Raw genomic sequence first — 57671 nt, forward strand, 5'->3', positions numbered from 1 at the left:
GTCGACTGCGTAGACAACGGAGTCGACGCCTTGAATATGATCCACAAATATCATTACAAAGTCGCTTTTATTGATCTGAATATGCCTGTTATGAACGGAATCGAACTGGTAAGATTGCTCAGACAAGAAAACAATGATATTCAATTGATCGCAATTAGTGCTTATGCCGATCGACAAACAATTAGAGAAGCGCTCGATGCCGGTTTCGATCATTATCTAACGAAGCCTATCGATACCAAACAATTAAACCAACTAATCCACTGTTTCGATTATGACTAGCTTAAAGTTTTTTTTATTTTTACTGATCACAATTTTTATATCGCATTCGGTATCTGCGGATGAGTGGCCGACAATCGAGCTTGCCGGCATCGACCTTAGTGCGGCAAAGCGCATTCAAATCGAGAAAGATCCGGTTTATAAAACCGCTAAAGAATACGAAGCGATTCCATTAGCGCAAGTTTTGAGTCAGTTTTCTAAAACCGATTTAGCAGCTAAAGATAGTGTGGTCGTGTTTGTTGCCAAAGATGGTTACAGCGTTTCTATGGCGTTGGCGGACGCAATGTCGGAGCATGGCTATATTGCGTTTCGCGATACCGAAGCGCCTTCGGGGCAAAAATGGCTGACTTTCAAATTCGGAAAAGAAACCACAACGCCGGCGCCGTTTTATTTAGTTTGGCCTACGCAAGGGCTAGACAAATGGCGCTATCCATGGCCGTTCCAATTGGCATCGATTTCGCTGCAACCGGCATCGACTTATTTCGGCGCGGCGGCGCCGGCCAAAAAAACAGATGCTATTCGTACCGGTTTTAATTTGTTTTCGACTTATTGTATTCGTTGTCATTCGGTTAATTTGTCCGGCGGTCAAGTCGGGCCGGAACTCAATATTCCGAAAAACATTACCGAATATTTTATCGAGGCGGAGTTGGCCGGTTTTATTCTTAACGCCCCAGCTTACCGATCGGGTACTAAAATGCCGTCTTTTGAAAAGATTCTTGATCGGCAAAAAGCGGAGGCGATTGTCAATTATCTAAAACATATGAAAAATGAAAAAGCCGGTACAAAATGAGTCACAGCCAAGTCTATTCACCATGAGATTCATGATAAAAAATCGTAATTATTCAGCATAAGTCATGTATGAGAAGGTGTCAGGCATTGATTTATAAGGCTGTCTGCAACAGGACGTTGCAGTCAGAGCTTACAGGGATGTATCCACGCGTCCTTAGAAATCAATGCCTGACACCAACCTACCGCATGCGCTGAATAGTTACAAAAAATCATTGATTATGGTTTATACCTTTCGCACTTCAAAATTCGGCAGTGCCTGAGGAGGCGCCTGGGTGTCCGGTCGATTATTGCTCCTCGGCAATTGCTCCTGCATTGCCCTAATACACGCCATCCATGGCGTAATGCAAAATCGACATTCACGCCATCCATGGCGCTCCGCAAAGGCTTTGCCAGCATGGAGCTGGCATAGAGCCTACATGGACGTATTCACGGCGTCCTATGACGGGCATCCCGGCGCCGAATGTATGCCCTATTTATCAAAGCATCTAGTAAAAAACGCGTATTTCTTGCCGAATTTTTTATCATATTACTTGCGGAGATTGTTCCGACAAGAGTTCGGCAAATTGGTCTGCCGTTACCGGATGACTAAAATAGTAGCCTTGGAACCCGGTACAGCCTTTACTCTTCAGAAATGCCAATTGCTCGGCCGTTTCCACACCTTCGGCAATCATCGTCAAGCCTAAATGTTTAGCCATGTCGATCATTGTTTCGACGATGATCGCATCGTTCGGGTCGGTGGAAATGTCTCGAACAAAACTTTTGTCTATTTTTAATTGATTCAACGGAAGTTGTTTCAAGTAAGCAAGCGAGGAATAACCGGTGCCGAAGTCGTCGATCGAAATCGATAGGCCCAGCACTTTCAAGGCTTTCATTTTTTCAATGGTATCTTCGATATTATCGATAACAACGTGTTCTGTTAATTCTATCTCTAAACAATCGGGCGTAATGCCGCTAACCTTCAGAGAATGTTCTATTTGATCGACAAAGTTGCTTTGTCTGAATTGATTCGAACTTACATTGATTGCAATACGCGGCACAATTAAACCATTTTGTTGCCATGATTGGATTTGCAGGCACGCCTCCATGATTACCCAGCGCCCTAACTGTAAAATCAAGCGAGATTCTTCGGCAATTTTGATGAACTCAACAGGTGGGATCAGGCCTTTTTGGGGATGTTGCCATCTAATTAAAGCTTCGGCTCCTATAATCTCGTTTTTGGCGCCAAACTGCGCTTGGTAATTTAAAACGAAATGACCTTGATCGATCGCTTCTCGAAGCTCGTTTTCCATTTTAATGCGCAGATCGGCAGCTTCTTGCATGCTCGGATGAAAAAAGCTGATGCTATTACGGCCGGAAGCTTTAGATCGATACATCGCCGTATCGGCTTGTTGCAGAATCCGGTCGGGATTATCGTCATTATCCGGAAATAAGGTAATACCCATACTGGGCGAGAGTTGATGTTGGAATGCATTAAGTAGAAACGGTTCGTTGATTTTAGCATTAATTTTTTCTGCGACCGTTAGTGCGTGATCGGCGGCTTCCGATAGGTTTTTGGCATTACAATTAATAAGTACGATAAACTCGTCGCCGCCTAATCGGGCAGCAGTATCTTCATCTCGTACGACCGATTGCAAGCGATTGGCTACTTGAATGAGTAATTCGTCGCCGACATGGTGGCCTAGCGAGTCATTCAGAAATTTAAAATGATCCAGATCCATGAATATCACGGCGCCGAAATGGCCATGTCGTTTGGCGATAGCAATTTCTTTTTCGAGACGATTGATTAACAAGCGTCGATTGGGCAAGTTGGTTAAGGGATCGTAGAAAGCCAGATTGTGTATGCGTGATTCATTTTCTTTTTTTTCGGTGATATCTGAAAAAATTGACACAAAATGGGTGATTTCGCCGGCTTCGTTTTTAACGGCGGTAACGGTCTGCCATTCCGGATAGACTTCTCCATTCTTTCGCCGATTCCAGATCTCGCCTTCATACTGTCCTTGACTAGCTAATTGCTTCCAAAATTCATCGAAACAATCACGATTATGATGTATGGAGCTTAAAACCGAGGGAATTTTACCAATCACTTCCTCGCTGGAATAACCGGTGATTTCAGTGTGAGCGTTATTGACCCTTAAAATCCTGCCTTTTTTATCGGTAATCATAATCCCTTCTTGGGTTTCGAAGGCTGTTGCTGCCAAGCGTAATTGCTCTTCGCTAAGTCGTAGTTTTCGATTGCTTTGATTAAGATCATGCGTGCGCTTTTCCACTTCGACTAGGATTAACTCGGTTTGTCCGGTGACAATCAAAAAACCGATACCCATTAAACTGGTCAGCAACATCCCTCCGGCCAAAATACCCCAAACCGGCCAGGAATAATAATTTCCAAGAAAACCTAAATCCGGCGAAACTTGAATGAACCAGGATTGCCCGCCGATATTGAGCGGTTTTAACGTGGTGATGGCAAACGGATCCGGTATGGCGCGCTTAGGCTCTAACGGAAACAACCATTGTTGTTCTCCATCGGATGTTTTTTCGAAAAGCCTAATATTGATATATTCAATGCTTTTTCGAACTAAGGCGTCTTCAATAAAACGTTCAATATCGAAAGCCTCGATAATATAGCCCTTCAAGGTCTGCTCGGTCTCGAAAAAAGGCGTATAGATAAAAAACTGCCTGGAACTGTTTCCAAATGCCAATATTTTAGAGCTTCGATCGGTTGTTGCTTGAGGCTCCAGTGCTAACACGATCTCTTGGTGGCGTTTTTCCGAGATAGGCTGGAAGTCATCGAAATACTTTTTAGTCGAATACTTGATTGTCCATGTCGTTTTATCTTGACTTGCTTTCGAAGTCTCTAACCATTCAATATAAGGAACGCCTGGGTAGGTGTTGAAAACCCAGTCCGAAAAAATTTGTAACGATTGATAGTCAATCGTATCGTTCGAACCGATTAATGAGTGGTAAAGCGATAAGGTATTTGCATGTGCCTTGTAATTGTCTTCTAAAGCGTATTGTATCGTTTCCGCCTTGTTTTCGATGATTTCCCGTAGGCGCAGTCCTTCTCGTTGATGAGCCATTAAGTAAGAAATTGCGACTAAGGCTAAACCTACTATTAAGGCGGTGCATAACGGTAACCAGCGTTTCGTGCGGCTTTGTAAGGAAGGTTCAAAAATCGTCAAGAACAAAGGTGTGAAAACCACGATACCGATGCAATCTCCGAGCCACCAGGTCAGGAATCCGAATCCGAAATCCGATTCGACGATGACACCGGTTTCAACCAATGCATAAACGCTTAATAAGGCCGGTATAAATGTGGCGACCGGACCGGATAAGAAAAAAAACAGCATGATTTCTTTAGCGGAAATCAAAGGGTTTGGGTAGCCTACGATTTTTTTTACCAAGAAGGCTCCGGTCCAAGCCCTAAGCACGCTGTTGACTGGTGAGCTGAGAAAAATTAAGAGTTGGCCGGGAGATTGCCATAAGGTCATGAAATCGTAGACTTCATAATGGATGGCTAATTCAGCCAAAAAAATAGCCGGTAATACTTTGTTTCCCCAGAGCAACGTTGCCGCGAAGCCGATACCGGCCGGCGGCCAGATTGCTGTTGCGTAACTGGGCGGCAAGGATAGCGGTAATGCCAATTGTCCCGCAAAATAAAACAGTAAAGCCGTTAATGCAATACGACTTAAAGTCGAGTTAACGGAGGTTCTATAATTCAAGGTGAGTTGTCCTTCGCTTTAGTGTTGTTCGATCGCCGGTAAACAATCCATGCGGAATGATATCAGAAAACCGGATGTCGATGATGTGATGACTTTGGCGGTGTTTAATCGGTAGAATAAGCATTTTAACATTTTAGTCATAGACATGCGCACCTCTCAATTTCCTCTCAATACCGTCAAAGAAACGCCTTCGGATGCCGAAATCGCCAGTCATAAACTCATGATTCGTGCGGGCTTAATTCGCAAATTAGCCGCCGGTCTTTATACCTGGTTACCGCTAGGGCTTAGAGTCATGCGGAAAGTCGAAAAGATTACCCGCGAGGAGATGGAAAAAGCCGGTGCACTAGAAGTCTTGATGCCGGCCCTGCAACCCGCCGAGTTGTGGCAGGAGACGGGGCGCTGGGAACAGTATGGACCCGAACTGGCTCGCTTACAAGACCGTCACCAACGAGACTTTTGTTTGGGACCCACGCATGAGGAAATCATTACCGATTTAGCCAGGCATGAGATTAAAAGTTATAAGCAGTTGCCAATCATCTATTATCAAATCCAAACCAAATTCCGCGACGAAATTCGTCCTCGATTCGGCGTGATGCGTTCTCGGGAATTCGTTATGAAGGACGCTTATTCTTTTCATCTCGATCAAGAATCCCTTCAAGAAACCTATCAAGTCATGTATCAGGCCTACAGCAATATCTTCAACCGCTTCGGTTTGCAATATAGGGCTGTGATCGCCGATTCAGGATCGATCGGCGGCGCGGTATCGCACGAATTTCATGTATTGGCCGAATCCGGAGAGGATGCGATTGCCTTTTCGACGAAAAGCGATTATGCCGCAAACATCGAAAAAGCCGAGGCGTTAATGCCCGAAGGCGACAGGGGGCCGGCTACCGAATCGCTCAATCTAGTGGACACTCCGGATCAACATTCGATCGACGAAGTCAGTGCTTTTTTCGGGATTGCCAAATCTAGTTGCCTAAAAACCTTGATCGTCAAAGGCGAAGAAGACGAGTTAGTCGCTTTGTTATTACGAGGCGATCATGAATTGAATGCGATCAAGGCCGAAAAAGTTTTCGGTATCGCAGCTCCGTTGCAATTAGCCGACGAAGAGCAAGTGCTGTCCGCTTGCAATGCAAAACCCGGCTCGGTCGGTCCTTTCGGTCTGAAAATTAAAATCATTGCGGATCGTAGTGTCGTATTGATGTCCGATTTTGTATGCGGAGCCAATCAAGACGGCAAGCATTACCGTGGCGTAAATTGGCAGCGGGATATTCCTTTGCCCGATCAAATCGAGGATTTACGCCTCGTGGTCGAAGGCGATCCGAGTCCGGACGGGGAGGGCACGATTACTATTGCTCGAGGTATCGAGGTAGGTCATATTTTTCAACTGGGTATGAAATACAGTTCAGCGATGAAAGCCGACATTATCAATGAAGGCGGTAAGAATCAGACAATGATCATGGGTTGTTACGGCATCGGCATTTCGCGCATTGTTGCGGCGGCGATCGAGCAGAACCACGATGACAACGGCATTATCTGGCCGGCTCAATTGGCACCTTTCCAAGTGGCCTTGTGCCCGATGAATATGCATAAGTCGGAACGTTTGCGCGTTGCTGCCGAAAAACTGTATCGAGAACTACTTGATGCCGGAATCGAGGTGTTATTCGATGATCGAAAAGTCCGAGCTGGCTTCATGTTTTCCGATATGGAATTGATCGGTATTCCGCATCGTGTCGTAATCGGCGACCGCAGTCTCGACTCCGGCATGATCGAATACCGGGCTCGGACTGCGAGTGAAAGCCAAGAATTGCCGATGGTTGAATTAATACCTTTTTTGTTGCAACAATTGAGTTGATGATTCGCTACGAATAGCGGTGATTCTGAAATTGAGCATTATCGCTGCATTTTGAGAATGCGGTGTGCTTGCTGCCGAAATTTTCGTCCAGTACTCCCCAATTAGGAATTGCAGCTACGATAGTCGCTTGTAAGCAACAATGATCGAAATGTGAAATAACCAACATAAATTAAAGGTTTTAGTAAATATCGCACCCAAAGTGTGAATTCGTCACAAAAAAACAGCATGGACTCAGGTTAGTCTGTGCTCAACATTTTTTAAGGATGAGTTCAAATGAAATTTTTACCAAGACCGATCATTTGCGAACGCTGTGGCGATGAGATTTTACCATCGGAACAAAGCCGGCCCGACGATAGAATTTGTCCTTGGTGCCGGCATATGATGATGGAGGCAAGCGAAATTTATCAAAAAACCAAAAGAAAGCGTTCTCCCCATTTAATCTTGCTTAATCATCGCAACTGAGTCTGTTATAAAGTTGTCTTGTGGACTCTTATTGGTCCAGTACCTTCCTTAGAAGGATTCATTTACGAGTAGCATTGGAATATTAATGCAGGCCTCAATCCGCTGTATCAATGCTATATCTCCTTCATTCTTGGCTTTTTCGATGCCGGAGTCTTTCGAAAATTGACAGATATCCTTTTTCTGCTTTAGAGTGCCGCTCTGACCGAATGCTATTGTGTGATAAATAATATAACTAATCAGGAGCGCATAAAATGGCAAAACCATTGATTCAATTGGCACTAGATTCTTTGGATTTCGACAAAACCCTGGAACTTGCTTCGCAAGCGGCCCCTTATGTCGATATCATTGAAATCGGTACACCCTGTATCAAGTTTAACGGGCTTGAATTGGTCAAGGAAATTAAACGCAGATTTCCCGATAAATTGCTGCTGGTCGATCTTAAAACGATGGATGCCGGTGAATACGAAGCCAGCCCATTCTACGAAGCCGGTGCCGATATCTGCACGGTACTTGGAACATCCGGAATTTCAACTATCAAAGGCGTTATCAGCGCGGCAAAAAAATATAATGCCGAAGTTCAAGTCGATTTGATTAACGTCGAGGATAAAGCGAGTTGCGCTGAGGAAGCCGTGGCGGCCGGCGCGCAAATTATCGGCATTCATACCGGCATCGACGCCCAGGCGGCCGGACAGACACCCTTTGCGGATTTACAAGATTTATTGCGCTTGGGGTTAAACACTCGAGTATCAGTTGCCGGCGGTATCAAGCCCGAAACTGTGCGCGATGTTGTTGAGGCCGGAGTTGACATAATTGTCGTAGGCGGCGCGATTACCGGCGCGCCATCTCCAGCCAATGCCGCTCGAAAAATTCAACGCTTGGTCAATAGCAAGGGCACGCATCGTGAATTTGTCGTCGATAAGATTTCGGATGTCTTATATGCGACCGATGACTCTTATGATAGAAAACTGACGAACATGCTCGATCAAGCTCGCCGAATTTTTGTCTCAGGCGCGGGACGGTCGGGCTTGATTGGCCGCTTTTTCGCGATGCGATTGATGCATAGCGGTTACGATACCAGTGTAGTCGGTGAAATCGTTACACCCAGCATCAAACAAGGCGATTTGCTTATTATTATTTCCGGTTCCGGCGAAACCGAGCAGTTGGTCGCATTCACTAAACGTGCTCGCGAGATTGGCGCAAAAATCGTACTGATTTCGGCGAAAAGCGAGTCGACAATCGGCGACATGGCCGATGCCGTGTTTAGAGTCGGCAGCCCGGAACAGTATGGCAAGGTTGTCGGTATGCCGATGGGTACGGTTTTCGAACTTTCCACATTGGCATTTTTGGAAGCGACCATCTCTCATGTCATCCACGAAAAAGGCATTCCGGAGGAAGAAATGAGATCGAGACATGCGAACCTGGAATAAATCTCGCGACCGTAACGACTGCCGAGATCGCGGCACACTGAAGTGCCTGTCATGCAATATCCGAATCCGGGCTCTCGATTAGGCAATTAACCGTGTTTGTCAATTCCGGTGCTTTCTCTATGAAGCACATCAATTTCATGACGCCTTAATAGTGATCGCTCGATCTAAAAACGGCGGTAAGTTCACGAAAGGCACGAAATTAGGAATATGCACAAAATAACTTCTACAAGTATACGCTTTGCGGCGGTTCGGTAACTCGCTTGACAGGACGCCGTGAATACGTCCATGTAGGCTCTGTGACAGCATCCCTGCTGTCAAAGCCTTTGCCGAACACCCCAGCGCCTCCATGCGTCAATGCCGAAATTTGAAGTGCGATGGGTATACTGCCGAAAGACGCCCCAAACTCTCCTTACTTTTCGATTGCCTAGAAATCGTTCGCTGAAAATCTTGGAAACGGAGCGTTAGCGAAGTGAAGATTTTTAGTCCCCGATAGCCGTAGCGCCGGGTGTTTTGCCGGAGTCTGCGCGAATAGCGCAGGCGGAGGCAAAATACAAGGCATCGCGACACGGCGTAAAGCCATTTGTGGGAGTGCTACGGAGCCGCATCGAGTATACGATGATGTGGCGTAGTGGCACGGACGCAGGGCGAATCGGGGCCGCCGAAGGCAATAATCGCCAAGTCATTTTTCGCTGCTGAAATCGGACGGACCCCATTTCAGCTTTCGCGAAAAATCTTGGCGCGCTTGTATTTCTTTTATCCCCTGTTATGAGAGTCGTTTTAGCGCGCCCCTTCCTTACCCTTGATTTCTCAAGTCTAATTTCAAACAGACTGCTCAAGCAACCGTTGTTATAATAGCCGGCATTCTGTGTCGGTCAACGATGTTGATTGGTACTTCGCAGTGTAAGGCTGTTGAATTTCGATTGGCCATTCATATTTTATAGTGTTCGATAGCGTACTTTATTCAGGAGATAAGTGTTTTGGCACAAATGCAGGATATTACCAGCCCAATGACATTGCTGGAAAAACGGGCAACCGGTTCATTGGCGAGCATTTACGCATTAAGGATGTTGGGTTTGTTTATGATTATGCCGGTGTTGCCGTTATTTGCCGAGCATTTGGAAGGTTCCACGCCGCTTTTAATCGGGTTATCGGTCAGTATTTACGGATTAAGCCAGGCATTATTGCAAATCCCTTTCGGACTAATGTCCGATCGCTTTGGGCGAAAAAAATTAATTATACTCGGCTTATTGCTGTTTGCCGCCGGCAGCGTGCTTTCGGCGATGTCAACGACGATTTACGGTGTGTTATTCGGTCGGGCTTTGCAAGGATCCGGAGCAATCGCCGCAGTCATTATGGCCTTGGTCGCCGATTTAACCCAGGAAGTCCATAGGACGAAAGCGATGGCCTTGATCGGTATCAGTATCGGCGTTTCGTTCGGTGTCGCGATCTCTGCAGGGCCTGTACTTGCAGGTTATGTCGGTGTTGAAGGTATTTTTTGGTTAACGGCGCTACTCTCATTAGCAGCGATAGTGGTCATTATTTATATCGTTCCGGACCCGATTCAGTCGAAAATTCACCGCGATGCCGAATTGATTCCGGGCCAGATAAAGCATGTGTTAAAAAATGCCGAGTTGCTAAGACTCAATTACGGTATTTTTATTCTGCATTTGATATTAACAGCCAGTTTTATTGTCATTCCTCTATTGATGAGGGATGCCGGATTAGGCGCTAGTCAACATGGGCAAGTTTATTTGCCTGTGTTTATCGTATCTTTATTGACCGCAATACCTTTTATTATTTTGGCTGAAAAAAAGCGTAAAATGAAACCCGTTTTTATCGGTGCGATTGCGGTTATCGTTGTATCAGAATTAGGCTTACAGTACTTTCATCAAAGTTTGCCCGGAATTGTTGTTTTTCTTTGGGTGTTTTTTTGCGGTTTCAATTTACTCGAAGCCACGTTACCTTCCTTGGTTTCTAAAACGGCACCGGGCGATATGAAAGGAACGGCCATGGGTTTTTATTCAACGTCTCAATTTTTAGGGGCTTTTTTAGGGGGGGCGCTTGGAGGTTGGAGTTATGGCGAATTCGGCGGAAACGCTGTTTTTATTATGAGTGCTGTGGCGGGAGCGAGTTGGTTGGCGGTGTCTTTTACAATGAAACCACCCCGTTATCTGGCCAATATGCTGATCTCCATTAGCAATCTTACCCGAATTCAAGCTGAGCAACTCACCGAAGAGATCCTCAAGGTTACCGGAGTCGAGGAAGTGAAGTTGCATTTCGGCGAAGGGGTGGCTTATCTAAAAGTCGATAATCGGTTATTGGATAAAGATCGTTTACAGTATTCGATAAGTCAGTTCGATTCCTGATAATTCAAAAGATTTTTTACTATTTTTAAGAGTCAACCTAAATTTTAAAATGGGGCACGGATTCGCTTAAGGATTTCGCGATAAATAACTTTCTGAAGCTATGAGCTTTGTCGAGTAACCGCACTCTAAATCATCACTTTGATTTTTTCGGGTGATGAAAGCTTCTTCAGGATCGTTAGGCTGATTTATCGATAATCACTCAGTCTGATATCGGTGTTCCAAATATAAAGTTACCCTTGAGAATCCATATTTTTTTGCTCAATCGTTTTTCGGAGAAAACATGCTTAACAAAGTTACATTAATAGGCAATCTCGGGGCCGACCCCGAAGTTCGCTACATGCCAAGCGGCGAGGCCGTCACCACAATCAGGTTAGCCACGACCATGCGTTGGAAAGATAGACAAACCGGCGAGCGGAAAGAATCTACCGAATGGCATCGCGTGGTTTTTTTTAGAAGACTGGCCGAAGTTGCCGGCGAATATTTAAAAAAAGGCAGCCAGGTATACGTAGAGGGTCGTCTTCGTACTAATAAATGGCAAGGACAAGACGGACAAGACCGCTATACGACAGAAATCGTCGCAGAAGAAATGCACATGCTGGGAAGCCGAAGCGGCGGTACTGCAAATTATTCCGACAATCAAGGCGCTTATTCGTCTCAGAGCCCGGCCTCTTCTCAGTCTAAGCCCCAACAATCCACACCCCCGACTTCAGCGCCCCCTCCTTACGACGATTTTGACGACGATATTCCTTTTTAGAAGTCACCGAGGACAAATTAGCGTAATCGATGCCCGTAACTTTGGTGCGGACACCGTTCTTTAGGCATTGCTGGATTAAAGCGGAGGAGTGTTAGGCGGATTGCCGGGCTTACTGTGTTCTTTGGTGGCCCCTAGCACTGTTACTCGACTAGCAAAGGGGATTTTGAAAAATTATTAATTGGAAATACGAGCGGTTAGTTTCCGATTAAAATAAAAGGGCGGCTCAAATGAGTTTGCTCAATGTTCTCATTGATTATCCATTATTACGAAGAGGTTAAATGTGGATATAGCGTCGTTAATCGGCTTTTTATTGGGCATAGGGATTATTATGGCCGCCATTGCTACTGGTGGCGATGTTATGTTGTTTGTAAATTTGCCTTCCATATTAATCGTCATAGGCGGTACCTTCGGCGTATCGTTGATGCGTATCCCGATATCCGATTTTTTACGGTCCTTCGGTGTTTTAGGGAAAGCTTTTTTAAACAAAAGGGAAGACCCGGCTGTGTTGATCGAAGAAGCCGTAAGGCTTTCCGATGTTGCTCGAAAAAACGGACTGCTGGCCTTGGAAAATGAGACCATTGAAAACGAATTTATGAGAAAAGGTATCAATCTTTGTGTCGACGGACATGATCCTGCTTTCGTAAAAAAAATGCTGTCTCAAGAAATTAACCAAATGATATCGCGCAACGAAGTGGGGCAAGATATGTGGAAAGGCGTCGGCGATTTAGCGCCGGCAATGGGCATGATCGGAACGCTGGTCGGTTTAGTGCAAATGCTCGCAAATATGTCCGATCCGTCGAGTATAGGCCCTGCGATGGCCGTTGCCTTGCTGACGACACTTTATGGCGCATTGGTAGCAAACTGTTTCGCACTCCCGATCGTCGACAAACTATCTAAGGTCATGCTTTATGAAAAAACCAACAAAGAGCTTATTTTAGAAACGATTTCCGGTATTCAAGAAGGCATGAACCCTAAGGTTCTGGAGTCTTTGTTGAATTCCTATATTTCCGATAAAAAGCGAAAAACCGACAATGAATAGGTGAAAAATGGCTGACGAATGCCCTAAATGCCCCCCGGTCGGAGCACCCGCATGGTTGGCGACCTTTGCCGACTTAATGTCGCTGCTGATGTGTTTCTTTGTGTTGTTGTTATCATTTGCGACCATGGATACCATCAAGTTTAAAAAAATGGCTGATTCGATGATTAATGCTTTTGGCGTACAAAAGGATGTGCCGGCATACGATATCCCGATGGGGACCAGCATCATCGCTCAGCATTTTTCGCCGGCACCGACCGAGCCTACACCGCTAGAGGAAGTTAAACAGACGACTATGCAAGACTCGCCGAACTTGGAAGCGGCAAAAAAACAGTTAATGGAATTGACTCAGGCTGAAATTGAGGAACAGGCAGAAAAAATCAGAGAAGATTTAAAAGAAGAAATCAAGATGGGTTTGGTCTCGGTAGAAACGGAAAATCTGAAAATCATTATTCGCATTAGCGAAAAAGGTTCGTTTCCATCCGGTAGTGCGGTGCTCAATACCGGATTTGAGCCCATATTGACTAAAATTACTGCATCGGTTAACGAATCGCCCGGGAAGGTTCTGGTGTCGGGGCATTCGGACGATATACCGATTAGAACTCAGATCTTTCGCTCGAATTGGGAGTTGTCTGCCTCTCGTGCCGTAACCGTTTCTCATTATATGCTGGATCAACCGGGAACCGTGCCGTCACGATTCGTCATTCAGGGTTATGCCGATACCCGGCCGTTAGTTCCTAACGACTCTCCCGCAAACCGGGCACTTAATCGAAGAGTCGAGATTGTTATCGTGCAAGTAGAACCAGGCGCCGACGAAGCAGGGCAAGACTTTGTCGAGTAATATTGGGATGGCCGAGGGCGATGCATCCAAAAAATATATTTCATTTCCAGGAAATTTAAATGAATCGGGATAAAGATAGACGGCGTTTTTTTCGCATTGATGATCAAGTTAATCTTTACTATAAAAAAGTGGATGAAGCGACCGCCACGCCGGCCAGTCATATGAGCGATAACGTACTGGGAAACTGTTCGCTATCCGCCGCTTTGGAATTGATTTCACAAGAATCCCGTATCATGATGCATCGGCTCGATCGGACTGTGCCGGATGTCGCTGATTACTTGAAATTAATTGAAAGTAAAATCGATTTGATTGCTCAGGCAATCATGATGCAAGGCACCGATTTTAAAGAGAAGGATACTCGCAATGCTAATCTAAGCGCATCCGGATTGGCTTTCGAAAGCGCGGAGGCCTTGGCGATCGGCGACTATCTGGAAATTAAAATGTTGTTGGTTTCATGTATGGCAGTCATTGTGACTTATGGAAGAGTTATTTATTGCAAGCCAAAAAAGAATCCTGAAGGCCTTTATTCTCATATTATCGGTGTCGACTATATCAATATGAAGGAACAAGATCGGGAATTGTTGATTAGGCATGTCGTTAAAAGACAAATGCAAAAACTCCGCGAGAACAAAGAGCCGTAGTGTTAACTTTAGGTTTTTTCATAAAATCCTTAATTATTTCGCGGATAAAACGATAATTCTATTTTTACTGTGCAGTGACAATTACCGATCAACAAAAAAAAATTCTGGGTCTCCTTGCCGACGGCGAATTTCACTCGGGTTCCGTTTTAGCCGATACTCTCGGTGTGAGCAGATCGGCGGTTTGGAAACAGTTACATAGTTTAACCGAACTAGGCTTGGAACCCGTCGCAGTGAGCGGCAAGGGTTACCGCCTAGAACGGCCGATCGAATTTTTAAGCAGTGAAAAAATCGAATCCGTGTTAATGGAGAATGTTCGTTTAAATATTTCGGATTTAAACATCCATGACCGGCTTGACTCAACGAATAACCATTTGATTAATCTTGCTAAAAGCGCCGCCCGATCCGGAACGGTTTGTTTAGCTGAGTTTCAAACTGCAGGTAAAGGCCGGCGAGGTAGGTCCTGGGTGTCGCCGTTCGGTTCAAATATTTACCTATCGGTCTTGTGGCACTTTCAAAACGGCCCCTCCGCTATTTCAGGCTTGAGCCTTGCTGTCGGCGTTTCCGTGATCAGAGCCTTGGCATCCTTAGGTTTATCCGGTATCGGTTTAAAATGGCCGAACGATATTTATTGGCAGGAACATAAATTAGGCGGAATATTAATCGAAGTGACCGGCGAGACTCATGGGCCTTGCTCGGTTGTGATCGGTATCGGGTTGAATGTTTATATACCTGATCGTGAAGCGGCAATGATCGATCAAGCCTGGATCGATTTGACTCGGATTATGGGAGGGGTATCCATTTCGAGAAATCGTTTAGCCGGAACGCTGTTGAATGAATTATTGCCGATACTTGCCGATTATGAAAGCCATGGCTTAACACCTTATTTAGATGAATGGCGATCTTATGACTGCCTGGAAGGGCGTCCTGTCGTTATCTATCATGGCGATTCCGCAATAACAGGCAATGCTGGAGGAATCGACGATAATGGCTTGTTTCGTTTAATGACTGCCGATGGCAAAGCCTGTTGTTTTGCATCCGGCGAAGTAAGTTTTAGCAAGAATTGACCGAATGGATTTATTGGTCGATATCGGCAACTCTCGTGTAAAGTGGGGCATTAACAATAATCGTTTAGAACCGGGAGTGCCGGTTATTCATCAAGATAGTAATTTTGAAGCCCGGTTGTTTTCGATTTGGCGAGCCTTGCCGAAATCACCTCGGCGTATGGCTATTTCCTGCGTGGCTTCGAAGTCCGTTTTAGATCAAGTCAAGACAATTGCTCTGGACTTGTGGCCCTCGTTGTCCATAATACAAGCGCATTCCGTAGCCGAAGCGTATGGTGTTCGAAATGCTTATGAATATCCGGAAAAACTGGGCGTGGATCGTTGGTTGTGCCTGATAGCGGCTAGGCATTATTGGTCGGAATCGGTATGTATCATTGATTGCGGGACCGCCATTACCATTGATGCGATGGACCGAAACGGTTGTCATTTAGGAGGGCTCATTTGTCCGGGTTTAACCCTTATGAAGCAATCTCTGTCAAATGGTACGGCTAATTTACAACTTTCCGCACAAAGCGGTTTACCGAGCTTGGCTCGAAATACGAACGATGCTATTGATAATGGCGCCCTTTATGCCGTTATCGGTTTGATCAAGAGCGTGATAGCGGATTTAAACAAGCCTGTTAAAGATTTAGACGTAGATAATTCCCCAATTTTACAGAGGGTTCGGTTGCCCGATTGCCAGGTGTCGGCGGCAGGGAAAGCCGCCGTCAAGCCTACACGGACGTATTCACGGCATCCTGTTAAGCGAGCAACCGAACCCTCAAAAAAGCTCATAGTTCCAGGACGTTATTTATCACGAAATCCTAAGTTAGTTTTAACCGGTGGAGACGCGGGTGATATTGCCCCTCATCTTGATAATTTATCTTGTGTTGTACCGGACTTGGTCTTAAAAGGCTTGTCATTGATTCTCGCGGAATAAGCTATGAAACTATTGGCCTTATTGCTAATAATACTCAATATCACGTTTTTTTTATGGCAATATCATTCCGGCGCTATTTCATTGGAGCGTGATGTTCTCATCGATACAACGGACACGGGACAGCAAATTACCTTAATGTCGGAATTAAACGACTCATCGAGTCTTAAGCAAGCGCAATCCGGTTTATTATGGTGTGGCGCCGGTACCGCGATTGAACAATCGATTCGCAGTGCTATATTCGTTTCGGATTTCAATTTAACGCCATCTTCGGGGGCAAGGTCCGGTTTGCTGTTGGCCGAATGGCTCGATGCTCATCTCGTTTCGCATCAGGCACCTCATACGCAGCCAAAAGAATCACCCTCCATTATCGCTTTCAACGATGATTCGACGGCTTTGACTAAGGCAACCCCAACACCTGCTAAAACCAGTATTCCGGACGAAATCCACCGCCATGCCAGCCAAGAGCTTAAACGGGCTGAATTTGGCACCGTAAACGAATTGCTTATTAAAAAACAAGCAATGGTGCCGAAAAAAAACAGGGTCGAGTCAAGTATGTGTTATGAAGCCGGGCCGTTTGATACGATGCAACAATTTTACAGTTGGCGAAGACAGACGGGTATCAATTCCGCTTCAATCAAATCTGTGAGCCGGGAAGAACAAAAAATTAGCGATTACATGGTGTATTTGCCGGCCGGCGAAACTTATGAGCAATCATTAGCGAATGTTGATTTAGTGAAACAAAAAGGGATCACCGATTATTGGCTATTTCCGAAAGGCGAGGCAAAAGGAGATATTTCATTAGGTGTTTTTTCTAGTGAAATTAGAGCGGAGACTTTTAAAAAACAATTGGCAGCCAAAAATTTGGACGTCTTAATTAAACCTCGCTATAAAAAAGCTCAAAGAATTTTTGCTCATATTCATATTAAACAGGAATACGAAGACAATCTGATTATCAGCCGTGACCGGTGGCAAAAATCGCATCCTGACTTTGCCATCAAGGTCAATAACAGCTGTGTTTTTAATTGAAAATTGCGCTTTAGATTTTGCTTCTACCTTGGATGGTTGTAAAGGCTTCAACAGTCCACGGTCTAGCGATAAGCGCAGGATCATAGAGCCGCAAAGGGTAAGAGATTATACTTCGTTAGCAATCGGGCTTTAACTGAGCCTGATACAACGTTAGAATAACCCTTCTAAAATTATTGTGATAGTTAAGGTAAAGTTAAGAAATTAACTTATTGACTTTAATCATTTTGAATAATACCTATAATTAAGCCGTTTCGATTTATTTTCCCGATTAATTATCGCCCGCACATGAAAAAAATGTTTAAAAATCTGTTCGCTATAATCGCCATTCTTACGTTAATGTTTACGGTATTTTCCGTAAACGCGGCAGGAAAAGGTTTATACCTGAAGTCATCGGCAGCGATTGTCATGGATCAAGAGACGGGAATGATTCTTTATGAAAAAAAATCGCAAAACGTCATGCCTATCGCGTCTATTACCAAGTTGATGACGGCAATGGTGTTGCTTGATTCCAAACCCAACTTAAATAAATCCATTACGATTACGAAACAGGATGTCGATACGTTGCGCCATAGCCGTTCGCGTTTACCGGTCGGAACACAATTAACGCTAAGGGAAATGATGAGGTTGGCCCTGATGTCGTCAGATAACCGGGCAGCTTCCGCTTTATCTCGCTCCTATCCGGGCGGCAAACCCGCTTTTGTCAAAGCCATGAATCGTAAGGCACAGGCTCTCGGATTAAAAAACACTCGTTTTCGCGATCCTACCGGTTTATATACTGAGAATAAGTCAACAGCGAGGGATTTGGCCAAGCTTGTCGCCTTCGCGACTAAATATCCCTTGATTAGAACGTTGACGACCACAGAAAGTCATACCCAAAAAGTCGGTAAGCAAATGCTTAAATACAACAATACCAACGTATTGACTAAAAATCCTAATTGGAAAATCGGTCTATCGAAAACCGGTTTTATCAATGAATCCGGAAAATGCCTCGTCATGCAAACCTGGATAAATAACAGGCCAACGATCGTTGTATTACTCAACTCATGGGGGCAATTGACGCCGGTTGGCGATTCTAACCGAATCAAAGAATGGATGAGCGGTATTTCAGTGGCCGAGTTACAAAAAAGAGGATGATTTGTCCGCTTTGCTATACGTCTTGCAGTTCATGATTTAGCATTAGGGAATACGCATAATAACTTCTACAGCTATTAAGCTTACTGGCGGTTTGGTGACCCGCTTTACAGGCCCGGCACCTCCTTAAGCAATGCCGAAATTTAAAGTGCGAAAGGTTTAACATTGAGATAAGCTTAATTTCATATTCGTCATTCATACTCTCGCGAATTCAAAAATACTATTAACCTTCCGCATTCACTTAGGAACAAATAATCAGGGTGGCTGGCTTTTCCGCTATGATTGTAAAACGTCTAATTCGAGAGAGACCTAGTTCCAATAATTGTATCCGTCGATGAACTTTATCCTATTCAAGCGCCTTTTTATAGGCATGTCATTCTGTCTATTATGCTCTTGTCAGCTATCACGCGGACCGCAATTGGAATCGTCGCTTGAATTTTCACCGATTAGGGAATTTCCTTTATTCGATGGTCAAGAAATTATTGGTGTTGCTGCGCAAATAGAAACTGATGAACAAGATTCTTTGTTGGTAATCGGTCGGCATTTCGGTTTGGGTTATGACGAAATAACCCGAGCCAATTCTAACTTAGACCCATGGTTACCGGAGCCGGGCAGTACAGTTCGGTTGCCATTGCGGTTCATTATTCCCGAAGCGCCTCGAAAAGGTATTGTGTTGAATTTGGCGGCTAAGCGGCTTTTTTTATACGACAAAAAAAACGCTTATAAAGTATTTACTTATCCGGTTGGAATCGGCCGGGAAGGATGGGAAACGCCGGAAGGCTTGACCCGAATTACTGTGAAAACTGCAAATCCTAGTTGGACTGTTCCCGAATCGATTCGACGCGAGCATGCCGAAAAAGGCGACCCTTTGCCGAGCGTCGTTCCCGCCGGCCCAAACAATCCGCTTGGAGACTATGCTTTACGATTAGGTTTTCCCGGTTATCTGATCCATGGTACCAATAAACCCTATGGCGTTGGCATGGAGGTAAGTCATGGTTGTGTTCGGCTTTATCCTGAAGATATTGCAAAGCTATTTCGGCATGTCACTGTCGGCTCACAAGTCAGGATTGTCAATCAACCTTTCTTAACCGCATGGGATGGCGAAATACTTTTTTTGCAAGCTTATCCACCTACCCATAAAGATCCGAAACAAGTCAATCGACTTGTCCAGGATTTGATGGCCCGCTTACAAAAAATTGAGCAAAAATCCGGTCGATCGATCGATTGGGATAAAGTTCACGCGGCAATTGAGCGCTCCGATGGTGTTTTAACACCTATTTTAAATGGCGATATAGATGACTTTTATTTGACCATATCGCGCCCTTCGATCAAGTTTAAACGACCGATTCCCAAGACAATTGATGCCGATGCATGGAAACTGAGAGTAGCAAAATTATCGACCGAGAAAGAGGCTCGTCAATTCGCGGCCATGCTGAATCATCAAGGCCCTCCAATTCCGGCGCATTCCTTTGCTACAAACGTGATTGCAGGGCCTTTCTCTAGCTCTCAAGATGCGGTTTCGGCAAAAAAACGCTTGTTATCGGAATTTTCGATTACTGCACAAGTGATGGCGCCCGGTAAAATAGTCGAAACTCCACAGACTCCTCCAGAAAGCACTATTTTTACTAATCTACTGACTTTTTTCGATTGATACTTTTTTTGTAAACTCGAGTTTGAAGGCAATCTCCACAAATTGGGAGTCAATCAAGAAATATACCCATAACATGGAGATAGCGAAGGGTTTCCAAGAACCTATAAACCTAGAAAAAGCATTTCGCCATGAAGAATAAGAGGTTAATTCAATAACTTGCTATGCGTTTGTATAAAACTTTCGCTTACCAAAGAGGTAAGCGGCAATGTTTAGATATTTTCTTGAAATCCTTCATGGACTTCATGGTTAAGCTGCCGAATTCAAGCTAGAAATTAAGATACCAATTGATTGAAATGATGTGACTCATAAAATCTTGAGCAGTGGCTTTATAGATATATTGATTCATATAGCCGATTTCGGTTCTGATGTGCTCGTCAAAATTATATCCAATGCCGGCGAAGGCTCGATTTTGATCGAAACCGTTCACAGATTTCCAATCAGTTTTATTAATGTCGATAAAAACTTCGTTAGTCCCGACCAGGCTAAAATTTGGCGCAAAAGTCAAAGGCAGTGATATTTTAAACAATTGACGATAACGCCAACCGACATCGTTACCGATTTGCATGAACCGTTGCTCTAAGCGGCTGCGGCTGCTGAAAGTTCCGAAAGATAACGGTTGATTCCATAACAGTTGCTGCCAAATGCGATGTTCATCGAAGGGCTCGCTTACAAAAGGCTCTTCGGTCGGTATAAACGCATAACCAAGCCACATAGTCAGTGTTTCACTGAGCGCATAGCCTAAACCGGTTCGCAACATGCCTTGGGAAACTTGCGACGTGTCGTTACCGAAGCGACCCTGGCCCTCCAGCCAATATCGGTATTTAGAAAGATCGGGATCGATTACATCAAGGCTTCCTGTAGCAGTGATATTACCCCAAGTTTGAAAATCTTCCTTTGGGCCGGCAATTAGATCATTGCCGTGAAGGAGACAGAGTACTAATAATAAACTCGATAAACTCGATAAACTTGAAAAATATTTTTTTAACATTCCTTTTCTTACCTTGAGTGATGATGACGCCATATTGTGGCAATGATGAATGTTTATACCCTTTTCGAGTCGAATTTTGGCGCGACATGCCTTAATGCGCATCCATATAGGCTCTGACTGGCATTTACCCCGATAGAGGCGTCAACTTAGGAAAATAAAACGCCATTCCGCCAGGGATTGGCGGGATCAAATCCCAGGGATGGCTGTGCGTATGTATACCCTTTGCTGGTCAAATTTCGGCGCTGGGGTGTCCGTCAAAGGACGCCGTGAATACGTCCATGTAGGCTCTATGACAGCATCCCTGCTGTCAAAGCCTTTGTCGAACTCCCCCGGTGCATCCATACGTCAATGCCGAAATTTGAAGTGCGATGGGTATTAGTAAGGATCATTTGCTGATTATCACGAAATCCTTAGTCCGATAAATAATATTCAATCGTTGAAACGACTCGTATTTTTTTTATATGAGGATTGTTTGTATCGCGAGGTTCGATAGAAAATTGTCCTTGTGAGGCTCTTTTAATTTTGCCGAGTTTACTACTTGAGTCTTCGGCAAATTTTTCTGCGACTTCCCGGGCTTTGGTGGTCGCCTCTTCAATCATCTCAGGTTTTATTTGATTGAGTTGCGTAAATAAGAATTCGGTTCGATTTTGGTAATCCTGCGCCGTAAAGACAATGCCTTTTTTACCCAATTCCAATAAGCCATTCATAGCGGAACGAACCTGATCTACATTGGCGGAGTAGACTGTGACAGTTTGCATTGCACTGTATCGGAATTCAACATTTCCGCTATTTTGATAACTTTGCGCAGACTTATCGGTAATGGAAGGAGTTGAGACAGAAACTTCACCTTCGGCAATACCGGTTTTTTTTAGAAAAGCTTTGATCGTTTCCGTGTTTTTTTCAAGAGACTCGTAAAGTAGACTAAGATCGTTATCGGCAATTGTAAATTGAATCGGCCAGATCACGATATCAGCCGGAAATTCTCGTTCCGATAATCCCTTAACAGTGATGCTTCGATCGTATTCTTTGAATTTAATCGCGGCATTACTTAGTAAGTAACCCAGCGAGAACAATCCTAAAAATAAAAAAAGCCCTACGATAAAGGCACTGATTGGTTTCTTTTCGTCCATTATTTGTTCCTCGCTGTTCGCTTGATTGGTTAAAGTATGCCTAAGGCATTGCATTTTGCCAAGTCGAGTCAAGCTTCAATAGAATCCCGACATCAGGCAAAGTATCCTGCGTACTCCTGAAAAGATTACATTACGAGCTAAAGCTAGTGCAAAGAATTATTCCCAACGGTTTACAACAACTTTTAGGATTCGGTCATAAGGTTTTCAACAAGTTATATAAAATTCGGTAAATCCGAAGTTAATGTGTATTTGAAGAACCGTCGAACAGATACTAGAATTTGTTTGAAGTAAGATTGAACGTTACTTTATCAAGAAGCGAATGGAACTAAATTTTTCTGTTTATACCCATCGTAGATCAAAATTCGGCACCGGGGTGCACGTCAAAGGACGCCGTGAATGTCGATTTTGCAGGAGCAAAAATCGACCGAGCACCCCGGCGCCTCCTCAGGCACTGCCGAAATTTGAAGTGTGAAAGGTATAAATTTGGCTTGAAAATAACGATTTTGTATTTCTCATCGAGTAGTTGAAATGGCTTTATCTCTCAAGATCACAATGTACAAAGGCAAGCCTTTATCCGAATCTAAACTGGTGGCCTTTCCAAACGGCGAAGGCACGATAGGCCGTTCCGATGACAATACGCTGGTTTTACTTGATCCTGATAAATTTGTATCTCGGCATCATGCATCGATCAAGTACGAAAACGGTATATATTATTTGACCGACTCTAGTCTGGCTGGCGTATTTATCGATAACGAAGCTAACCCGCTACGTAACGATTCGACACCTCTCCATAACGGCACCCTTTTAAAAGTCGGCGAATATGAAATAGAGACCATTATCACAGAAGACACTAGGCAGGATGATTTTCCTTTTCCGGATATTTTTGCCGATTCGCCGTCAAAATCGATAGAACCCGAGGAGTTATTTTCAACGCCGGTCGATACGGAAGCCGATCGACTGATTGGCGATAATGATTCACCCTTTCCGCGCCATGAAGAATTGATCGACGCTAAAGAAAGCGATACGCCGGAATTTGAAAGCTACCTGCAAGATCATGTTTCACCGCTTTTCGACAGCTTTATCGCTCCTCAAATACAATCGACGCCGAAACCTTTTGAGGAGATTCCTGAAAATTTGAGTTTCGAGGATCTTTTTGCCGACTCCGATACGCCCTCCAGCGATAGACAGATAGAGGATGATTCGAGAGCATCGAGCATGGATTTGCTTAACGAGGATTTCGCCCAGAAACCGTCTCTACCCGAGCCGGACCAATCGACTTCAGAATCTTTTTCATCGCCAATCGAATCTCTTGACAGACCACAAGCTCCAAAGTTAAAAAATATTCTAGCCGACCCGGCTGATTCTTCCCCTAAAACGCCGATCGCACAAACCGTCCAGAGTATTTCCGATAACGGGCTATTCGATGCTTTTTTGCAAGGTGCCGGTCTTGATCAAAATGAATGCGTAACTAAAAATCAATTGGAGGCGATGCAAAGAGTTGGCAGAATGTTTCGGCAATTGGTTGCCGGTACCGTGTCGGTCTTACGAAGCCGAGCCGAATTCAAGAGTTTATTTCGCGTCAATGTGACCGTAATAAGAGCGGCCGACAATAATCCGTTGAAGTTCGCCGTATCGACCGATGATGTTTTAAAGCAATTAATTCAAAACAAAGAAGGCGGCTTTCTCGAATCGGTCGAATCGATCGAGCAAGGCTTCAATGACATTATGAATCATCAGCTCGCCATGCAAGCAGGGATTCAAGCCTCATTGGCCGACTTATTGAAACGATTCGACCCGAAAACAATCGAAAAACAATTCGAGCAAGGCATCGTGTTACAAAAAAAAGCCAAATGTTGGGACAGTTATCAGGACACTTATCGCATTGAGTCCGAAGAAGCCGTTGAGAATTTTTTCGGCGATGCCTTCGTAGAGGCTTATGAAGAACAAATGAAAGCCTTAACGACAGCGCGGAACAAAAATGAAAAATTTGGACTATGATGATTGGAGGTTTGAGAAAGCCGTTTTTCAACAGCAACTCCCAATTTGAGGGTAAAAAGGGTGTGGAGCATGCTTGGCGAGGATGTCGGCGGCAGGGCAGATTTTTGCTCATGCAAAATCTGCATTCACGCCATCCCTGGCAATCAGACTCTGTCGTCAAGCCTAGAAGGACACTTCACCCAGCACCTAAATTCCATAGTTCATAGACTATGATTAACTATCTTGGATAATTTAGGTGCTGGGTTCACGGCGTCCTGCCAAGCGAACCGTACCCTCGACAAAGCGCATAGTTCCAGGACGTTATTTATCACGAAATCCTTAATGGTATTAAACCTAAGGTTAGCTCGAAAATTCATATCACAGGGTAAAGGTTACAAGAACAATGGCGGAAAATAACAGGACGGTTTGGTCGGAAGGCATGTTTTTGCGGCCCCAGCATTTTCAACAACACGACCGGTATATCGAAACCTTCGTCAAGGAACGATGCGGCAACCTTACGCCGTATGATTGGGGCGTCAAAAAAATTGCCATAGACCAGCGGCAGCTTGCCATGGGCAAATTCGCCTTGGCTGAATGCAGCGGGATTTTTCCGGACGGAACGCCGTTTAATTTGCCTGAAGACGACGACTTGCCTTTACCCGTCGATATTCCTACCGACGTACAAAACAATATCGTTTACCTGTCGCTACCGGTTCGCCAACCGGGTACGATTGAAATCGATACCGACGAGAACCGCCACAATCTGGCACGCTATCATGCCTTCGAAAGCGAAGTTCGCGACCATAATACCGGATCGAATGCAACCTCTGCGATCTTGGTCGGCAAGCTGCATGCTAGGTTGTTATTGGAGCGGCAAGAGCGCTCCGGTCATGTTTGTATCGGGGTGGCCAGAGTCATCGAGTCGAGGGTCGATAAAAACGTGATTCTCGATCAGGGTTTTATTCCGCCTTCGCTCGATTGCAATGCCGTGCCGGTCTTGAACGGGTTTATAAAAGAGCTGTTCGGCTTATTGCACACCCGCGGAGAAGCGCTCGGCGGCCGGGCTTCCGAAGCGGGCCGGGGGGGAGTTGCCGAAATTTCCGATTACATGCTGTTGCAAATGGTCAATCGTGTCGAGCCGCTATTTGAACATTTGCAATCCATTCCCGCATTGCATCCGGAAAGTTTTTACCGAATTGCGGTGCAATTGGCCGGCGAGTTATCGACATTTTGCCGGCCCAATAAAAGACCGGTGAGTTTTCCGGTTTATCGGCACGACGATTTACAAACGACCTTCATGCATGTCATGGAGGAGTTGCGCCAATTATTGAGCGCGGTATTGGAGCAAAACGCGATTCCGATTCCGTTGACTGCTCCGAAGTATGGCATTCGCGGCGCGAAGGTGCCGGATCCGAATTTGCTCAAGGATGCGGTGTTCGTGCTAGCCGCCAATGCGCAAGTGTCTAAGGAACAATTGCGCAGCAGTTTTCCGACGCAGGTCAAAATCGGTCCGGTCGAACAGATTCAGCAATTGGTTCGTTCGGCCTTGCCCGGTATTTCGATTCATGCGCTGCCGGTCGCGCCACGGCAAATTCCTTATCATGCAGGTTTCGCTTATTTCGAGCTCAACAAACAAAGCGAGCTATGGAAGCAAATGGCTCAGTCGGGCGGTTTTGCCATCCATATCGCCGGAGAGTTTCCAGGGCTTGAACTTGAATTTTGGGCAATCAAAAACGGTTAACGACAGTGAATCAAGACGACCCATTCGGCAATTACATCGATGACGACAAAACCATCCTCAGGCCTACGCCGGGCGGAAGAAAGTCCAAACCTCAGGAGCCGATGCCGGCGCATTTACCCGATAATACGCCGATACCTCCTGAAGGCCTTCACGAACGAATCGTCTATTCGAAAGATAATCCGTTGACCGCCTGCGCGTTGTCATTGTTGTCTTTAGTCGCGCAATTACGCAATACCGCATCGCATCCGGACATTGCCGGTCTGAGAGATAATGTGATCAACGAAGTCAAGCGTTTCGAATCGAAGGCGCTAGGTCGCGGCGTATCGCCCGATCAAGTTCAGGCGGCGCGTTATTGTCTCTGTACCTTACTCGACGAAACGGTGCTTAATACGCCTTGGGGCTGTAACAGTATATGGAGCACGCACAGCCTGTTGATTACTTTTCATAAGGAAGCTTGGGGCGGAGAAAAGTTTTTCCAAATTTTGAAGAATATTATGCAGCAGCCCGGCACGCATCTGCATTTGTTGGAATTATTGTATTTTTGCCTTTGTCTCGGCTTCGAAGGGAAATACCGCATTCAGGAACACGGTATGACCCGGCTTGAAGAAGTTCGGGAAAATCTATACCTAATCATACAGCGGCAGCGCGGCGATATTGAAAAAGAGTTGTCTATACAATGGCAGGGCATCAAAGACAAACGTAATGTGTTGACCCGCTTGGTGCCGCTATGGGTAATCGGCGCGGTGGTCGGTATGGTCCTGATGCTGGCCTATCTCGGCTATCTCTATTTCATCAATGCCGCGTCCAATCCATTGTTGGCAAAACTTTATGCGATCAAGGACGGCCTTGAGCCGCTACAAGTCGCAGTCGCTGAACCGTTGCCAGAAACGCCTAAATCTCCCGATACTCCTACAGCTTATTCATTGTATGACGATATTAGCGGTTTTCTTGCGCCGGAAATTGCGCGCGGCGAAGTCGTGTTAGAACGCAAGAACGACAAAATCGTGTTACGTATCATGGGTAAGGGGTTCTTCGCTTCCGCTAGCGACTCGGTGACCGCGAAATATTATCCGTTAATGAATAGAATCGGTGAAGCGCTGACCAAAGTTACCGGCAGTATTCTAGTTGTCGGTCATACCGACAGCGATCCGATTTTTTCAGCGAGATTTCCATCCAACTGGGATTTATCGCGAGCCCGCGCGCAATCGGTCGCCAATATGCTGAGCAGCAAACCGGATATCAGTGCGACTATTGCATCAGAAGGGCGTGCCGAAACTCAGCCGTTGGTGCCGAACGACAGTGCCGAGCATAAAGCAATGAACCGTCGTGTTGAAATCATTTTTTCAGGATAAAGCGACAAGTGATCGCCTAAGGAGTGGAGACAGTTGAGGATGGTTTGCACTTATTTGCGTTGGATTGCCAACTCTCGGGCTTGTCCGGAATGGCAAGACTTTAACCCGGGTAAAACTTAGTTTATCGTATACATGGATCTTTTCAGGGGATAATCATGAAAACTATGCCATTCAAGAAGTTACTGCCGATTGCCGGACTGTTCGGTGCTTCCTTATTTTCATCGGTAACAACGGCTATCGAAGTCAATAATTTAGATGCTTTCAAGGCCATTTTCGGACGCTATGCGCCCTCCGGTGACTGCAAAAAACAACCACAGATCATTGTCGACGAAACAGGATTTACTTTTGAAGTCAATGGAAAATCAGAGAATGCGACCAACCCTGAATTTGCCGCCAGCTATGGCGGGAATTTTTACGAAGGCATAAGCCTCTGGTTTTTTCCCTATTACGATCCGAATAAAGAAAGACCGCTACTGCTGACCTTCAACGCGGGAGAAAAGCAAGGTGTGCTTTCGGTTGATACAGAATTTAACTATTCTGGCGGACCTAAATTGGAAGCCAAATATCAGAGCCTAGTGGACGGCTCGCCTTATAAGACTTGTCAATAAGGGACAAGCGTGAAAAAAATCATCGGTTTTTTCAAAAACAAATGGGTCATTCAACTGATCGGCATTATTGCCGTCAGCCTATTGATTTGGTTTTTCGGGTCGCTCATTGCAATAGCCGGACGTGTTCCTCTCGAATCCGAAGTTTTCAGGCTAATCACGATTTTAGTCATCGTCTTGCTTTGGGGTTTGAATAATCTGCGTATTCAGGTCAAAGCCAATCGTGCCAATACGCAAATGGTCAATGAGCTGGTCGGGGGCGCCCAAGGAACGACCGGGCCCAGTCAAGTCGAGCAAGATAGCGAGGAGGAAATCGGCGAACTCGGTAAGCATTTCGACGATGCGCTACGCACGCTAAAACAAATCAAAACTCAGTCGGGCCAGGGTCGTCAATATCTCTATGAATTACCCTGGTATATCATCATCGGGCCGCCGGGCTCCGGAAAAACCACCGCATTGATCAATTCGGGACTGGAATTTCCGCTGGCCGACAAATTCGGCAAAAACGCGGTCAAAGGCGTTGGCGGGACCCGCAATTGCGATTGGTGGTTTACCGATCAAGCGGTGCTGTTGGATACCGCCGGACGCTATACGACGCAAGACAGTCACGAGGCGGTCGATAAGGCGGCATGGCTCGGTTTTTTAAATTTGCTGAAAAAACATCGGCCGCGCAGACCGGTCAACGGCGTGCTGATCACGATGAGCCTGTCCGATTTGATCAAGCAGACCGAGGAGGAGCGAATTCAACATGCGCAAGCGATTCGGCAGCGTATTCAGGAGTTGCACGAACATTTCGGCATTCGCTTTCCGATCTATATGCTGTTTACCAAATGCGATCTGATTGCAGGTTTCAACGACTTCTTTGCCGATCTAGGCAAAGAAGAAAGAGCCCAAGTTTGGGGTGTTACTTTTCCTGAAGAAGATCAAGATCATCCTATCGATGCTGTTGGTCGGGTCGGCGATGATTTTGATGGCCTGCTGGATCGTTTGAATGCGCGTTTGCCGAAAAGACTTCAAGAAGAGCGCGACTTGCAGCGCCGTCATTCGATTTTCGGCTTTCCGCAACGCATGGCTTTGCTGAAAGAGAGTTTGTTGGAGTTTCTCAAAGAGTGTTACGGCGCGAACCGATATCAACAAGCCCCTTATCTCAGAGGCGTTTATTTTACCAGCGGGACGCAAGAAGGCACGCCGATCGACCGTCTGATGGGGATTTTGGCGAGTACTTTCAAACTCGATCGTTTTTCGGTGCCGATGTTCAGTGGCAAGGGAAAGAGTTTTTTCATTACCCGTTTGCTGAAAGATGTCATTTTCGACGAAGCGCTGATCGTCGGTTTGAACAAACGCTTAGAGCGTCGTTATGCCTTGCTTCGTCAGGTTGCATACGGTTCGGCACTGGCTGTGACATTATTAATGGTGGCGTTATGGACTTTTAGTTTTACTAGAAATCAATCGGCATTGAACGAGCTGAGTCAAAAGATTCAACAATACGAACAAATCGCGGCGAATTATCCGAATCGATCGGACTTTGCCGACTTATTGCAACGCATGAATGCGATGCAAGACATTCAACAAGTTTATGGCGACGAAAAACCCTTTTCGATGCGTTTCGGCTTGTTTCAAGGCAGCAAAGTGCAACCGGTCATTAACGATACTTATGATCAAGTTTTATTGAAGCAGTTTTTTCCGTTGATCAAGACAAGGCTCGAACAACGTATACGAGGCGAAGAGGCGAATAACCCCGAAATACTCTATGAACTCTTGAAAGTCTATTTGATGTTCGGCGAGCCCAAGCGGCTCGAGCCCGGCTTGGTGCGGCCATGGGTAGCTATCGATTGGAAAAAAAATTATGCCGATGATGTTCAATTAGGCTTACTCGCTCATCTCGATAATTTACTCAAACTAAAAATAGAGCCCCAGACTCTCGACCCGCGTTTGGTTGCCGCAACGCGCCAAGTATTGAACCGGATTCCTGTCGCGCAGCAAGTCTATATGCGCATCAAGAGCGAGGCGATGCAGGACGGTAGCCGCGATCTCCGTTTGTCGGATGCGCTAGGGCCGAATGCGTCTCGGGTTTTTACGGTCGCGTCGGGAAAAATCGAACAGCAAGCCATTCCTTATTTGTTCACGCACGACGGTTTTTATCAAGTTTTTCTAAAACAAAACAAAGTCTTGGCTAAAGAGACGGTCGAGGATAATTGGGTGTTGGGCGATGTCGGTAGAGCCCGCGCGCCCGACCCCGACCGCTTGCAGCAAGACGTTCAGACCTATTACGACAAGGATTTCATCCAGTATTGGAGCGATATGCTTGGCAATCTAAAAATCAGAAGCGTCGGCAATATTCAACAATCGACCGAATTACTCGAATTCGCTTCGGCGCCCAACTCGCCGATTCGGCTATTATTGGAGACTATCGACAAGGAAACCTCCCTAACACGCAAACCGCCAAGTCCTTTGGATGCTTTGGCGGCGGTCAAGGAAGGCGCGGAAAAAACAGTAGATTCGCGCACGCAAAAATTACTGCAAGCCGCACAAGCCGAAGGTGTCGTGCAAGCACCGACCGATCCGCCGGGCACAGCCGTCGAGCGCCATTTTCAACCGCTAGCTTCATTGGTAAGGAGCGTCGGCGGCGCCGGTGCGCCATTCGACCAGACCATCAATCTGCTCGGTCAGTTGTACGGTTTCATGATCGATTTGGGCAGCACTTCGGATAGCGGAGGCGCGGCGATACGGATTGCCGCACAACGTAGCGAAGGGGGCGGCGGAGGCGATGTCATGTCGCGCATGAAAATGGAATCGGCGCGTTTGCCAGAACCGTTAAAAAGCATGACCGAAAAACTGTCCAGCGGCAATTTGAATCTGATCATGGGGTCGAGCAAGGCGCAGCTCAATAAGCTTTGGCAGAGCGAGGTCATGCCGCTTTATAAATCGGGACTCGAAGGCCGTTATCCGCTGTCCAGACGCGCCACTCGAGAAATTACTTTGCAAGATTTTAGCCGGTTTTTTGCGCCGAATGGAATTCTGGATCAGTTTTTCAATGCCAATCTCAAGCCCTTTGTCGATACCAGCGGGCGTACTTGGCGTCTGATCGCTCAAAATAATCAATCCATCGGTATTTCGCAATCGGTGCTGATGCAGTTTCAGTATGCGGCAAAAATCCGTGAAGTGTTTTTTCAAGGAGGCAGTCAATTACCCTCCGTCCGATTCAATCTTAGACCGGTATCGCTCGATGCCAAAGCTTCACGGTTTTGGCTGAATTTGGAAGGTCAGCAATTGGATTACCGGCATGGTCCGGCGCGAAGTACGCAACTGCAGTGGCCTGGAACGGATGGAAGCGGTTCTGTGCGTTACGGTTTCGATACGTTGGATGGTCGTCAAGTCAGTCGTTCCGAGGAAGGCGCTTGGGCATGGTTTAGATTGCTCGATAAAGCTCGCATTCAAATTACATCGCAGGACAGGTTCATGCTGACTTTTGCAATCGACAACCTGGAAGCACGCTATGAATTGAGCGCGACCAGCGTTGATAATCCGTTCGCCCTGAAAGAATTGCAAAATTTTCAATTTCCAACGAGCTTGTAATGACTTTGCCTCATTCGGAACCCGGGTTTTACGGCAAACTGCCGATATTGGGCGACTTTGTTTCCCGGCGTTTGCCGCGCGACTTTCTGAATCCTTGGGATAGTTGGCTGCAAAGCTCGATTACCGCCAGCAAGGAAGAATTGGGGAATGCTTGGCTGAACAGCTATTTAAGCAGCCCGATTTGGCGTTTTGCGTTGAGTCCCGGTGTTTGCGGCAATTCCGCCTGGGCCGGTATTCTGATGCCCAGTGTCGATAAGGTCGGACGTTATTTTCCGTTGACGGTTGCGGCGAGCATCGACAGCGGCAATTGCTTGGCTTATTTGATGTCTTCGGCCGAACAGTGGTTTGAGCATCTCGAAGAAGCCGCATTGAGCGGCCTGGAAGACGGGCTCGATCCTGAAGTATTCGATCGATTGATCAAAAATATTCCCGCAGCGCCGTTATCGACGTCTGAGATTCCAAGCAATGTTCGGGATATGCGCAAAAATGCCGGAAAAAATGCATTTTATCTGTCGATGACTCGTCCTGAATCGATTGCCGATGCCTTTGTCGGATTGAGTGCATCGTTAATGAACCGGTTTGTTCCCGGCTTTACGCTATGGTCTACCGGTGGCTCCGAAGATCAGTCTCCGGCATTGTTGGCTTGCGAAGGTTTACCTCCTATCGCTGCCTTCTCCGGATTTCTAAATGGACTTATTACGCAAAGAGGGTGGGATATTGAAAAAGGTGCAGTTCCGGAAAACCTCGATAAATTACGCCAACCGGCTAGTACGGCTGAGATTTTCGTCGAGAAGACTCAGAATATTGAAAATGAGCATGATACCGTACCGATCTATATGACGGCTGAAACCTTGTCGGACCAAAGCGAAGGGCATTGGCAATCTTGGGCTCTCACCGATACGGGTAAACGCCGTAAATTCAATGAAGATTCAATACTCGACAGGCCTGAAGCCGGTCTTTGGGCGGTTGCCGACGGAATGGGCGGACATAAGGCAGGGGATGTAGCCAGTCAACTGATTGTCGAGAGTTTGAACAAAGTCTCGCCGAGTTCTGATTTAGAAGCGTATTGTAAAGATGTTTTTGCCTGTATCGTTCATGTCAATAAGGAATTGCGGCAGCTTTCTAGAACCCGCTATAACGATTCTATTGTTGGCAGCACCGTTCTAGTATTGATCGGTAATTCAAATCGTTGCGCGTTTTTGTGGGCGGGAGACAGTCGCTTATATCGGCTAAGAGACAATAAATTGGAGCAACTGACCCGTGATCATTGCGCTGAAAATGAGATTGCGCCGGAACAATCGGTTTCTTCGGCAGGTTGGACGGTTAAACAGTCGAATGTCATCACTCGTGCCGTCGGAGCCGATGACGAATTGGAGCTGGATTGCGGCTACTCCGATGTGCGTCTCGGGGATTTGTTTTTGTTAAGTAGCGATGGTTTGGATAAAGAACTCAGCTTTAATGAAATTGAGTCTATACTGCTGAATCATAGTTTGAAAACGAGTGCTAGGGCATTGCTTGATCTCGCTCTTGATAGAGGCGCTAGAGACAATGTCAGTGTAATTGTCGTCAGTACCACCGACAATTCGGTTGAATGAAAGAATTGAACCTAAAAAAGCATTTCACCATTAAGATCATGAAGAATAAGAAGTTAATTCAATAACTTGTTATTCGTTTGTATTGAACTTTCGTTCACCCAAGAGGAAAGCGGGAATGTTTAGGTAATCTCTTGAAATACTTCATGAGCTCCATGGTTAAACTGCCGAATTTAGGTTGAATACAATTGTCGTTTAAGGAGTGAGTGCATTGAGTATTGATATCGAAAAATATTTACAGGACATCGATCCTAATAATGTTTGCGGTGACGATCTGGAATACGATCCCGCTTTTATCGCGTTGGAGCAAGACATAATCGGCAAGCCCGAACAGCAAATCGGCGATACCATTCAAGAAGCCGAACCGCCGGACTGGCGGGAAATTAAAAAAAGCGCCGAAGCCTTATTAGCACGAACCCGCGATTTAAGAATCCTGGTTTATTACTTGCGCGCCTTGGTTGCGCTCGAAGGACTTACCGGTCTTAGCGAAGGATTAAAGTTAATCGACACATTGTTGGCAAAGCGCTGGGAAGTTTTATACCCTCGGCTCGATCCCGATGACGACAACGATCCCACGGAACGCGTCAATATTTTGATGGCTTTATGCGATCATGAAACGATGTTGCGTCCTTTGCAGCTTGTCGATTTAGTCGAGTCGAAAGCATTAGGCCGTTTTTGTTTTCGCGATGTCATGATAGCCTCCGAGAAAATGACGGTTTCCGAGGGTGAGAATGCGCCGAAATTAGGGACTATCGAAGCCGCCGTTCAAGATAGCGATATTGTTGCATTACAAAGTAATTTGGCATCGATCGTGGCAAGCACCGATAGCCTGAATAGTTTGGAAGACTTCGTTACTAAGCACGTCGGTATCAACAATGCTCCTAACTTCGATGCGCTTAGGCACTTATTGAAGGAGTTCGTGCATTTGTTATCGGGCTGGCTGGAGTCACGCGGGGTCGACGACATCGAAGCCTCGCCGTCCGAGATCGAAAGCACAAGCGAAATAACAAGCAAACCTCAAGCTTCCCAAAAGTCGATATCAGGTGCGATCAACAACAGTCAAGACGTCATCAATGCGCTCAAGTTGATTTGCGACTATTACAAAAAAAACGAACCGTCGAGTCCTGTACCGTTGCTTCTTGAGCGGGCGCAGCGGCTAGTCGGAAAAAGTTTCATGGATGCACTCATGGATATTGCGCCGGACGGCGTTAGCCAAGCCAGTATCATCATGGGGGCTAAGAGTGAAGATGAATAAATTAGGCTCGGAATTTCTGTTACAAATTTCTATCGAGGAGGTGTTAAATGGCTGAAAGCAGTCAAAAATTTATCGCGCGTAATCGCGCGCCGCGAGTACAAATCGAATACGATGTCGAACTCTATGGCGCGGAGAAAAAGGTTCAATTGCCTTTCGTGATGGGAGTACTCGCGGATCTGTCGGGAAAACCTGCCGATCCATTGGCGCCTGTCGCGGACCGAAAAATGCTCGAAATCGATGTCGACAATTTCAATGAACGATTGAAGGCAATGAAACCTCGGGTCGCATTTACAGTACCCAACACCTTAACAGGCGAAGGCAATTTGAATGTCGATCTTACTTTCGAAAGCATGGATGATTTTTCGCCGGCGGCCGTGGCAAGAAAAGTAGATGGACTCAATAAATTGCTGGAAGCGAGAACGCAATTGGCTAATTTAGTCACTTACATGGATGGTAAAGGCGGCGCCGAGGAATTGATAGCGAAAGTAATCAATGATCCGGCTTTATTGCAGTCGCTGACCGCAGCGCCGAAGCCGGCCGATACAGCCGAAGCAAAAACCGAGGAAGGGGGAGAGTAAACCATGGCTGAAGCAGAACAGGCAACAGAAGCACAAGTGACGACCGGAGAGGTCGCTGAAGTCAGTGATTTTTCGGCTTTATTGAACAAAGAATTTAAACCGAAATCCGATCGAGCGAAACAAGAAGTCGAAAATGCAGTTCAAACGCTGGCCGAGTTTGTTTTAAAGGACACTTCGTTGGTATCCGACGATGCGATAGCTTCGATCGAGGCTATCATCGCGCAAATCGACAGTAAACTGACCGAACAAATCAACAAAATACTTCATCATGAAGACTTTAAAAAACTAGAAGGGACTTGGCGAGGACTGCATTACCTGGTCAACAATACCGAAACCGACGAGATGCTTAAAATTCGGGTCATGAACATCTCAAAGAATGAGTTGGGTAAGACGCTCAAGAAGTTCAAAGGGACGGCTTGGGATCAGAGTCCTTTGTTCAAAAAATTGTATGAAGAAGAATATGGTCAATTCGGTGGCGAACCCTTCGGCTGTTTAATGGGAGACTATTATTTTGATCATTCACCACCCGACGTCGAACTCTTGAATCAAATTGCGAAAATTTCCGCCGCATCCCATGCGCCGTTTATTACAGGTTTGTCGCCGACTACATTGCAAATGGACTCATGGGGTGAATTAGCTAACCCTAGAGATTTGACCAAAATCTTTTCCACCCCCGAGTATGCGGCTTGGCGATCGTTACGAGATTCCGACGATTCCAAATATTTGGGAATGGCGATGCCGAGATTTTTGTCCCGTCTGCCTTATGGAGCAAAAACTGACCCGGTCGAGGAATTCGATTTCGAAGAAGATACCGAAGCGGCCAACAGCGCCAATTATACTTGGTCTAACGCGGCCTATGCGATGGCGACCAACATTAACCGCTCATTTAAACTTTATGGCTGGTGTTCAAGAATTCGCGGCATAGAATCCGGCGGTGCGGTCGAAGGTTTACCGGTCCATACCTTTCCGACCGATGACGGCGGCGTCGATATGAAATGCCCGACCGAGATCGCGATCAGCGACCGCCGCGAAGCGGAATTGGCTAAATCCGGATTTATGCCATTGATTCACAAGAAAAACTCGGATTTCGCCGCATTTATCGGTGCGCAGTCGCTGCATAAACCGGCCGAATACGACGATCCCGATGCAACGGCAAATGCCAACCTGGCTGCGAGATTGCCGTATTTGTTCGCAACTTGCCGATTCGCGCATTATTTGAAATGTATCGTTAGGGATAAAATCGGTTCATTCAAAGAGCGTGCCGATATGGAAAGATGGCTCAATAGCTGGATCAGTAATTACGTTTTGACCAATCCGGCATTGGCGACGGAAGAGGATAAAGCCATTCGTCCTTTGTCTGCCGCAGAGGTGGTCGTTGAAGAAGTCGAAGGTAATCCGGGGTACTATGCGTCTAAATTTTATTTGAGACCGCATTATCAGTTGGAAGGCTTGACTGTTTCCTTACGACTCACTTCCAAATTGCCTTCACAAAAAGGCGGCTGATGATTGTAAGAGGGGTTTAAGCGATAGATAAACTCTCTTGGAAATTGGTTAAATCCTTTTTGAGATTATTCATCAGCAGTTTGTAATTCTATTTATTTCTGTAAATTATGAGGATAAACAATGATCTTATTAAAATTTGAACCCGAATTGAAAGGCGATTCCAAAGTAGATAAGCATGATGGTTGGATAACCATAGATTCAGTGCAATGGGGGACCGGGCGCGCCGTAAGTTCTAGCGGAACCGGCGCCGACCGTGATACCAGTAATCCATCCTTTTCCGAAGTCACATGCACTAAAAGTATGGATATTGCCTCTGCTCAGTTAATGCAGGAAGCGGCCTGCGGTAAAACGTTGGATAAAGCGACTTTTCATTTTATTCAAACAGGCGGAAAAGATGTTTCCGGACAAGAGTTTGTGGAAATTATTTTAGAAAAACCGCTGATCAGCAGCTATAGCATGAGCAGTGGAGGTGAAAGACCGAATGAATCCTTTTCCATAAACTATGTTGGCATCACATTACAATATAACCAATTCGAAGAAGGCGGAACTGTTAAAAAAGGCGAAGCTAAAGGTTATGATTTAAAAACCAATAAAGCCAAAAATAAAATCTGATAACTCCCCGTTCTAGCTGAATAGTGGTTGTAGTATTTTTTTGAAAGTTCAGCTAGGCGAATGAATTAAAGGAGCTACTCATACTTCAGAATGGGCGGTTTGTGCCGCCCACTTTTTATCTATACTCATCGTAGATCAAAATTCGGCACCGGGGTGCCCGTCAAAGGACGCCGTAAATACGTCCACGTAGGCTCTATGCCAGCTCCATGCTGACAAAGCCTTTGCCGGACACCCTGGTACCTTCTTGGATACAACCGAAATTTGAAGTGCGAAAGGTATATGGAATGACGCTAGCCGAGGACCGATACATGTTAAGCAGTGAACAAGCATTGAAAGACGGTAATCTTGAACAAGCATTGGCCGACATTCAACAGGCCGTGAGAAAAGATCCAGCCAATGTCAAAAATAGAATTTTCCTCTTTCAATTATTATCGGTTATAGGTCAATGGGAAAGAGCGTTGACCCAACTCAATGTCTTGGCTGACATGGATGCGGCAACTCTGGCGATGGTACAAACCTATCGTGAGGCACTTCGTTGCGAAGTATTGCGTAAAGAAGTTTTCTCAGGCTTGAAAACACCGTTGATTTTTGGCGAGCCTCAACAATGGATGGCCTTGTTGTTGCAATCTCTCAACCTCGCTGCGCAAGAAAAATACCAGGAGGCTCAAAACCTGCGCAATCAAGCTTTTGATGGCGCTCCGGCCACGGCCGGTTCAATTGATGGCGAACGTTTTGACTGGTTGGCGGATGCCGATGTCCGGCTCGGCCCCATGCTCGAAGCAATCATTAATGGGCAATATTATTGGGTTCCTTTTCAACATATCAACACTATCCAAATAGAATTGCCCGAAGACCTGCGCGATTTGGTTTGGATGCCTGTGCATTTTGCTTGGCAAAATGGCGGCGAAGCGGTCGGGTTTATTCCGACACGTTATGTCAACTCCGAAACTAATCCGGATGCGGCTATTCAACTGGCGCGCAAGACCGAATGGCAAGAACCGCATGATGGGTTATTCATCGGTCTGGGACAGCGCTTATTAAGCACTAATCACAATGATTATGCCTTGATGGATGTCCGTGAAATTAGTTTTGATGGCACTGATAACATATAAGTCATGGCCGAATTAACCCAAAAAGAACGCCTCCAACCTTCGTTACTCGATCGATTGACGGATGATGAGCCGAACAATCGGGTTGAATCCAGAGATAAGCGGGTGTTATCGATGCAGAGATTGAGGCAGTCGGTCCTGCGCGACGTTTCCTGGCTATTGAATGCCGATTCGTTCGAATCCGTTGCCGATTTAACGGATTATCCGGAAGTCGCTCAGTCGGTTATCAATTTCGGCATACAAAATCTAGCAGGTACTTCCGTGGTCGGCGCGGACTTGACCAATATAGAAAGAAAACTTAAACAAGCCATTTCCGTCTTTGAGCCGCGAATTCTTCCCAATAGTTTGTCGGTTAAAGTATTGTCGGCGGATGTCATGAGTCATCAAGCTATCAGTTTCGACATCGAGGCCAATCTTTGGGCGCAGCCCCTTCCGATACATCTTTATTTACGGACTGAGATCGATGTATTGACCGGCGACGTGAATCTACGCGACATGGGCGGTTAAGGCATGGACCCGAAATTATTGCGCTATTACAACACGGAACTGCACCATTTGAGGGAAATGGGCGGCGAATTCGCCGTCGAGTTCCCTAAGATTGCAGCGCGCTTGGGTATGGATAGCTTTGAATGCGCCGATCCTTATGTCGAAAGATTATTAGAAGGATTTGCCTTTTTGGCGGCACGCGTCCAATTGAAGCTCGATGCCGAGTTTCCCCGATTTACCCAGCATTTGCTGGAAATGATCTATCCGAATTATCTCGAGCCGACACCGTCTATGGCCGTCGTGCAATTTCAACCCGATTTAACGGAAGGTTCGTTAAATGAAGGTTTTACGATAGAAAGAGCAACCGCGTTACGCAGCCAGACGACAAAAGGCGAACAAACCCCCTGCGAATATCGCACCGCGCACGAAATCAAACTTTGGCCTTTACAAATCCACGAAGCGGAATATCTGCCCAATCTTGGGGCCGTGGCAAACCTCTGCGCACATAATCTGACCGGGGTAAAAGCCGCGATTCGCATCCGGCTCAAAACCACGGCAGGTTTGAAATTCAATGAGTTAAAATTGGATTCCTTACCCGTTTTTTTAAGAGGGCATGGCGAATTGCCGATGCACTTGTATGAACAATTGATTGGCGATTCGTTAGCCGTTTGCATGCAGCCGACCGAAAAACCTTATCGCTGGCAACATTTAGTCAAAGATAATGCGGTAACCCGGATAGGCTTTTCCGATGAAGAAGCCTTGCTCAATTATTCGCCTCGTTCTTTCCAGGGGTACCGTCTTCTGCAAGAATATTTTGCCTTTCCGGAACGCTTTATGTTTGCAGAATTTAACGGTTTCGCTCAAGCGTTGAATCAGTGCGATGCCGAAGAGATGGATTTAATCGTTCTGCTAAAACGAAGTCACGCAAAACTGATTAATGCCGTCGATAGATCTCAATTTGCGTTGTTTTGTACTCCGGCGATCAATCTGTTTCCCAAGCATGCCGATCCTATTTATATCGATCGGAAGTCGTCCGAATTTCATATCATTCCGGACCGCTCCAGACCGATGGACTTTGAAATTTGCCAAGTCAAGGAGGTCATTGGCATTGGGAGCGGGGGCGTCAATGAAAAAAAGGAATTTCAGCCGTTTTATCGATACAGCGACGAACGCAGCCATGACGTCCGGCCTGCTTATTATTCGTTACATCGGCAACAACGGATAGCTTCGTCGAAACAAAAACGTCAAGGACCGCGATCGAGTTATATCGGCAATGAGACCTTTATTACGCTGGTCGACGGGCAATCGGCGCCTTACAGTAACGACCTTAAACAACTATCGATCAAGGCGCTTTGTAGTAATCGCGATTTACCGTTGCTGATGCCGTTGGGCGGAGGAAAAACCGACTTCACGATGCAGAAGGGCGCGCCGGTACAAAACATCCGTTGCCTTTCAGGTCCCACTAAACCTCGGTCGTCGACCGCCTATGGCAATGTCAATTGGAGTTTAATCAATCATTTGTCGATGAACTATTTAAGTTTAATCGACCGTAATGACAAAGAAGGTGCCGTCGCTCTGAGAAGTTTATTGAAGTTATATAGCGAATACAATGTTGCCGCTATTACTAATCAGATCGAGGGATTGTTGTCGATTCAAGCGAAAGATATCGTCAGGCGGATCAATACGGCCGGCCCTATCGTTTTTGGGCGCGGCTTAGAAATAACCTTGAACTTCGAAGAGTCTGCTTTTGAAGGCAGCGGCGTCTTCTTGATGGGAGCAGTGCTGGAAAATTTTTTAGCCCGCTATGTTTCAATTAACTCGTTTACCGAAACCGTGGTCAAGTCCCCGGATCGGGGAGAAATCATTAGATGGCCGGCGAGAATAGGTCGAAGAAAAACGATTTAATCGAAGGTTTACTCGAACAGCCGCATCAGTATGATTTTTTTCATGCCTTACGGTTGATTGAATGTAGTCATGACGATAAACCTTTGATAGGACAATCCAGTCGGCCTGTAGACGACGCGGTAAGGTTTGGTCAAGAAGTCTCCATGGCATTTGAGTCGTCGACATTGAGTCAATTTATTACGGCTCACGAAGGGAAGCCGGCCCGATTGACACAGCGTTTTTTAGGACTGTTCGGACCCAACGGTCCGATGCCCTTGCATCTGACCGAATATGTGCGAAGCCGGGAGCATAATTTTCATGATCATACTCTGGCCCGATTTGGCGATATTTTTCATCACCGCATGGTTGCGTTGTTCTATCGCGCCAAAGCGGATGCCGAACCTGCTTTCAGTTTCGACCGACCTGACCAAAACCGATTTGGCGATTATTTAGGAGGGTTAGCCGGGATCGGCGATGAAGTGTTTCAAGATCGCGATGCGATGCCGGATCTGGCCAAGTTTCATTACATAGGCCATTTAGCGAATCAGGCTAAAAATGCCGACGGGCTGGTCGCTATCCTGGCCGATTTCTATAAATTACCGGTGCGACTCAATGAGTTCATCGGCGAATGGTTACAGATAGAAAACGAGGATTTGACCCGATTGGGTGAATCGGCCCAAACCGGTAGATTGGGCGAGTCGGTCGTATTGGGCTCCAGAGTTTGGAGTTGTCAGCATAAATTCCGGATTCTGTTCGGGCCTTTGACCCTAACAGAGTATGTCAGTTTGCTGCCTTCCGGTCAGCGATTGGAAAAACTGATTGCGATCGTACGAAACTACAGCGGCTTTGAGTTCGATTGGGATGTTAATCTAATCTTGAAAAATGACGAGGTACCGATGAGTCAATTGGACGGCTGCACGCGACTGGGTTGGACTAGCTGGCTTGGCGAGCGGCACAGCACTGAAGATGCGAACGATCTGTTGCTGAATCCGATACGGTAATGAGTCGATATAAGCTGGTGAGCAGTAAACAGTAAACAGTGAGCAGTCAGCGGAATTTGTGTCTAGATTTTGCCTGAAAACCAAGGAACGAGCATGAAATAGCTACGACAACTTTTGGAATAGGGTTCGGTGGCTTGCTTAACAGGTGTCGGCGGCAAGAATATCCGCCGTAAAGCATACAAGGACGTATTCAAGACGTTCTGTCAAGCGAGTCACCGAACCGCTAGAAAGCTGAGTGCTGTAGAGTTTTTCATTTGCATGTTTTTAAGTGATAACAGGTGCCGTTGTTTGAGCGCAGATCTTTATACGGGTCAATTCAATGATTATTTTGGGAGTGAGTTATGGGCGATATCAGCCGTGTCGCGTTATTCGGTAAGCTGAATAAAGTGTGCTACAAATCCATAGAGGGCGCTACCGTGTTTTGTAAAATGCGCGGCAATCCTTATGTAGAATTAACGCATTGGTTGCATCAGATTCTTCAGTTGCAAGACTCGGATCTCCATAAAATCATTCGTCAATTCAATCTCGACCCCTCCAAATTGGCGCGCGACTTTACCGAATCTTTGGATCGCCTCCCAAGAGGCTCTACATCGATTTCCGATTTATCGTCGCATGTCGAAGAGGCTGTCGAGAGAGGATGGGTATACGGTACATTAATGTTCGGCGAATCGCAGGTACGTTCGGGACATTTGGTTGTCGGCATTCTTAAAACGAAGGGTTTGAATCATGCCTTGCTCGAAATTTCCAACGAATTTGGAAAAGTCAAGCCGGATACCTTAACCGAACGTTTCGCGGAGATTGTCAGCGGCTCGCCTGAAGAAGGTCTGCATTCAAGCGACGGTTTTCAAGTCGGAGGAGGGGCTGTTCCGGGCGAAGCCAGCGGCGCGATGTCGCCGGCGCAGATGGGTAAACAAGAAGCCTTGAAACAATTCACTGTCGATTTAACCGAACAGGCGCGACAAGGCAAGATGGACCCGATCGTTGGGCGCGATGAAGAAATCCGGCAGGTCATCGATATTTTGATGCGTCGACGTCAAAACAACCCGATATTGACTGGCGAGGCCGGCGTCGGCAAAACTGCCGTCGTTGAAGGCTTCGCGCAGAAGATCGTCGCCGGGGACGTGCCGCCGTCCTTGCTGGACGTCACGTTGCGTACGCTTGATGTCGGTTTGCTGCAGGCAGGCGCCAGTATGAAAGGCGAATTCGAGAACCGCTTACGTCAAGTGATCGAGGAAGTGCAATCATCCGAAAAACCTATCATTTTGTTTATCGACGAAGCGCATACCTTGGTCGGCGCTGGCGGCGCAGCCGGCACCGGCGATGCAGCGAATCTTTTAAAACCGGCTCTGGCTCGAGGTACGCTCAGAACCGTCGCGGCTACGACTTGGGCCGAATATAAGAAACATATAGAAAAAGATCCGGCATTGACGCGGCGCTTTCAAGTCGTGCAAGTACTGGAGCCGAATGAGGAAAAAGCGATACTGATGATGCGAGGTGTCGCATCGGTCATGGAAAAACACCATCAGGTTCAAATACTCGATGAGGCTCTGGAAGCTGCGGTAAAGCTGTCTCACCGATATATTCCCGCCAGGCAGTTGCCCGATAAATCGGTTAGTTTGCTAGATACTGCATCGGCACGCGTAGCAATCAGCCAGCATGCCGTTCCTGCCGCAGTCGATGATTGCCGAAAACGGATTAACGGATTGGATACGGAATTGGCGATCATCGGCAGAGAAAAGTCGGTTGGCGTCGATATCAAAGACCGCGAAACGATTGTTCTGGAAAAACTTAAAGCCGAAAAAGATCGCTTGGCGTTGTTAGAAGAGCGCTGGAATAACGAACGTGAGCTCGTAAAAAACATTTTAGATATTCGTCAAAAACTGCGAGAACAGGGCGGTAAAGTCGAGGGGACCGACAGCAAACTCGAAAAGGCGGTTGACGAAGTTGCGGGAGTCGATTCCGAATCGGCAACACGCAATGGTCTGCTTGAGGATTTAAAAAACTTGCTATCTCAATTGCATGATTTGCAAGGCGAATCGCCGTTGATTTTACCGAGCGTCGATGCTCAAGCCGTGGCTTCCGTCGTCGGCGATTGGACCGGAATTCCAGTCGGGCGTATGGTCAAGAATGAAATCGAGACCATCATTCATCTGGCCGATGCCATCGAGCAGCGCATCATCGGACAACGTCATGCGTTGGAAATGATAGCGCGGCGCATACAAACCTCGCGCGCTGGCCTCGATAATCCGAATAAACCGATCGGCGTGTTCATGCTGGCCGGTACGTCGGGAGTCGGAAAAACCGAAACAGCCCTGGCCTTGGCCGAAGCCTTGTACGGCGGCGAGCAGAATGTCATCACAATTAACATGAGCGAATACCAGGAAGCGCATACCGTGTCGACGCTGAAAGGTGCTCCTCCGGGGTATGTCGGCTACGGCGAAGGCGGGGTGTTGACCGAAGCTGTTCGACGAAGACCCTATTCGGTCGTGCTGCTCGATGAAGTCGAAAAAGCGCATCCGGACGTTCATGAAATTTTCTTCCAGGTTTTCGATAAAGGCTGGATGGAAGACGGTGAAGGCCGGGTCATCGACTTCAAAAATACGCTGATTCTTTTGACTACCAATGCCGGTACCGAGCTGATCGCCAATCTCTGTAAAGATCCGGATTTGATGCCGGAGCCTGAAGGCATTGCCAAAGCCTTGAGGGAACCGTTGCTAAAAGTCTTTCCGCCGGCATTGTTGGGCCGTCTGGTCGTTATTCCATATTACCCGTTAAGCGACGAAATGATCGCCGCAATCGCGAAATTGCAGTTAAAACGTATCGAAAAACGTATTGTTGAAAATCATAAGGTACCGTTCAGTTATGATGAGGATGTTATTAAATTGATAGCCGAACGCTGTACCGAAGTCGAAAGCGGCGGCCGCATGATCGATGCGATATTGACCAATACGGTTTTGCCCAGTATCAGCTCCGAGTTTTTAACGCGGATGATGGAAGGTAAGACGATTGAAAGGGTGCATGTCGGTGTGGCGAATGGAGAGTTTATTTATGAGTTTTGAATCAAACTACTTATTGGGAATACTCGTTTCTTAAAGTCGTTAATGCAAATAATACAAAGGGGTGTATCTTATGTCTTTTTATCTAAATGTACCATTTGTCACACAACTTGGTATTGGCGCAGAGATCGGTAAACATCACGGACGGGATGATCCAACTGGATGCTGGTATGCCAGTTTGTGCATGGTTGGTTTTTATTTTGAAGCAGGGCCTCGGTTAGGTAACCCGGAATTATTTAAACGTCCTCTAGACAAACTTAAACACGGTACAGATGTCGGACATTTTCCTATAGGTGGTGATGCTGAATTAAAAATGATGCAGAACGAAGGATTAGAAGAAGTCCCTGAACCGGCTGATAAAAAATGGAAAAATTGGCAACTTGCGAAAATGCTTAAAGAGTATGGACCTTTAATGATGTCTTGGTGGGCTCCGGGGGCTCATGTTTCAGTTGTTATTGGTATAGACTCTGAAGCAAATGAAGTGATTTATCACGACCCGGAAAACGCGCCAAATTCTCGGATGTCGTTAAATAATTTTAACAGCAAATTAATGTGGGGGAACCGCGCATTGATGCGAAAAAAAGGAAAACCACATCAAGGTTGATAAATTTATCTCACTGGTTTTTGCGGACAAGAACCTATTCTAAAGTTCACCTTGATAGTCGCATTGCCGATTAAGAGAAGTTATTGATGACCGAATTCTTAGGTAGTCGATAAAATTATTATTCATAAAATTGAGGTATTTATGCCAGCTGTAGATCGCTTTCTTTCTGACCCTGTTGAGTTTATGCAAAATAACATCGTTTCAACTCCTGAAGGAGGTGATGTTAATAAAACAGGAGGTAAAAAATTTTTTACTCTGGAAAAACTTAATGGTCTTGCAAGTAGTCTCGAACGTCCAGGGGCGCAGATTGCAACTTATATGGCTCGGCCTGCAGGTAATGGAGGGAATGCTGAGGGCATAATGGAAATATATTGGTGCCCTTATCAGGATGACTCTATTCAGTCTACGACAGTAAGCAATGCTGCAAATATCATGTTTACTGCGCCGATGAACGGTTGCAGCTTTGGCGTTGGTTCTCCAGCCGAGGATGGTTCACGCTATGTCGCTCACATTAATATGAAATCGCAAAATAATGCATGGAACAAACAGGACGCTATCTTGAAGGGCAGCAAACTGGGAAGTACGATCGTGAGCCCGCATATGTATATGGGCTCGGATAAAGATCCTGTTCATGTGATCACTTTTGGTGTCCGTAACTCAAAAACTAGGCAATGGAGTTTTTATTACCAGCTTACCAAAATGGGTGTTGGCGCAAACGGTATTATTAAGACATTGATTGGAGTGTTTCCAGTCTGAAATTAAGTTAAGTAAGCAATGAAACTGACAGCATATAAGCTAAAAACCTTGATATAAACGAGCCAATAAAACCAGTTTTTTCAGTCGCCTCTGTTAGACCACTTTATAACCGGAATTTTATAAATCATGGCACAAAACAATAGATCCGTTACTGCCGATACTCCTTTAGGCGATGATCAGCTGGTTTTCTATCGTATGACGGGGACAGAATCCATCGGCAGATTGTTCGAGTTTGAGGTTGAGTTAGTGCGCGATCTGAAACTGGGCAGTGTTAAAGCCGATCAATTGTTGGGCAAAGGAATGACAGTCAAGCTGGATCTGCCCAACGGGGGCACGCGGTTTTTTAACGGTGAGATCGTGCAATTCAAGCATATAGGGCTCCGTAGTCGCTTCAGTTGTTACCGTGCAACATTAAGGCCTTGGTTATGGTATTTAACCTTAAATGCCGATTGCCGAATTTTTCAAGATAAATCGGTTATCGAAGTCATCAAAGCGGTATTAGACAACTATGCTTTTGCCGATGTTCTTTATAAATTGGACGGCGAATACAAAACCTTGGATTATTGCGTTCAATATAGAGAAAGCGATTTCGATTTCATTAGTCGCTTGATGGAACACGACGGCATCTTTTATTACTTCGAGCATCAAGACGGTAAACATAAATTAGTAATTACCGATTCGAATAAAGCTTTCGAAACTCAAAGCGGCTATCGGTCCATTCCTTATATGCCTCAGGGAAATATCGAGAGCCGTGAGCGCGATCATATTCACGAGTGGCTTCAAGAGAATCAAGTCACGGCAGGTAAATTCGAATTGAATGATTTCGATTTCGAAACGCCAAGCTCCGATTTAACGATCAAAAAACATAATCCGGGGGGGTATTCTCATTCCGGACAGGAAGTCTACGATTTTCCAGGAAAATTCTCGTCATCAACGGTAGACAGCAAGCTGGTCGATAAGCGCTTGGAAGAGCGGCAAAATGCCTATTCCATTAAGCGCGGTCAAGGCAATGCTTTGGGCCTCATTCCCGGTATGAAATTCACACTAAGCGATTTTTATTTTGACGAAGAAAACATCGAACATGTCGTTGTGTCGGCATCCTATATTATTCAAGGCGACGATAGCGTTTCAGGTATGGGTGGAGGCGGTGAGATTTTTCAATGCAGTTTCGACGCGATCGATGCAAAGCAAGCCTTTCGATCGCTCAGATCGACACCCAAACCTTCGGTTTCAGGGTCGCAGACCGCGATTGTCGTCGGCCCGTCGGGTGAGGAGATTTGGACCGATAAATACGGCCGCGTCAAGGTCCAGTTTCATTGGGACAGGGAAGGGCAAGACGATGAAAATAGCTCGTGTTGGGTCAGGGTTTCTCAGCCGATGGCCGGTAAGAAATGGGGTTGGGTTTCTTTGCCGCGGATCGGTCAAGAAGTCGTCGTCAGTTTTTTAGAGGGCGATCCGGACCGTCCGTTGATAACCGGGAGAGTTTACAACGACGATCAAATGCCGCCTTATGATTTACCTTCTAACAAAACCCAAAGCGGTATCAAGACCCGCAGTTCAAAAGAAGGTACGGCCGATAACTTCAACGAATTACGTTTCGAGGACAAAAAAGGCGAGGAAGAGGTTTACATCCACGCCGAAAAAGACCTTAATTGTGTAATCGAAAATAACGAGACTCGCAAGATCGGTTTAGATAAAAAAGACAAGGGCGATCAAACGATCGAGATCCAAAACGATAGAACCGTTACTTTGCACGACGGCAACGATAAGTTGAAAATTGAAACAGGCAATCGTAACATCGAGATCGATCAGGGTAATTATGACTTGAAGGTATCGACCGGCAATCATTCGATCAAGATTGATTCCGGTAAAAGCACGATTGAAGCGATGCAATCCATTGAGCTCAAAGTGGGCGGCAGCAGTATCGAAATCACCCAAGCAGGGATCACGATCAAAGGAACTATGATAAAAGTGGAGGGCAGTGCGATGTCTGAAATAAAGAGCCCAATGACCACGGTCAAAGGAGACGGCATGTTGATTCTGCAGGGCGGCTTGACAAAAATTAACTAGCGTATGGGCAATGACTGAAATAAATTTAATAAAAATAAAACAAGAAAAGGCTTCCGAAATCTCTGGGTTGTTCGAGTTAAGCGAATTAGGTCAATCGTTATTAACTCAAGACGTCACGCCTGCTGAATTTATTGAAAAATTAATACAAGAAGAATGTTTCACTGATTGTATTAATTTTATCGCTTATGGCTTACCCAAAAGAGAAGCGACATGGTGGGCTTGCTTGTGTGCTCGTAGTTGTCAAAGTACTCAAATGAATCCAAAGGATGCGAAGGCGGTGGAGTCGGCCGAAGCTTGGGTGTATAAGCCTATTCAAGAAAATGCTAAAGCCGCTTTTATTGCTGCGGAAGCGACAGATTTTAAAACGGCTGCCGGTTGGGCGGCAACAGCGGCATTTTGGAGCGGTGATAATCTTTCACCTTTGGATGACAATATTGTTCTTCCGGCTCCTGATCTTACCGCAAAAGCGGTTGCAGGCGCCATTATGCTGGCTGCTTCCCAAGATGGTGCCGCTCAGGTCAAAAACAGAAAGCAGACATTTATTCAGCAAGGCATTGATATTGCGAAGGGTGGCGACGGTCGTAAGGTTGTACAGTAATCAAATAAACTAACGGCTAGCCAAACCGTTTTATAACTTTCCCAATTCGAATTTCGGAATCGTGCTCCCTCTCTCAATCTCAAGATGTCCGATGAGATGGACTTTTAACCCTTCACGTTGTGAAAACCGAAATTTGATGATCGAACACAATTAAGGATTTGGTTGTAAATAACTTGGAGGGCTCGGTAACTCGATTGGCGGGTGTCGGCGGCAGGGAAAGCCGCCGTCAAGCCTACAAGGACGTATTCACGGCGTCCTGTCAAGCGAGTTACCGAACCCTCAACATAGCACATAGTCCCCGGACGTTATTTATCACGAAATCCTAAAGGAGCGAGTATGTTTCCAGCAGCTAGAGTGACAGACATGCATGTTTGTCCTATGGTTACAGGGGTAGTGCCCCATATAGGTGGGCCTATTTTACCGCCTGGAACCCCAACCGTATTGATAGGCAATTTACCGGCCGCAAAAGTCGGGGATATGGCGACTTGTGTGGGACCTCCGGATACCATTGTCAAAGGATCATCCACGGTATTGATTTGCAACATGCCTGCAGCGCGCTTATTGGATAATACTGCGCACGGCGGAGTCATTGTCGGTCCTGGTTGTCCGACCGTTTTAATAGGCGGTTAAAGCTTTCTTTTTATGCCCTAGCGCTAAAAAGGCAAAGCCAATAGTTGGCAAACGATTTTGGATTACGAGTTGGTCAATATCGAGCTTTTTGATACAGCACTAAAGTTACTGTGAAAGTTCGTAGATATAGACCCTTTATCTAATTTTTCGATATACGGCGCTCGACAGAGCGAATGCCGGTTCCGGAGAGGGTGCGGTTGCTCGACCGACAGGCGTCGGCGGCAGGGAAAGCCGCCGTCGAGCCTACAGGGATGTATTCACGGCGTCCTGTCGGGCGAGTGACCGTACCCTCCCCACCAGAGAACTTTCATTTGCCGGGGCGATGGCCAGGCCTTCATGAACGTTACTGTGAAAGTTCGCAAATCTAATTTTTCGATATGCAAAACCAAGCGCGCCAAGATTTTTCGCGAAAGCTGAAATGGGGTCCGTCCGATTTCAGCAGCGAAAAATGACTTGGCGATTATTGCCTTCGGCGGCCCCGATTCGCCCTGCGTCCGTGCCACTACGCCACATCATCGTATACTCGATGCGGCTCCGTAGCACTCCCACAAATGGCTTTACGCCGTGTCGCGATGCCTTGTATTTTGCCTCCGCCTGCGCTATTCGCGCAGACTCCGGCAAAACACCCGGCGCTACGGCTATCGGGGACTAAAAATCTTCACTTCGCTAACGCTCCGTTTCCAAGATTTTCAGCGAATGCTGTAAAAATGCCGGTTCCGAAGAGGTTGCGGTTACTCGATTGACAGATGTCGGAGTTATTTCATGCGCGTTCCTAAACAAATTTCCAGGTAAGCTGTTTTATGGCCCAAAACAATCGATCCGTGACAGCCGAGACTCCGCTCGGAGACGATCAGCTCATCTTCTACCGGTTGACAGGTAAGGAAGAAATCGGCCGATTGTTCGAATTCGACGTCGAGCTGATTCGCGATCAAAAACTGGGAGGCGTCAAGGCCGATCGATTGCTCGGCAAGGGCATGACCGTCAATCTCGATCTGCCGAACGGAACGACGCGTCATATCAACGGCGAGATCGTGCAATTCAAACATACCGGCCTGCGCGGACGCTATATTACCTATCTAGCTACGTTGAGGCCTTGGCTATGGTATTTGACGTTGAATGCCGATTGCCGAATATTCCAGGATAAATCGGTCATCGATGTCATCAAGGAAGTCTTCAGCCGCTACTCCTTCGCCGACGTTCAATACAAACTGGATGGCGATTATCAGCCTTTGGATTATTGCGTGCAATATCGCGAAAGCGACTTCGATTTCATCAGCCGCCTGATGGAGCACGAAGGCATCTTTTATTTCTTCGAGCATGACAATGGCAAACATACTTTGGTCATCGCCGATTCGAACAAAGCATTTCAGATTCGGAGCGGTTATCAGACCATTCCTTATTTTCCGCTCGGCAACACAGACAGCCGCCAACGCGATCATATTTTCGAATGGCTCCAGGAAAATCAGGTAACGACAGGAAAATACGAACTCAACGATTTCGATTTCGAATCGCCCAGCTCCGATTTGACGATCAAGAAGCACAATCCCGGCGGCTATTCGCATAGCGATCAAGAGATCTATGACTTTCCGGGAAAATTTACCGTATCATCGGTCGATACCAAGCTGGTCGATAAGCGACTGGAAGAGCGGCAAAATGCTTATTCGTTGAAACGCGGCCAAGGTAATGCTTCGGCGTTGATTCCCGGTATGAAGTTTTCGCTCGCGGATTTCTATTTCTCGGAAGAAAACAAGGAGCACATCGTCGTGTCGGCTTCTTATGCGATTCAAGGCGACGATCTTGAATCGAGCATGAGTGGAGCGGGTGAGATATTCCAGTGTACTTTTGCCGCGATCGATGCCGCTCAGGCTTTTCGTCCGGAAAGACTCACTCGGAAGCCGATCGTTTCCGGCTCTCAGACTGCGATTGTCGTGGGTCCGTCAGGCGAAGAGATTTGGACCGATAAATACGGCCGCGTCAAGGTGCAGTTTCATTGGGATAGGGAAGGGCAAGACGATGAAAACAGTTCGTGTTGGGTCAGGGTTTCTCATCCGATGGCCGGTAAGAAATGGGGTTGGATATCGTTGCCGCGCATCGGCCAAGAAGTGGTCGTCAGTTTCCTGGAAGGCGATCCGGATCGGCCTCTGATCACCGGACGAGTCTATAACGACGAGCAAATGCCGCCTTATGAGTTGCCAACCAATAAAACGCAAAGCGGTATCAAGACCCGCAGTAGTAAGGCAGGTACTGCTGATAATTTTAATGAAATCCGTTTCGAGGACAAGAAAGGCTCCGAACAGCTTTTCATCCATGCTGAAAAAAATCAAGACATCGAAGTCGAAAACAACGAGACGCACTGGGTAGGCAACGACCGCAGTAAAAACATCGATCATGATGAAACAACCGTCGTCGGGCACGACCGAACCGAGACGGTCGGCAATAATGAGACGATCACAATCGGCGTCAATCGCACCGAAACGGTCGGTTCTAACGAGTCGATCACGGTCGGCTCGAACAGAACGCGCAATGTCGGCCAAAACGAAGTCGTCAATGTCGGCTTGACCCGTACCCACAATGTCGGCGTCAACGAAATGATCAACGTCGGTGCGGCACAAGAAATTACGGTAGGCGCCGCGCAAACCATTACGGTCGGTCTGACTCAGGCCGTGACGGTAGGTAAGGATCTGAATGAAACGGTAGGCAACAATCGCAGTGCCAGCGTCGGCAAGGACAATTCTCTCAGCATCGGAAAGAATCTGACGATCGATGCCGGCGACCAAGTCGTGATCAAGACGGGCAAGGCCAGCATCACGATGAAAAAAGACGGCACGATCACGATTCAGGGCAAGAACATTACGATAAAAGGCAGCGGCGAAATCAATGCGAAGGCCGACAAAAATGTAGTAATCAAAGGTAAAAAAATCCTGCAAAATTAATATATACTTCGCGCGGCCACATTTGCTGGTAAGCTGACGCGCTCTTTTTTCCGATAGCGGCCTTACCTACATGGATGTAGGTAAGGGGCGTGAGCAGGAGCGGAAGCTTTGCGAAAACAGTTACATAGCTTGCTATGCGCCTGTTTTCGCGCCTTGCTCTCGAACAAAATAGCAATTGCCATAAAAGCCTCAAACATGACCGCGCGAAGTATAATTTTTCGGAGACGCAAGCATGACCGATGTTTTGACCAAACCAACGAATCAGCTTTACACAGAAAATGCCATCACAGAAAAGATCGACGGCGTGGTTGTCGGTTTATTGATTGGATTCGACGGTCAAGGCGCGCCTCTGGTCGGTTTCACTGGTAATCCTCAGGCTGAGGCAGCGCCGGCCCGTTCGACCGCGAACCTGACGCGCGAGGATATCGGCTGCGAGGTGGCATTATTGTTCGAAAATGGCGACCCGGCGAGGCCGCTGATCATCGGACGCATGCAACAGCCGGTTATTTCAACCGAAAAGCCGAATGAACAAGCTTTCAATGCAGAAATAGACGGCGAACGGGTAGTCCTGCAAGCCAATCAGGAAATCGTGTTGCGCTGCGGCAAGGCCAGCATCACGTTGACCCGCGCCGGTAAAATCATCATCCGAGGCGCTTATATTCTCAATCGCTCGTCCGGCGTCAATCGCATCAAGGGCGGCTCGGTGCAAATCAACTGATATGGATCTGATCAACGCCACCCGCATGCAGGCAGCCTATACTCAAGGCTTGCAAGTCGATGGCCGAGAACTGTTGGTGGTCGTGATCAAAGGGACCTTTCAGATACCCGAGTTGGCCAATATTGTCCCGCAGCTAGCCGAGGAGCAAACTCCATTGGTTTTCGCCGATACTTTCACCGGAGAACCGGGATTTTCAGCGCCCATTTATGAAAGCGACTTCGCGCCCAGAAAACCACGCTGCGACGTGTTGCTGCTCGGAACCGCCTATGCGCCGGAAGGCACGCCGGTCAATCAAATTCCGGTCGGCCTTAAAGTCGGCGATTTTAAGAAAGTATTTCGCGTCGTCGGCGATCGCGTTTGGCAAGCGGGTATCGGCGGCATCGAGGCGAAGCCGCCGGCGCCGTTTTTGCAAATTCCGATCACCTATGATCGCGCCTTCGGCGGATTGGACGATTTTCATGTCGATCCCGAAAAACACAGCGCCTATCGGCCTAATCCGGTAGGCGTTGGCTATCACGCCATGCTAAGCAGCGAACTCGTGAACGGCGCGCCGATGCCGAATACCGAGGAGAGCGAACGTTCGATTACGAATCCCGCCGGCGACTATCGACCGATGTCTTTCGGTCCGGTCGGGCGCAGTTGGGAGCCGCGTTATCGTCTAGCCGGAACCTATGATCAACACTGGACCGACCATATTTTTCCGTTTCTACCGCCCGATTTCGACGAAGCCTATTTTCAGGCGGCGCCGCCCGATCAACAAATTCCGTATTTGCAAGGCGGAGAAGAGATCGTGTTGGCCAATCTGACGCCGTCGGGACGAAGCCGTTTTTGGCTGCCTAAAATAGACATGCCGGTCGTGTTTTTTCCGAAAAAAGGGGGCAAGGAAGAAACCCGGGCGATGATCGATACCTTGATCATCGAGCCTGATTTGGGGCGATTCACGATCACCTGGCGCATCGCACGACCGTTGAAGAAGAGCATGTTCGAAGTTTCACAAGTATTGGTCGGCGAAATGTCTCGGGCTTGGTGGCGTGCTCGGGAGATAGGCAAAACCTATTATCCTTCGTTGGCGCATTTGGCTAAAGCCAATCGACCGGAAGCGGAGGAGGAAAGTTGAGTAATCCTACTCCCTTTATACTCAAAAAATGGTTAACTTTATGAAGGTATGGGATGTGGCTAGCGAGGATGTCGGCAGCAGGGAGAGCTGCCGCCAAGCCCCCATGGAGTGGTTCACGGCGGTCCTCGATAGACACATCTCATACCTTTTATTCTTAGACGGTTTTTCGTACAAAAGGGAGTAAATGAAAATTTATTTGGATAATTGTTGTTTCAACAGGCCCTTTGACGATCAGTCCCGGCTAAGAATCAAGCTTGAATCAGAGGCAAAATTAAAGATTCAAGAAGATATTCGCGCAGGTATCTTTGGGTTGGTATGGTCATATATTTTAGACTATGAAAATAGTAGAAATCCTTTTCATGAGCGAAGAGAACAACTTTCAAAATGGCGCAATTATGCCCAAGACGATATAGAAGCTAGCACGGAGCTTATTGAAATTGCAAACCGTATTACCGCAATTGGGATCAAGAAGACCGATTCGCTTCATATCGCCTGTGCAATTATGGCAAATTCTGATTATTTTCTAACTACTGATGACGGCATTATTAAAAAATCCATATCAATCGATGATGTCAAGATTACCGATCCCATTGGTTTTATAAAAGAAGTGATGCAATGATTACCGATACCGAAATTAAAACAAAAGGCATGCAGATCCTTTCCGACTATCTCGGAGATGTCGAAGCGGAACGATTTATCGCTTTGATTCAGAGAGAGCCTTTCGATTACACAAAGTGGCATCAAGAACAGGATGATTCAATGACTATCGAAGAACTGAGTGAACATGCAATGGCTTTGCGAAAAAAACTCGAGCAAACAACCAAATAGCATGCCGACCTTTTCTCCAAAGACCGCTAAGGGATGACCTCATGAGCTTTCCTTTGGCGATTACCGGTACCGGCCTGGTCACTGGCGTCGGCCTTGATGCGCCGGCGAGCTGTGCCGCGATACGCTGTGCGATCGACAATTTTCAGGAAACCCGCTTCATGGACCAAGGCGGCGAGTGGATCATGGGCTGCGAAGTGCCGCTCGAACAGCCGTGGCGCGGCAAAACAAAGCTGATCAAAATGGCCGCCGCTGCGATCCGAGAATGCTTGTCCGGCAACCCGTTGATCAATCCCGTCGAGACGCCATTATTGCTTTGTTTGTCGGAGCGCGACAGAAAAGGCCGGGTAATCGACGACGACAATCAGTTTTTTCATGATTTGTTGGAAGAACTGCAACTGGAATTTCATGAAAAATCACTGGTCATTGCCGGAGGGCATGTCGGCGTCGCACTCGCGCTGAGACATGCCAGGCCGCTCATTCAGGAATTGAAACTCAAACATGTGTTGATTGCAGCAACCGATAGTCTTCTTGTCGCGCAATCCTTAGCGCACTATGAAGAACACGAGCGCTTGCTGACCAGTCAAAACTCCAACGGATTCATACCCGGCGAGGCGGGGGCGGCGCTCATCATAGAACCGACTTACGCAAAGCCGGAGCCACAGCTCATTTGCCATGGCCTAGGATTTGCTGTTGAAAAAGCTCACATTGACTCGGAAGAACCATTGATAGCAGATGGCTTAACTGCGGCTTTGAAAGAGTCGCTAATCGATGCCGGTTGCGGTGAAAGCATCCTCGAATTCAAAATCACCGACATTGCAGGCGAACAATATCATTTTAAAGAATCGAGCATCGCTTTCAGCCGCGTCGACCGTACTAAGCGAGAAGAATTCGACATTTGGCATCCTGCGGATTGTATCGGCGAAACCGGTTCGGCAATTGGCTTGGTTATGCTTGGATATCTGAAATCCGCCTGCGAAAAAAATTATAGTAAGGGGAATCACATTTGGGCCCATCTAGGCAATGACGACGGTAAGCGGGCTTCTATGATATTGGCTTGGCAAACGGTAGGAGCAAAATAATGGCGAATGAAGTGTATGCTAACGGCATGGAACTAGCCTGTAAAGCAGGCTCTGGAAAAACCATCGCTTCGTTTCCGGACGTTTGTTTTACCCCGCCGGAAAATCCGGCGACGCCGCCTGGCGTTCCTATTCCCTACCCGAATACTGGATTTGCCTCTGATACCACGAAAGGTAGCAAAAACGTGAAAATCACGGGCAAAGAAGTCATGCTGAAAAATAAGTCTTACTTCAAGAAATCGACCGGCGACGAGGCAGGGTCGGCTGCCAAAAAAGGGGTAATTTCAAGTACCAATAGAGGAAAAGTTTATTTCATCAAATGGTCGATGAATGTCAAATTTGAAGGAGAGAATGTTGATCGGCATTTGGACTTAACGACTGATAACCATGCAAGCCCAATGGCTAATGAGGCAGTTCCTTGGATATTTTCTGACCGGATGGCAATGGGTAATATTGGTGAATGTGCAGATGAAAAAAATAATGTTGAATCGAAGTGTGGCGATCTTAATAAACCGGTTAAGTGCCCCACCTCAGGATACGAATTAGTTGAAGCACGAAAGAAAAATTCCGGCAAAAGTAAGGCTGAAAAACAGGCTTTAGAGCGGAAACTAGGTGGGGAAATGCAAAGAGATCCTTGCCAGAAGGCCTTGCGCTGTTTTTTATCGCCATATGAACCTAATAAATGTTGCCCTGGACAGACACCTGATCACTTAATCGATGTCAAATCATTTGTCGAAGCTGGACAGGATCGAACAACGGGAAAACGAAAGCCAGGCTGGGATAAATATAATGACAAGGACGCACCCTCCATGTGCGTCGAAGGCGGTGCGGCTACCTGCTCAACTCATGGTGTATTGTCGACCAAGCGTAAAGCTTTTGTTAACCAGATGGGAGGAAAAGGAGCGGAGACAGATTTAGAAACACTTGCCATTGTTGGCGCAGTGACAGCCTCTGATACGTTTAAAGGGTGCAGTGTCGAGTGTTTAGAAGCCCAACTGCTTGATTATCACAGAAAGGTCCAGGATAACAACGCTAAGGTATCTATGTCACAGTTTGGACTTGGAGAGAGTGCTCCTTGGAAACAAGGTATATCAGTCAGAGCAGCAAAACTAGCCAAATCGTGGCTGGGATGAAAGTTTAGGATATCTAAAATGCAAATGAGTAATGTAAATTTTACAAATCCAGGGATTTCTTTTGTAACAGGAGCTCCCATTTCCTGTGATACTGGATTGTTGATACTTTCAATTGATGAACTTTTTCATGATAAGGAGCCACACAGCTTACTCGTAGTTAAGGATCATGACGTCACCAACGGTATTCTAGTTTCATCAAATTGCTGTGATGTTATTCTCGCAAATGAAGGTGGAAATCTTAACGGTTACTTTCTTGGCGAAGACGGTGGGATATGGTTTTACAACGGTAATACTATAGAGGCATCCGATCCCATTACTTCAAACAAAAATTTCGGAGCACTTAGGTCCCAAGCCTTTTCTTCTAATTCATATCATATAGTTGCGGGGGGAGGAAACACTGCTTTCCTAAAAAAAACCACTTCCGAATGGAAAGATCAGGAAATCAAAATGAGCCAGGATATTGAACAATTTAAATATGTAGGCTTTGAAAAAATAGTGGCACTACCTGAAGGATCATTCTATCTATTCGGTTGGCATGGGATTGGAATTTTATTCGCTGACAATCGTAGCACGAGATTAGATTTGCCAACAAATCTAGATATTTATGACGCTGTTCTAACTAACGATGGCTTTATATACACTTGTGGTGATCAAGGAACCATTCTTAGGGGGCGTGGCTTAAACGATTGGTCGATAATAAACAATGAAATTACTGGCGATAAGCTTTGGGGTATCTGTTCATTTGAGGGAAGGACTTTCGTATGCAGTATGAATTCAATCTATGAAATTGTCGATAACGAATTACAATTTAT

At 46.4% G+C, this 57671-nt stretch carries 46 protein-coding genes (2 of these 46 only partly in view); 43 read left to right on the top strand and 3 right to left on the bottom strand.

What is annotated here, in order from left to right:
* Both METBU_RS23215 and METBU_RS0103925 read left to right on the top strand, forming a co-directional pair.
* Positions 1–279, top strand: partial view of an ATP-binding protein gene (locus METBU_RS23215; RefSeq protein ID WP_017839385.1) — the end only. 2304 nt of this gene lie to the left of the window's left edge; only the last 279 of its 2583 coding nucleotides appear in the window; the start codon falls outside the window, past its left edge; its stop codon occupies positions 277–279.
* Positions 272–1066: a c-type cytochrome gene (locus tag METBU_RS0103925; protein WP_017839386.1), complete on the top strand. Its 795-nt coding sequence runs from the start codon at positions 272–274 to the stop codon at positions 1064–1066. Before METBU_RS23215 ends, METBU_RS0103925 begins: the two co-directional genes overlap by 8 nt.
* A gap of 520 nt (positions 1067–1586) precedes the next feature.
* On the opposite strand, the gene METBU_RS25115 is transcribed toward METBU_RS0103925, so the two are convergent.
* Positions 1587–4781, bottom strand: a complete 3195-nt coding sequence (locus METBU_RS25115; RefSeq protein WP_017839387.1) for a bifunctional diguanylate cyclase/phosphodiesterase — start codon at positions 4779–4781, stop codon at positions 1587–1589.
* A gap of 145 nt (positions 4782–4926) precedes the next feature.
* On the opposite strand from METBU_RS25115, the gene METBU_RS0103940 reads away from it, so the two are divergent.
* The 13 genes from METBU_RS0103940 (at position 4927) to METBU_RS23230 (ending at position 19951) form a co-directional block, all read left to right on the top strand.
* Positions 4927–6636, top strand: coding sequence for a proline--tRNA ligase (locus METBU_RS0103940; protein WP_017839389.1), 1710 nt, complete (start codon positions 4927–4929; stop codon positions 6634–6636).
* Between the two features lie 273 nt (positions 6637–6909).
* A complete protein-coding gene (locus METBU_RS0103945; protein ID WP_017839390.1) occupies positions 6910–7098 on the top strand; it encodes a hypothetical protein in 189 nt (62 codons plus the stop codon).
* A gap of 251 nt (positions 7099–7349) precedes the next feature.
* The gene (hxlAB, locus tag METBU_RS0103955; RefSeq protein ID WP_017839392.1) at positions 7350–8525 is read left to right on the top strand and encodes a bifunctional 3-hexulose-6-phosphate synthase/6-phospho-3-hexuloisomerase; all 1176 of its coding nucleotides are present in this window, start codon (positions 7350–7352) and stop codon (positions 8523–8525) included.
* 986 nt (positions 8526–9511) lie between these two features.
* Positions 9512–10891, top strand: a complete 1380-nt coding sequence (locus METBU_RS0103960) for an MFS transporter (protein WP_017839393.1) — start codon at positions 9512–9514, stop codon at positions 10889–10891.
* 280 nt (positions 10892–11171) lie between these two features.
* Complete coding sequence (gene ssb / locus METBU_RS0103965) at positions 11172–11645, top strand: single-stranded DNA-binding protein (RefSeq protein WP_017839394.1); 474 nt, start codon at positions 11172–11174, stop codon at positions 11643–11645.
* 280 nt (positions 11646–11925) lie between these two features.
* Entirely contained in the window at positions 11926–12684 is a 759-nt protein-coding gene (locus METBU_RS0103970; protein WP_017839395.1) for a MotA/TolQ/ExbB proton channel family protein, read from the top strand.
* Positions 12685–12691: 7 nt separating this feature from the next.
* Entirely contained in the window at positions 12692–13522 is an 831-nt protein-coding gene (locus tag METBU_RS0103975) for a flagellar motor protein MotB (protein WP_017839396.1), read from the top strand.
* Between the two features lie 59 nt (positions 13523–13581).
* Complete coding sequence (locus METBU_RS0103980) at positions 13582–14163, top strand: PilZ domain-containing protein (protein ID WP_017839397.1); 582 nt, start codon at positions 13582–13584, stop codon at positions 14161–14163.
* A 74-nt stretch (positions 14164–14237) separates the two neighbouring features.
* A complete protein-coding gene (gene birA / locus METBU_RS0103985) occupies positions 14238–15227 on the top strand; it encodes a bifunctional biotin--[acetyl-CoA-carboxylase] ligase/biotin operon repressor BirA (protein ID WP_017839398.1) in 990 nt (329 codons plus the stop codon).
* Positions 15228–15231: 4 nt separating this feature from the next.
* Complete coding sequence (locus METBU_RS23225) at positions 15232–16143, top strand: type III pantothenate kinase (protein ID WP_017839399.1); 912 nt, start codon at positions 15232–15234, stop codon at positions 16141–16143.
* A gap of 3 nt (positions 16144–16146) precedes the next feature.
* Positions 16147–17169: a hypothetical protein gene (locus METBU_RS0103995; RefSeq protein WP_017839400.1), complete on the top strand. Its 1023-nt coding sequence runs from the start codon at positions 16147–16149 to the stop codon at positions 17167–17169.
* A 285-nt stretch (positions 17170–17454) separates the two neighbouring features.
* Entirely contained in the window at positions 17455–18303 is an 849-nt protein-coding gene (locus METBU_RS0104000) for a serine hydrolase (RefSeq protein WP_017839401.1), read from the top strand.
* A 415-nt stretch (positions 18304–18718) separates the two neighbouring features.
* Positions 18719–19951 (top strand): L,D-transpeptidase family protein, encoded by a 1233-nt coding sequence (locus tag METBU_RS23230; RefSeq protein WP_017839402.1) that lies wholly within the window; start codon positions 18719–18721, stop codon positions 19949–19951.
* 265 nt (positions 19952–20216) lie between these two features.
* On the opposite strand, the gene METBU_RS0104010 is transcribed toward METBU_RS23230, so the two are convergent.
* Positions 20217–20939, bottom strand: a complete 723-nt coding sequence (locus tag METBU_RS0104010; RefSeq protein ID WP_017839403.1) for a DUF2490 domain-containing protein — start codon at positions 20937–20939, stop codon at positions 20217–20219.
* A 410-nt stretch (positions 20940–21349) separates the two neighbouring features.
* Positions 21350–22069 carry an SIMPL domain-containing protein gene (locus tag METBU_RS0104015; protein ID WP_017839404.1) on the bottom strand — a complete coding sequence of 240 codons (720 nt, stop codon included), beginning with the start codon at positions 22067–22069 and terminating at the stop codon, positions 21350–21352.
* A 528-nt stretch (positions 22070–22597) separates the two neighbouring features.
* On the opposite strand from METBU_RS0104015, the gene tagH reads away from it, so the two are divergent.
* The 28 genes from tagH to METBU_RS0104175 form a co-directional block, all read left to right on the top strand.
* A complete protein-coding gene (tagH, locus tag METBU_RS0104020; protein WP_083877616.1) occupies positions 22598–24067 on the top strand; it encodes a type VI secretion system-associated FHA domain protein TagH in 1470 nt (489 codons plus the stop codon).
* Between the two features lie 382 nt (positions 24068–24449).
* The gene (gene tssK / locus METBU_RS0104025; RefSeq protein ID WP_017839406.1) at positions 24450–25787 is read left to right on the top strand and encodes a type VI secretion system baseplate subunit TssK; all 1338 of its coding nucleotides are present in this window, start codon (positions 24450–24452) and stop codon (positions 25785–25787) included.
* 5 nt (positions 25788–25792) lie between these two features.
* The gene (gene icmH, locus METBU_RS0104030; protein WP_040575464.1) at positions 25793–27139 is read left to right on the top strand and encodes a type IVB secretion system protein IcmH/DotU; all 1347 of its coding nucleotides are present in this window, start codon (positions 25793–25795) and stop codon (positions 27137–27139) included.
* A 155-nt stretch (positions 27140–27294) separates the two neighbouring features.
* Positions 27295–27747, top strand: coding sequence for a hypothetical protein (locus METBU_RS0104035; RefSeq protein WP_017839408.1), 453 nt, complete (start codon positions 27295–27297; stop codon positions 27745–27747).
* Positions 27748–27756: 9 nt separating this feature from the next.
* A complete protein-coding gene (tssM, locus tag METBU_RS0104040; protein WP_017839409.1) occupies positions 27757–31320 on the top strand; it encodes a type VI secretion system membrane subunit TssM in 3564 nt (1187 codons plus the stop codon).
* A complete protein-coding gene (tagF, locus tag METBU_RS25120) occupies positions 31320–32915 on the top strand; it encodes a type VI secretion system-associated protein TagF (RefSeq protein WP_017839410.1) in 1596 nt (531 codons plus the stop codon). Before tssM ends, tagF begins: the two co-directional genes overlap by 1 nt.
* A gap of 199 nt (positions 32916–33114) precedes the next feature.
* Positions 33115–34167 carry a type VI secretion system protein TssA gene (gene tssA, locus METBU_RS0104055; RefSeq protein WP_244310879.1) on the top strand — a complete coding sequence of 351 codons (1053 nt, stop codon included), beginning with the start codon at positions 33115–33117 and terminating at the stop codon, positions 34165–34167.
* Positions 34168–34214: 47 nt separating this feature from the next.
* Positions 34215–34745, top strand: coding sequence for a type VI secretion system contractile sheath small subunit (tssB, locus tag METBU_RS0104060; RefSeq protein WP_017839412.1), 531 nt, complete (start codon positions 34215–34217; stop codon positions 34743–34745).
* Between the two features lie 3 nt (positions 34746–34748).
* The gene (gene tssC, locus METBU_RS0104065) at positions 34749–36248 is read left to right on the top strand and encodes a type VI secretion system contractile sheath large subunit (RefSeq protein ID WP_017839413.1); all 1500 of its coding nucleotides are present in this window, start codon (positions 34749–34751) and stop codon (positions 36246–36248) included.
* Between the two features lie 120 nt (positions 36249–36368).
* Positions 36369–36860 carry an Hcp family type VI secretion system effector gene (locus METBU_RS0104070; protein ID WP_014148412.1) on the top strand — a complete coding sequence of 164 codons (492 nt, stop codon included), beginning with the start codon at positions 36369–36371 and terminating at the stop codon, positions 36858–36860.
* Positions 36861–37168: 308 nt separating this feature from the next.
* Entirely contained in the window at positions 37169–37972 is an 804-nt protein-coding gene (locus tag METBU_RS0104075; RefSeq protein ID WP_026130017.1) for a type VI secretion system accessory protein TagJ, read from the top strand.
* 3 nt (positions 37973–37975) lie between these two features.
* Positions 37976–38476, top strand: a complete 501-nt coding sequence (gene tssE, locus METBU_RS0104080) for a type VI secretion system baseplate subunit TssE (protein WP_014148414.1) — start codon at positions 37976–37978, stop codon at positions 38474–38476.
* Between the two features lie 3 nt (positions 38477–38479).
* Entirely contained in the window at positions 38480–40360 is a 1881-nt protein-coding gene (gene tssF / locus METBU_RS0104085) for a type VI secretion system baseplate subunit TssF (protein WP_017839415.1), read from the top strand.
* A complete protein-coding gene (gene tssG / locus METBU_RS0104090; RefSeq protein ID WP_026130398.1) occupies positions 40324–41340 on the top strand; it encodes a type VI secretion system baseplate subunit TssG in 1017 nt (338 codons plus the stop codon). Before tssF ends, tssG begins: the two co-directional genes overlap by 37 nt.
* A gap of 341 nt (positions 41341–41681) precedes the next feature.
* Positions 41682–44399 (top strand): type VI secretion system ATPase TssH, encoded by a 2718-nt coding sequence (gene tssH / locus METBU_RS0104095; RefSeq protein WP_017839417.1) that lies wholly within the window; start codon positions 41682–41684, stop codon positions 44397–44399.
* 70 nt (positions 44400–44469) lie between these two features.
* The gene (locus METBU_RS0104100) at positions 44470–45000 is read left to right on the top strand and encodes a papain-like cysteine protease family protein (protein WP_014148418.1); all 531 of its coding nucleotides are present in this window, start codon (positions 44470–44472) and stop codon (positions 44998–45000) included.
* 141 nt (positions 45001–45141) lie between these two features.
* Positions 45142–45756: a hypothetical protein gene (locus METBU_RS0104105; protein ID WP_017839418.1), complete on the top strand. Its 615-nt coding sequence runs from the start codon at positions 45142–45144 to the stop codon at positions 45754–45756.
* 126 nt (positions 45757–45882) lie between these two features.
* On the top strand, positions 45883–47826 hold the full coding sequence (locus METBU_RS0104110) for a type VI secretion system Vgr family protein (RefSeq protein WP_017839419.1): 1944 nt from the start codon (positions 45883–45885) through the stop codon (positions 47824–47826).
* Between the two features lie 10 nt (positions 47827–47836).
* On the top strand, positions 47837–48424 hold the full coding sequence (locus METBU_RS0104115) for a DUF6931 family protein (RefSeq protein ID WP_017839420.1): 588 nt from the start codon (positions 47837–47839) through the stop codon (positions 48422–48424).
* Positions 48425–48802: 378 nt separating this feature from the next.
* Positions 48803–49054, top strand: coding sequence for a PAAR domain-containing protein (locus METBU_RS0104120; protein WP_328285800.1), 252 nt, complete (start codon positions 48803–48805; stop codon positions 49052–49054).
* Positions 49055–49854: 800 nt separating this feature from the next.
* Positions 49855–51987, top strand: coding sequence for a type VI secretion system Vgr family protein (locus tag METBU_RS0104130; RefSeq protein WP_017839423.1), 2133 nt, complete (start codon positions 49855–49857; stop codon positions 51985–51987).
* 232 nt (positions 51988–52219) lie between these two features.
* Positions 52220–52705, top strand: a complete 486-nt coding sequence (locus METBU_RS0104140; protein WP_014148424.1) for a DUF6484 domain-containing protein — start codon at positions 52220–52222, stop codon at positions 52703–52705.
* Between the two features lies 1 nt (position 52706).
* Positions 52707–53822, top strand: coding sequence for a DUF2169 family type VI secretion system accessory protein (locus tag METBU_RS0104145; protein ID WP_017839425.1), 1116 nt, complete (start codon positions 52707–52709; stop codon positions 53820–53822).
* A gap of 184 nt (positions 53823–54006) precedes the next feature.
* Positions 54007–54441, top strand: a complete 435-nt coding sequence (locus tag METBU_RS0104155) for a hypothetical protein (protein WP_017839427.1) — start codon at positions 54007–54009, stop codon at positions 54439–54441.
* Positions 54438–54650: a hypothetical protein gene (locus METBU_RS0104160; protein ID WP_017839428.1), complete on the top strand. Its 213-nt coding sequence runs from the start codon at positions 54438–54440 to the stop codon at positions 54648–54650. The genes METBU_RS0104155 and METBU_RS0104160 overlap by 4 nt, the downstream gene beginning before the upstream one ends.
* 41 nt (positions 54651–54691) lie before the next feature.
* Positions 54692–55729: a 3-oxoacyl-ACP synthase gene (locus METBU_RS0104165; protein WP_017839429.1), complete on the top strand. Its 1038-nt coding sequence runs from the start codon at positions 54692–54694 to the stop codon at positions 55727–55729.
* Positions 55729–56859, top strand: coding sequence for an HNH/endonuclease VII fold toxin-2 domain-containing protein (locus METBU_RS23240; protein WP_017839430.1), 1131 nt, complete (start codon positions 55729–55731; stop codon positions 56857–56859). The genes METBU_RS0104165 and METBU_RS23240 overlap by 1 nt, the downstream gene beginning before the upstream one ends.
* A gap of 18 nt (positions 56860–56877) precedes the next feature.
* A protein-coding gene (locus tag METBU_RS0104175) for a hypothetical protein (RefSeq protein WP_017839431.1) crosses the window boundary here: on the top strand, positions 56878–57671 show its 5' portion. 139 nt of this gene lie beyond the right edge of the window; only the first 794 of its 933 coding nucleotides appear in the window; it begins with the start codon at positions 56878–56880; its stop codon lies beyond the right edge, outside the window.

Source organism: Methylotuvimicrobium buryatense 5G (genome assembly GCF_000341735.1).
In the GTDB taxonomy this organism is placed as follows: domain Bacteria; phylum Pseudomonadota; class Gammaproteobacteria; order Methylococcales; family Methylomonadaceae; genus Methylotuvimicrobium; species Methylotuvimicrobium buryatense.

Coding starts and splice junctions, on each gene's coding strand:
- METBU_RS0103925 (WP_017839386.1), top strand. CDS start 272: ATGACTAGCTTAAAGTTTTTTTTATTTTTACTGATCACAATTTTTATA.
- METBU_RS0103940 (WP_017839389.1), top strand. CDS start 4,927: ATGCGCACCTCTCAATTTCCTCTCAATACCGTCAAAGAAACGCCTTCG.
- METBU_RS0103945 (WP_017839390.1), top strand. CDS start 6,910: ATGAAATTTTTACCAAGACCGATCATTTGCGAACGCTGTGGCGATGAG.
- hxlAB (WP_017839392.1), top strand. CDS start 7,350: ATGGCAAAACCATTGATTCAATTGGCACTAGATTCTTTGGATTTCGAC.
- METBU_RS0103960 (WP_017839393.1), top strand. CDS start 9,512: ATGCAGGATATTACCAGCCCAATGACATTGCTGGAAAAACGGGCAACC.
- ssb (WP_017839394.1), top strand. CDS start 11,172: ATGCTTAACAAAGTTACATTAATAGGCAATCTCGGGGCCGACCCCGAA.
- METBU_RS0103975 (WP_017839396.1), top strand. CDS start 12,692: ATGGCTGACGAATGCCCTAAATGCCCCCCGGTCGGAGCACCCGCATGG.
- METBU_RS0103980 (WP_017839397.1), top strand. CDS start 13,582: ATGAATCGGGATAAAGATAGACGGCGTTTTTTTCGCATTGATGATCAA.
- METBU_RS23225 (WP_017839399.1), top strand. CDS start 15,232: ATGGATTTATTGGTCGATATCGGCAACTCTCGTGTAAAGTGGGGCATT.
- METBU_RS0103995 (WP_017839400.1), top strand. CDS start 16,147: ATGAAACTATTGGCCTTATTGCTAATAATACTCAATATCACGTTTTTT.
- METBU_RS0104000 (WP_017839401.1), top strand. CDS start 17,455: ATGAAAAAAATGTTTAAAAATCTGTTCGCTATAATCGCCATTCTTACG.
- METBU_RS0104010 (WP_017839403.1), bottom strand. CDS start 20,939: ATGTTAAAAAAATATTTTTCAAGTTTATCGAGTTTATCGAGTTTATTA.
- METBU_RS0104015 (WP_017839404.1), bottom strand. CDS start 22,069: ATGGACGAAAAGAAACCAATCAGTGCCTTTATCGTAGGGCTTTTTTTA.
- tagH (WP_083877616.1), top strand. CDS start 22,598: ATGGCTTTATCTCTCAAGATCACAATGTACAAAGGCAAGCCTTTATCC.
- tssK (WP_017839406.1), top strand. CDS start 24,450: ATGGCGGAAAATAACAGGACGGTTTGGTCGGAAGGCATGTTTTTGCGG.
- METBU_RS0104035 (WP_017839408.1), top strand. CDS start 27,295: ATGAAAACTATGCCATTCAAGAAGTTACTGCCGATTGCCGGACTGTTC.
- tagF (WP_017839410.1), top strand. CDS start 31,320: ATGACTTTGCCTCATTCGGAACCCGGGTTTTACGGCAAACTGCCGATA.
- tssB (WP_017839412.1), top strand. CDS start 34,215: ATGGCTGAAAGCAGTCAAAAATTTATCGCGCGTAATCGCGCGCCGCGA.
- tssC (WP_017839413.1), top strand. CDS start 34,749: ATGGCTGAAGCAGAACAGGCAACAGAAGCACAAGTGACGACCGGAGAG.
- METBU_RS0104070 (WP_014148412.1), top strand. CDS start 36,369: ATGATCTTATTAAAATTTGAACCCGAATTGAAAGGCGATTCCAAAGTA.
- METBU_RS0104075 (WP_026130017.1), top strand. CDS start 37,169: ATGTTAAGCAGTGAACAAGCATTGAAAGACGGTAATCTTGAACAAGCA.
- tssE (WP_014148414.1), top strand. CDS start 37,976: ATGGCCGAATTAACCCAAAAAGAACGCCTCCAACCTTCGTTACTCGAT.
- tssF (WP_017839415.1), top strand. CDS start 38,480: ATGGACCCGAAATTATTGCGCTATTACAACACGGAACTGCACCATTTG.
- tssG (WP_026130398.1), top strand. CDS start 40,324: ATGGCCGGCGAGAATAGGTCGAAGAAAAACGATTTAATCGAAGGTTTA.
- tssH (WP_017839417.1), top strand. CDS start 41,682: ATGGGCGATATCAGCCGTGTCGCGTTATTCGGTAAGCTGAATAAAGTG.
- METBU_RS0104100 (WP_014148418.1), top strand. CDS start 44,470: ATGTCTTTTTATCTAAATGTACCATTTGTCACACAACTTGGTATTGGC.
- METBU_RS0104105 (WP_017839418.1), top strand. CDS start 45,142: ATGCCAGCTGTAGATCGCTTTCTTTCTGACCCTGTTGAGTTTATGCAA.
- METBU_RS0104110 (WP_017839419.1), top strand. CDS start 45,883: ATGGCACAAAACAATAGATCCGTTACTGCCGATACTCCTTTAGGCGAT.
- METBU_RS0104115 (WP_017839420.1), top strand. CDS start 47,837: ATGACTGAAATAAATTTAATAAAAATAAAACAAGAAAAGGCTTCCGAA.
- METBU_RS0104120 (WP_328285800.1), top strand. CDS start 48,803: ATGGTTACAGGGGTAGTGCCCCATATAGGTGGGCCTATTTTACCGCCT.
- METBU_RS0104130 (WP_017839423.1), top strand. CDS start 49,855: ATGGCCCAAAACAATCGATCCGTGACAGCCGAGACTCCGCTCGGAGAC.
- METBU_RS0104140 (WP_014148424.1), top strand. CDS start 52,220: ATGACCGATGTTTTGACCAAACCAACGAATCAGCTTTACACAGAAAAT.
- METBU_RS0104145 (WP_017839425.1), top strand. CDS start 52,707: ATGGATCTGATCAACGCCACCCGCATGCAGGCAGCCTATACTCAAGGC.
- METBU_RS0104155 (WP_017839427.1), top strand. CDS start 54,007: ATGAAAATTTATTTGGATAATTGTTGTTTCAACAGGCCCTTTGACGAT.
- METBU_RS0104160 (WP_017839428.1), top strand. CDS start 54,438: ATGATTACCGATACCGAAATTAAAACAAAAGGCATGCAGATCCTTTCC.
- METBU_RS0104165 (WP_017839429.1), top strand. CDS start 54,692: ATGAGCTTTCCTTTGGCGATTACCGGTACCGGCCTGGTCACTGGCGTC.
- METBU_RS23240 (WP_017839430.1), top strand. CDS start 55,729: ATGGCGAATGAAGTGTATGCTAACGGCATGGAACTAGCCTGTAAAGCA.